This window comes from Plantactinospora sp. BB1 (assembly GCF_003030385.1).
Taxonomy (GTDB): Bacteria; Actinomycetota; Actinomycetes; order Mycobacteriales; family Micromonosporaceae; genus Plantactinospora.
In genome coordinates this window covers 5563681-5621351 of sequence record NZ_CP028159.1, presented here as the reverse complement: position 1 = coordinate 5621351, position 57671 = coordinate 5563681, and the positions used below count along the sequence as shown (strand labels likewise).

The 57671-nt window shown below is 73.0% G+C and carries 46 protein-coding genes, 1 pseudogene and 1 riboswitch (2 of these 48 only partly in view); of the genes and pseudogenes, 30 read left to right on the top strand and 17 right to left on the bottom strand.

From position 1 onward, the window contains the following. Together C6W10_RS24465 and C6W10_RS24460 are read right to left on the bottom strand one after the other, a co-directional pair. Positions 1-536 carry the 5' portion of a hypothetical protein gene (locus C6W10_RS24465; RefSeq protein ID WP_107260859.1) on the bottom strand. The gene continues 22 nt to the left of window position 1, outside the view, so 536 of the gene's 558 nt are visible here — the first part of the coding sequence; the start codon lies at positions 534-536; the stop codon falls past the left edge of the window. 180 nt (positions 537-716) lie between these two features. Then, positions 717-6593, bottom strand: coding sequence for a ThuA domain-containing protein (locus C6W10_RS24460; protein WP_234361403.1), 5877 nt, complete (start codon positions 6591-6593; stop codon positions 717-719). Positions 6594-6935: 342 nt separating this feature from the next. Further along, a riboswitch (TPP riboswitch) is annotated at positions 6936-7046 on the top strand. Here C6W10_RS24460 and thiE point away from each other — a divergent pair. From thiE to thiC, 7 genes and pseudogenes are all read left to right on the top strand, one after another. Further along, a pseudogene (gene thiE / locus C6W10_RS24455) lies at positions 7041-7661 on the top strand (thiamine phosphate synthase); the annotation flags it as partial. (Overlaps the previous riboswitch by 6 nt.) A gap of 101 nt (positions 7662-7762) precedes the next feature. Beyond that, positions 7763-8995 (top strand): glycine oxidase ThiO, encoded by a 1233-nt coding sequence (gene thiO, locus C6W10_RS24450; protein ID WP_107260855.1) that lies wholly within the window; start codon positions 7763-7765, stop codon positions 8993-8995. After that, entirely contained in the window at positions 8986-9186 is a 201-nt protein-coding gene (gene thiS, locus C6W10_RS24445) for a sulfur carrier protein ThiS (RefSeq protein WP_107260853.1), read from the top strand. Before thiO ends, thiS begins: the two co-directional genes overlap by 10 nt. Before the next feature lie 6 nt (positions 9187-9192). Beyond that, complete coding sequence (locus C6W10_RS24440; RefSeq protein WP_107260851.1) at positions 9193-9990, top strand: thiazole synthase; 798 nt, start codon at positions 9193-9195, stop codon at positions 9988-9990. Further along, entirely contained in the window at positions 9987-10622 is a 636-nt protein-coding gene (locus C6W10_RS24435) for a thiamine phosphate synthase (RefSeq protein ID WP_107260849.1), read from the top strand. The genes C6W10_RS24440 and C6W10_RS24435 overlap by 4 nt, the downstream gene beginning before the upstream one ends. Further along, the gene (gene thiD / locus C6W10_RS24430) at positions 10619-11521 is read left to right on the top strand and encodes a bifunctional hydroxymethylpyrimidine kinase/phosphomethylpyrimidine kinase (protein WP_107260847.1); all 903 of its coding nucleotides are present in this window, start codon (positions 10619-10621) and stop codon (positions 11519-11521) included. Before C6W10_RS24435 ends, thiD begins: the two co-directional genes overlap by 4 nt. Next, positions 11518-13110, top strand: coding sequence for a phosphomethylpyrimidine synthase ThiC (thiC, locus tag C6W10_RS24425; RefSeq protein WP_107260845.1), 1593 nt, complete (start codon positions 11518-11520; stop codon positions 13108-13110). Before thiD ends, thiC begins: the two co-directional genes overlap by 4 nt. Before the next feature lie 177 nt (positions 13111-13287). Here the strand turns inward: thiC and C6W10_RS24420 are convergent, their stop codons facing one another. The 3 genes from C6W10_RS24420 to C6W10_RS24410 all read right to left on the bottom strand — a co-directional run bounded on the left by C6W10_RS24420 (position 13288) and on the right by C6W10_RS24410 (position 18500). After that, positions 13288-16284, bottom strand: coding sequence for a hypothetical protein (locus tag C6W10_RS24420; protein WP_107260843.1), 2997 nt, complete (start codon positions 16282-16284; stop codon positions 13288-13290). Between the two features lie 103 nt (positions 16285-16387). After that, a complete protein-coding gene (locus C6W10_RS24415) occupies positions 16388-17197 on the bottom strand; it encodes an ABC transporter ATP-binding protein (protein WP_107260841.1) in 810 nt (269 codons plus the stop codon). 109 nt (positions 17198-17306) lie between these two features. Continuing rightward, positions 17307-18500: an ABC transporter substrate-binding protein gene (locus tag C6W10_RS24410; protein WP_107260839.1), complete on the bottom strand. Its 1194-nt coding sequence runs from the start codon at positions 18498-18500 to the stop codon at positions 17307-17309. Positions 18501-18954: 454 nt separating this feature from the next. On the opposite strand from C6W10_RS24410, the gene C6W10_RS24405 reads away from it, so the two are divergent. The 5 genes from C6W10_RS24405 to C6W10_RS24385 all read left to right on the top strand — a co-directional run bounded on the left by C6W10_RS24405 (position 18955) and on the right by C6W10_RS24385 (position 24359). Continuing rightward, on the top strand, positions 18955-22092 hold the full coding sequence (locus C6W10_RS24405) for a sensor histidine kinase (protein ID WP_107260837.1): 3138 nt from the start codon (positions 18955-18957) through the stop codon (positions 22090-22092). Continuing rightward, a complete protein-coding gene (locus tag C6W10_RS24400) occupies positions 22089-22499 on the top strand; it encodes a roadblock/LC7 domain-containing protein (protein WP_101368105.1) in 411 nt (136 codons plus the stop codon). Before C6W10_RS24405 ends, C6W10_RS24400 begins: the two co-directional genes overlap by 4 nt. A gap of 64 nt (positions 22500-22563) precedes the next feature. After that, positions 22564-22932 (top strand): DUF742 domain-containing protein, encoded by a 369-nt coding sequence (locus tag C6W10_RS24395; RefSeq protein ID WP_107260835.1) that lies wholly within the window; start codon positions 22564-22566, stop codon positions 22930-22932. Beyond that, complete coding sequence (locus tag C6W10_RS24390; RefSeq protein ID WP_369930847.1) at positions 22913-23566, top strand: ATP/GTP-binding protein; 654 nt, start codon at positions 22913-22915, stop codon at positions 23564-23566. The genes C6W10_RS24395 and C6W10_RS24390 overlap by 20 nt, the downstream gene beginning before the upstream one ends. 73 nt (positions 23567-23639) lie before the next feature. After that, the gene (locus C6W10_RS24385) at positions 23640-24359 is read left to right on the top strand and encodes an SDR family NAD(P)-dependent oxidoreductase (protein ID WP_107260833.1); all 720 of its coding nucleotides are present in this window, start codon (positions 23640-23642) and stop codon (positions 24357-24359) included. 75 nt (positions 24360-24434) lie between these two features. On the opposite strand, the gene C6W10_RS24380 is transcribed toward C6W10_RS24385, so the two are convergent. The 5 genes from C6W10_RS24380 to nirB form a co-directional block, all read right to left on the bottom strand. After that, complete coding sequence (locus tag C6W10_RS24380; RefSeq protein ID WP_107264247.1) at positions 24435-25211, bottom strand: ABC transporter permease; 777 nt, start codon at positions 25209-25211, stop codon at positions 24435-24437. Positions 25212-25380: 169 nt separating this feature from the next. Next, positions 25381-26400 (bottom strand): ABC transporter substrate-binding protein, encoded by a 1020-nt coding sequence (locus C6W10_RS24375; protein ID WP_159104726.1) that lies wholly within the window; start codon positions 26398-26400, stop codon positions 25381-25383. A gap of 415 nt (positions 26401-26815) precedes the next feature. Beyond that, entirely contained in the window at positions 26816-27904 is a 1089-nt protein-coding gene (locus C6W10_RS24370; RefSeq protein ID WP_107260829.1) for a uroporphyrinogen-III synthase, read from the bottom strand. After that, positions 27904-28248, bottom strand: coding sequence for a nitrite reductase small subunit NirD (gene nirD / locus C6W10_RS24365; RefSeq protein ID WP_107264246.1), 345 nt, complete (start codon positions 28246-28248; stop codon positions 27904-27906). The genes C6W10_RS24370 and nirD overlap by 1 nt, the downstream gene beginning before the upstream one ends. A 65-nt stretch (positions 28249-28313) precedes the next feature. After that, a complete protein-coding gene (gene nirB, locus C6W10_RS24360) occupies positions 28314-30890 on the bottom strand; it encodes a nitrite reductase large subunit NirB (RefSeq protein ID WP_107260827.1) in 2577 nt (858 codons plus the stop codon). 155 nt (positions 30891-31045) lie between these two features. Here nirB and C6W10_RS24355 point away from each other — a divergent pair, with 155 nt between their 5' ends. Further along, positions 31046-32254 carry an RNA-guided endonuclease TnpB family protein gene (locus C6W10_RS24355; RefSeq protein WP_107260825.1) on the top strand — a complete coding sequence of 403 codons (1209 nt, stop codon included), beginning with the start codon at positions 31046-31048 and terminating at the stop codon, positions 32252-32254. Between the two features lie 14 nt (positions 32255-32268). On the opposite strand, the gene C6W10_RS24350 is transcribed toward C6W10_RS24355, so the two are convergent. Both C6W10_RS24350 and C6W10_RS24345 read right to left on the bottom strand, forming a co-directional pair. After that, positions 32269-33759 (bottom strand): FAD-dependent oxidoreductase, encoded by a 1491-nt coding sequence (locus tag C6W10_RS24350; RefSeq protein WP_107260823.1) that lies wholly within the window; start codon positions 33757-33759, stop codon positions 32269-32271. Continuing rightward, entirely contained in the window at positions 33756-35930 is a 2175-nt protein-coding gene (locus C6W10_RS24345) for a molybdopterin oxidoreductase family protein (protein ID WP_107260821.1), read from the bottom strand. The genes C6W10_RS24350 and C6W10_RS24345 overlap by 4 nt, the downstream gene beginning before the upstream one ends. A 158-nt stretch (positions 35931-36088) precedes the next feature. Here C6W10_RS24345 and C6W10_RS24340 point away from each other — a divergent pair, with 158 nt between their 5' ends. The 7 genes from C6W10_RS24340 (at position 36089) to glmM (ending at position 41674) form a co-directional block, all read left to right on the top strand. Further along, entirely contained in the window at positions 36089-36787 is a 699-nt protein-coding gene (locus C6W10_RS24340) for a class I SAM-dependent methyltransferase (protein ID WP_107260819.1), read from the top strand. 126 nt (positions 36788-36913) lie between these two features. Next, positions 36914-37165 carry a DUF6364 family protein gene (locus C6W10_RS24335; RefSeq protein WP_107260817.1) on the top strand — a complete coding sequence of 84 codons (252 nt, stop codon included), beginning with the start codon at positions 36914-36916 and terminating at the stop codon, positions 37163-37165. Next, positions 37158-37448, top strand: a complete 291-nt coding sequence (locus C6W10_RS24330; RefSeq protein WP_107260815.1) for a type II toxin-antitoxin system PemK/MazF family toxin — start codon at positions 37158-37160, stop codon at positions 37446-37448. Before C6W10_RS24335 ends, C6W10_RS24330 begins: the two co-directional genes overlap by 8 nt. 125 nt (positions 37449-37573) lie before the next feature. After that, positions 37574-39022: an MFS transporter gene (locus C6W10_RS24325; protein WP_107260813.1), complete on the top strand. Its 1449-nt coding sequence runs from the start codon at positions 37574-37576 to the stop codon at positions 39020-39022. A gap of 259 nt (positions 39023-39281) precedes the next feature. Continuing rightward, entirely contained in the window at positions 39282-39725 is a 444-nt protein-coding gene (gene rplM, locus C6W10_RS24320) for a 50S ribosomal protein L13 (RefSeq protein ID WP_107260811.1), read from the top strand. 20 nt (positions 39726-39745) lie between these two features. Then, a complete protein-coding gene (rpsI, locus tag C6W10_RS24315) occupies positions 39746-40198 on the top strand; it encodes a 30S ribosomal protein S9 (protein ID WP_107260809.1) in 453 nt (150 codons plus the stop codon). Positions 40199-40315: 117 nt separating this feature from the next. Then, the gene (gene glmM / locus C6W10_RS24310; RefSeq protein ID WP_107260807.1) at positions 40316-41674 is read left to right on the top strand and encodes a phosphoglucosamine mutase; all 1359 of its coding nucleotides are present in this window, start codon (positions 40316-40318) and stop codon (positions 41672-41674) included. A gap of 27 nt (positions 41675-41701) precedes the next feature. Here the strand turns inward: glmM and C6W10_RS24305 are convergent, their stop codons facing one another. Both C6W10_RS24305 and C6W10_RS24300 read right to left on the bottom strand, forming a co-directional pair. After that, positions 41702-42445, bottom strand: coding sequence for an ABC transporter ATP-binding protein (locus tag C6W10_RS24305; RefSeq protein WP_107260805.1), 744 nt, complete (start codon positions 42443-42445; stop codon positions 41702-41704). 2 nt (positions 42446-42447) lie between these two features. Next, positions 42448-45267: an FtsX-like permease family protein gene (locus C6W10_RS24300; RefSeq protein WP_107260803.1), complete on the bottom strand. Its 2820-nt coding sequence runs from the start codon at positions 45265-45267 to the stop codon at positions 42448-42450. 90 nt (positions 45268-45357) lie between these two features. Between C6W10_RS24300 and C6W10_RS24295 the strand changes: the two genes are divergently transcribed. Then, positions 45358-45972, top strand: coding sequence for a PadR family transcriptional regulator (locus tag C6W10_RS24295; protein ID WP_107260802.1), 615 nt, complete (start codon positions 45358-45360; stop codon positions 45970-45972). A gap of 18 nt (positions 45973-45990) precedes the next feature. Here the strand turns inward: C6W10_RS24295 and C6W10_RS24290 are convergent, their stop codons facing one another. Together C6W10_RS24290 and C6W10_RS24285 are read right to left on the bottom strand one after the other, a co-directional pair. Next, complete coding sequence (locus tag C6W10_RS24290) at positions 45991-47190, bottom strand: pyridoxal phosphate-dependent aminotransferase (RefSeq protein WP_107260800.1); 1200 nt, start codon at positions 47188-47190, stop codon at positions 45991-45993. A 33-nt stretch (positions 47191-47223) separates the two neighbouring features. Continuing rightward, positions 47224-48375: an MmpS family transport accessory protein gene (locus C6W10_RS24285; protein WP_107260798.1), complete on the bottom strand. Its 1152-nt coding sequence runs from the start codon at positions 48373-48375 to the stop codon at positions 47224-47226. Between the two features lie 257 nt (positions 48376-48632). Here C6W10_RS24285 and glmS point away from each other — a divergent pair, with 257 nt between their 5' ends. The 7 genes from glmS (at position 48633) to C6W10_RS24250 (ending at position 56025) form a co-directional block, all read left to right on the top strand. Then, positions 48633-50531 carry a glutamine--fructose-6-phosphate transaminase (isomerizing) gene (glmS, locus tag C6W10_RS24280; RefSeq protein WP_107260796.1) on the top strand — a complete coding sequence of 633 codons (1899 nt, stop codon included), beginning with the start codon at positions 48633-48635 and terminating at the stop codon, positions 50529-50531. 48 nt (positions 50532-50579) lie between these two features. Further along, positions 50580-50948: a holo-ACP synthase gene (locus tag C6W10_RS24275; protein ID WP_101368082.1), complete on the top strand. Its 369-nt coding sequence runs from the start codon at positions 50580-50582 to the stop codon at positions 50946-50948. Next, positions 50945-52414, top strand: a complete 1470-nt coding sequence (locus C6W10_RS24270; protein WP_107260794.1) for an NAD(P)H-hydrate dehydratase — start codon at positions 50945-50947, stop codon at positions 52412-52414. Before C6W10_RS24275 ends, C6W10_RS24270 begins: the two co-directional genes overlap by 4 nt. A 65-nt stretch (positions 52415-52479) precedes the next feature. Then, the gene (alr, locus tag C6W10_RS24265) at positions 52480-53598 is read left to right on the top strand and encodes an alanine racemase (RefSeq protein ID WP_107260792.1); all 1119 of its coding nucleotides are present in this window, start codon (positions 52480-52482) and stop codon (positions 53596-53598) included. Between the two features lie 86 nt (positions 53599-53684). Further along, the gene (locus C6W10_RS24260; protein WP_107264245.1) at positions 53685-54743 is read left to right on the top strand and encodes an alpha/beta fold hydrolase; all 1059 of its coding nucleotides are present in this window, start codon (positions 53685-53687) and stop codon (positions 54741-54743) included. Positions 54744-54752: 9 nt separating this feature from the next. Continuing rightward, positions 54753-55256: a tRNA (adenosine(37)-N6)-threonylcarbamoyltransferase complex ATPase subunit type 1 TsaE gene (gene tsaE / locus C6W10_RS24255; protein WP_107260790.1), complete on the top strand. Its 504-nt coding sequence runs from the start codon at positions 54753-54755 to the stop codon at positions 55254-55256. A gap of 82 nt (positions 55257-55338) precedes the next feature. Further along, complete coding sequence (locus tag C6W10_RS24250) at positions 55339-56025, top strand: uracil-DNA glycosylase (RefSeq protein ID WP_107260788.1); 687 nt, start codon at positions 55339-55341, stop codon at positions 56023-56025. 1 nt (position 56026) lies between these two features. Here the strand turns inward: C6W10_RS24250 and C6W10_RS24245 are convergent, their stop codons facing one another. Beyond that, positions 56027-56728, bottom strand: coding sequence for a helix-turn-helix domain-containing protein (locus C6W10_RS24245; RefSeq protein ID WP_107260786.1), 702 nt, complete (start codon positions 56726-56728; stop codon positions 56027-56029). A 161-nt stretch (positions 56729-56889) separates the two neighbouring features. Between C6W10_RS24245 and tsaB the strand changes: the two genes are divergently transcribed. After that, positions 56890-57591, top strand: coding sequence for a tRNA (adenosine(37)-N6)-threonylcarbamoyltransferase complex dimerization subunit type 1 TsaB (gene tsaB, locus C6W10_RS24240; RefSeq protein WP_107260784.1), 702 nt, complete (start codon positions 56890-56892; stop codon positions 57589-57591). A gap of 29 nt (positions 57592-57620) precedes the next feature. Further along, positions 57621-57671: the start of a ribosomal protein S18-alanine N-acetyltransferase gene (gene rimI / locus C6W10_RS24235; protein ID WP_107264244.1), read on the top strand. 411 nt of this gene lie beyond the right edge of the window; the window shows 51 of its 462 coding nt (coding positions 1-51); the start codon lies at positions 57621-57623; the stop codon falls past the right edge of the window.

Here is a 57671-nt window from a genome sequence, read left to right as displayed (position 1 = left end):
ACCAGGAGGGCACCGAGGGTGGCGAGGGCGGCGAGTGCCATCGCGGCGCCGGCCAGCCACCACAGCCGGGCGGTCGAGTTGCCGGCCGGGTCAGGCGTGCCGGCCGCGCCCGGCGCGGGCGCCGGCGGGGCGGCCTGGGCGGCGCGGGCCTGCACGACCACCTGCACCGTGGCCGGGGTGGGCTTCGGCGCGGTGACCGTGACCTGCCAGGGTCCGGGAGTGAGGACCGGCCCGGTGCTGTAGAAGCCCTTCCCCTCGCCGGCCGGGTCGAGCTGGAGCGGACCGACCGTCCGGCCGCCCTCACCGGTGGCGGTCACCACCAGCCGGGCACCGTTGTCCAGCGGATGGCCGTCGGCGTAGCTGGCCTGCACCGTCACCCCGGTGGCGCCGTCACCGGCGACCAGAAGCTTGATCTTGCTGCCGTGCGCCGCTGCCGGTGCCGCCGGGGCCAGCCCGGCGGCGAGGAAGAGCGCACAGAGCAGCGGTACGAGGACGAGCCGGACGGTCCGGCCAGACTGCGCTGGTCCACGTCGCATTCGCGGTACTCCTTCCCGACGGATCGTCCGCCGGACGGGTGCGGGGGCGGGGGACAGGTGCGGGGGCAGGGGCGGAGGGCAGATGCGGGGGCAGGGCGGGGGCAGGGGCGGGGCGGGTGCGGGGGCGGCCGGTGGTGACCGGCCGCCCCCGCGCCTACCTGAGGTGCGGAACGTCCCGGGTCAGAGCCTTGCGCCCCGCTTCACCCGGGTCGGGTCCTCGACCAGCCGACCGGTGCCCTGCACCGGCTTGCCGTCGTTGGCCCTGACCCCGGAGGCGCTCGGACTGCCACCGAGCCGGACGATCATCGCGTCGGCGTCCCGGACCAGTACGTCCCGGATCTCCGCCTCGGCGACCAGCCCGGCGTCGGCGGCGAGCGCCTTGAACTGGCCGAGCTGGTTGATCGCCCTGTTGTCGTTGCCGTTCGCCTCGGCCTGGCGGACCGTGTCGAGCTTGTTCGACAACTGCTTGTGCCCCTTGGCCGACAGCCGACCCGTCGCCTTGAACCGGTCCAGCAACTGCTGCATGTCCCGGAACGAGGTGGTGACGAAGAACCGTACGGTCGAGGTCGTGACGTTCCCGGCCCTGTCCGTCGCGGTCACGGTCAGCTCGTGCAGGCCGAGCGGCAGCTCGTACATCGCCTGCAGGGTGTTCGGCTGGTACGGCCGACCGTCCAGCGTGCCGACCGTGGCCTTGATTCCGGAGGTCGGGTCGACCGCCGACCAGTTCACCCGGACGTCCTGGCTGTCGCCGTAGAGCTGGCCGTCGGCGAGCCCGGAGACCAGTACGGTCGGCTTCACACCGTCGATCTTCAGGATCGCCGACTTGAGCGTCTCGGCGTTGCCGGCCGCGTCGGTGGCCCGGTAGAGCAGCTCGTGCTGCCCGTCCCCGGTCACGTTCACCGGCTCGGTGTACGCCGTCCAGGCGCCGCCATCGAGCGACCACTCCAGTGTGGCCACCCCGGAACCGGCGTCGGTCGAGGCCAGCGTCACCGGGATGGTGCCGCCGTGCCAGCCGTCGTCGGTCGGCGGGGCGAACGCGGCGGTGCTGACCGGCGCGGTGGCGTCGATCTTCACCTCGACCGACTTCGTCGCCTCGATGTTGCCCGCCTCGTCCACCGAACGGAACCGCAGGGTGTGCGGGCCGTCCCCGGCGACGAGTACCGGCCCGGCGTAGGGCGTCCAGGTCGTCGCGTCGTCGAGCTGGTGTTCGGTGCGGGCCACCCCGCTGCCCCCGGCGTTGTCGGTGGCGGCGAGGGTCACCGTCACCGGGCCGGTGTGCCAGCCGCCGGTCGGGGTGCCCGAGACGGTGGCGGTGGTCACCGGGGCGGCCTCGTCGACCGTATCCGTGCTGAGCCGGAAGTAGTCGAAGGAGACCGTCTTCGAGGCGGTCTGGGCCGCACCGAGGCTGAACAGGCCGATCCGCGGCGTGGCACCCACGGCGGCGTTGGTCAGCGGCGCCAGCTCCGTCCAGGTCGCCCCGTCGGTCGAGTACGCCGCCGTGTAGGTGTCGCCCGATCTCGCCAGTCGCAGGTGCCACACCGACTCGGTGAGGTTCGTCGCCTGCGGCTGCGGGTCCTGCACGGCCGCGGCGATCTCGCTGCGGAACTCGATGCGCCGGTTGACCGGCTGCCCCACCTGGTTGTCGGCGATGAAGTCGAACTTCAGGTAGTTGTCGTCGTCGCCGTAGACGATCAGGCCGGCCTGCTGGTACTGCTCGTTCAGTTTGCTGCCGTCGACCCTCGTCTGGATCGTCCAGTCCCCCTGGGGGGCGGTCTGGAGCACGAAGTTCGTCGGCCCGGTGTTGTTGCCGGTGTAGATGTCACCGTTCGGCACGTCGATGTGCAGCGCGCCGTCGGCGACCCGGTAGCCCGTCGGGTCCTCCCGGACGATCCCGTCCCACCGGCACTTGTCGAGGCTGGTCCCGGTGAACTCGTCGTTCGGGGTCACCTCGCCGGCCGGCTCGTCCGGCGTGACCTGGAACCAGTCGAAGCTGGCGTCCACCACGGGTGCGGCGGTGCCGCCGTTCAGCGCGAACAGCCCGATCCTCGGGTTGTCGATGCCGGCCAGCGCCGCCGACCGGCCGACCGGGGTGAAGGTCTGCCCGTCGGCTGAGAAGGCCGCGGTCAGGTTCACTCCGTCGCTGGTCAGCCGCAGGTGGATCGTGTCACCGGCCGGTGCGGCCGCCGAGTCGCCGCCCTCGTTGCGCGGGGTGCCGGCGGTCTCCCGGATGAACTCGACCCGCCGGCTGCCGTTGTACAGCAGGTCCAGCTTGGCGTAGTTGTCGTCGTCGCCGTAGACGATCAGGCCGGCCTGCTGGTAGTTCTCGACCGCCGCCAGGCTCAGTCTGGTGGTGGCCTGCCAGCTACCGTCCGGCGCGGGTTGCAGCACGACGTTGGTGGCGTCGTTGCGGCTGCCGTAGAGGTCGCCGACCGAGGTGGGCAGGACGAGCGCGCCGCCCCGCACCCCGTAGAGCTGGTTCTCCCGGACCACCGTCGACCAGCGGCCCTTGTCCAGCTCGCCGCCGGTGAAGTCGTCCGAGCGGGCCCCGAAGCACGAGGTGTTCGGCGCCTCCACCTTGACCGTCACCGTGGCGTACGCGGCCGCGCCGCGCGCGTCCGTCACGGTCAGGGTCGCGGTGAACGTCCCCGGGCCGGTGTACGTGTGCGTGGCGTCCAGGGTGTTCGCCGTGCCCCCGTCCCCGAAGTCCCAGGCGTACGTCAGCGGGTCGTCACCCTCGGCGTCGCTGGCGGTGCCGTCGAAGCTCACCGCGACCGGCGCCGTGCCGGTGCTCGGGGTGGCGGTGGCGGTCACCGTCGGCGGCGCGTTGTCGGTGACGCCGCGACCGAGGAAGTCGACCCAGTTGACGTTGACGATCGCACCCGTGCCGGTGGCCCCGACCGGGTTCTTCGCCACGAAGAAGAGCGGCCCGCTGGTGGTGCTCGGTGCGGAAAGCTCCGCCGTGGCGTTGGCGAAGGTCTGCCAGCCGCCGGTGTCCGGCACGGTGGCGGTAGCCAGCAGCGGGCCGTCGGCCGCGCCGGAGCGTACCTCGATCCGGGCGCCGCCACCGGCCGAGGAGGCCCGGAACCGGAACCCGGTGATCCCGGTCAGGTTGGTCGGGTCGAAGCTCCAGTAGTCGCCGTCCTCGACCCAGCCGATGTTCTGGAAGCCGCCCTCGACGTCGGTGGTGGCCTGGGTCTGCACGCCCGGGTCACCGCCGCCGACCCCGTCCGGCGCCCGGCCGGTCGCCGCGAAGTATTCCGCCTGCTTCCGCTTCGGCTGCAACTGCTCGATCGCCCGGCCGGTCAGCGCGTTGGACCCGCCGGCCCCGCCGCCGTCGGTGTAGCTGGCCTCGAAGACCGCGAAGACGTTGGCGTCGGCGCCGTGCCCGGAGGCGAGCGAGGTCTGCACGGTGCCGGTGCAGCCGGTCTGGTCGTCGAGCGGGTGGGCGTGCTCGTCGTGCCCCAGGTAGTACTGGAGGGTCACCCGGTCGCAGTCGATCGTCCCGTCCTCCGGGTCGGTCACCCTGACCGTGTACTTCACCTGGTCGCCCCAGTCGAAGAAGCCGCCGTCCGGCGGGAACTCGATGGTCACCGTCGGGGCGGTGTTGCCGACCGTCACCGGTACGTTCGCCACCGCCGTCCGGCCGGTGTCGCCCGTCACGGTGAGCTGGGCGGTGTAGTTGCCGGCCGCCGGGTAGGTGTGTGTCGGGTTCGGCTCGGTCGAGGTGCCGCCGTCGCCGAAGGTCCAGGCGTAGCTGATCGGGCCGCCGTCCGGGTCCCGGGAGCCCTCGCTGGAGAAGGCCACGGTCAGCGGGGCCGGGCCGGAGGTCGGGTTCGCGGTGGCGACCGCGATCGGCGCCCGGTCACCGGCGATGTACTCGATCCGGTAGACCCCGGAGTTGTCGTTGTTGCCGCCGAAGCCGCTGCCCCACTCGATCAGGTACAGCGCACCGTCCGGGCCGAACTCGAAGTCCATCGGCCGGACGAAGGTCATCCCGGTGAGCAGCTGGTTGATGTCCACAAGGGACTTGCCGTCGTCGGTGACCTGGAAGGCGTACATCTTGTTCTGGTTCCACTCGCCGAACATCGCCTTGCCGTCGTAGTACGCCGGCCACTTGCGCTCGGACGGGTTCGCCGGGTCGTACCGGTAGACCGGGCCGCCCATCGGGGCACCGCCGCCACCGATCTCCGGGAAGAGCGGGTTGCCGCCGTAGTCGTAGTCGACGGTGGCCGCGATCGCCGGGGGCAGGTTGGTCAGCCCGGTGTTGTTCGGCGAGTTGTTCACCGGCGCGGCGCAGTCGAACTTCGCCCCGCTCGGCCCGGACGGGAACTGGTAGTCGTTGTAGGCGTAGTTCGCGCCGTGGCAGTACGGCCAGCCGTAGTTGCCGGGCTGGGCGACGGCGTTCCACTCCACCGTCCCCTCCGGACCACGGTTCGGGTTCGCCGCCCCGGCGTCCGGACCGTAGTCGGCGACATAGAGGGTGTCCGACTTCGGGTCGATGCCGATCCGGAACGGGTTCCGGAAGCCCATCGCGTAGATCTCCGGCCGGGTCTTCTCGGTGCCCGGGGCGAAGAGGTTCCCCTGCGGGACGGTGTACGTCCCGTCGTCCTCCGGGTGGATCCGGAGCACCTTGCCGCGCAGGTCGTTGGTGTTGCCGGAGCTGCGCTGCGCGTCGAAGTCCTGCCGGCCCGGCCGCTCGTCGATCGGGGTGAAGGAGTTCGACTCGAACGGGTTGGTGTTGTCGCCGGTGGCCAGATAGAGGTTGCCGGCGCTGTCGAAGGTCATGCTGCCGCCCGCGTGGCAGCAGGTGTTCCGCTGCGTCGGGACCTGGAGCACGATCTTCTCGCTGGCCGGGTCGAGGGTGTCACCGACCACTGTGAACCGGGACAGGTAGTTGCGGGCCGCCCCGCCGTTCGGGGCGTAGTAGAGGTACACCCAGCTATTGGTGGCGAAGTCCGGGTCGAGCCGGATCCCGATCAGCCCGTCCTCGTTGCCGGTGAAGACGTCGAGGTCGGCGGCGGTGACCGTGGTGCCGGTCTCCGGCTTGATGATCTGGACCCGGCCGTCGCGTTCGATGTAGAAGACCCGCCCGTCGGCGGCGACGTCCAGCTCCATCGGGTTGTTGGTGTTGCTGTCCAGGGTGATCTTCTCGAAGCTGCTGGTCAGCGAGGCGGAGCAGTCGGCCTCCACCGCACCGGCCGCGGTCCGGATGCCGCCGAGCAGGTGGTCGAGGAACTCCGGCTCGGCGTACGACTGCTGGGTGTGGCCGCCGGCCGTGTACCAGGCCCGGCCGCCGTCGTACTCCTGGCACCAGGCGAACGGGTGGTCGTGGCCCATCGCCCCGGCGCCGGGGGCGTAGCTGGTCTCGTCCAGCGAGGCGAGCACGTGTACGTCGCCGCGCGGGTTGTCGCGGAAGTTGTACCACTCGTCGTACCGGGACCACTCCGCCGGAAGGTCCTTCGTGGACTCGTGCGCGTGGTCCTCGACCTTGACCGTGGCCTGCTGGTTGGCCGGGTGCGAGGCGAAGTACGCCCCGACCAGCTCGCCGTACCAGGGCCAGTCGTACTCGGTGTCCGAGGCGGCGTGCACGCCCGCGTACCCGCCGCCGGCCTTGATGTAGCGCTCGAAGGCGGCCTGCTGCTCGGCGTTCAGCACGTCGCCGGTGGTGGAGAGCCAGATCACCGCCTGGTACCTGCCGAGGTTGGCGTCGGTGAAGGCCGCCGCGTCCTCGGTGGCGTCGACGGTGAACCCGTGCTCCGTGCCGAGCTGCTGGATCGCGGCGATGCCGGCCGGGATGGAGTCGTGCCGGAAGCCGGCCGTCTTGGAGAAGACCAGCACCCGGAAGGATTCCGCCTCGGCGGCCGGTTCGAGTGCCGGCGCCTTCTTGACGGGTGCCTGGGCCTGGGGCAGGACCGCCGGGGCGGCCGAGGCGGGGGTACCGGCCAGTGCGGTCGTGCCGAGCAGGAGTGCCGCGGTCGCGCCGACCAGGCGGCGCCGGAATCTGCGATGGGGGTGCGGAGGGTGCGAGGTGCCGCCGGAGCGGCCGGGGCTGGACACGGAGGATCTCCTTGGTCCGGTGAGGACAGGGGGATCCCGGGTCGGTACGCCGAAGACCGCCACGGGGTGTGGAGGTACGACCGGAACTCGCCGAAGCTCCGGCCATCGAATTCTGCCTTGTGGTTGAACAAATTAGGGCCGCCTGCCGGGCGGCCGGAATAAGGCGGCGAGGTTAATTCAGATAACGGTTACGTAACGGGGTGGAATCATCCGGATAGGACAGACATATCCGCCGGGGCGCCGGTCACGGCACCTCGCACCCCGGTACGTGGTCGGGCGCTGACACTGTGCGATAGGTCACGGCCCTTTACGGATCCGTGACCGGCCACGTACGCTCGCCGACAAGTAACCCACGGGAGCCCGGTGGACCGGGCTGAGAGGGGGGCTGTCGAGCCCCCGACCGTCGAACCTGATCCGGGTAATGCCGGCGCAGGGAGGAGCGTTGCCGTGCTATCCATCGGACGACTTCACCTCATCACCGACACCCGACCCGGGCAGCGGGATCCGCTCGCGGTGGTCGACGCCGCCCTCTCGGTCGCCGGCCCCGAACTCGTCGTGCAGGTGCGGGTGGCCGACGACACCGACGACCGGACGGCGTACGAGCTGGCCGCCGAGGTGGCCCGCCGGTGTGCCGCCGTCGGGGCGTCCTGCCTGGTCAACGACCGGCTGCACCTCGCCCTCGCGGTCGGGGCGGCCGGTGGGCACGTCGGTGCCCGCGACCTGCCGGTCGACGCCGCCCGCCGGGTGCTCGGCCCGGACGCCGTGCTCGGCGCGACCGCCCGGGACCCGGAGACCGGTGCGGCGGCGGTCGCGGCCGGCGCCAGCTATCTCGGCGTCGGCCCCTGCCACGCCACCTCCACCAAGGACGGACTCCCCGCCCCGATCGGCCCGGACGGCATCCGCCGGGTCGCCTCGACCGTGCCGGTACCGGTGATCGCGATCGGCGGGATCACCGCCGACCGGGTGCCGGAACTGCTCGCCGCCGGGGCGTACGGCGTCGCCGTGGTCGGCGCCGTCTCCGGCGCCGCCGACCCGGCCCGGGCCACCGCCGATCTCCTCACCGCCCTGCACACCGATCCGCCCCCACCCGATCCGGGACGGGGAACATCGCCGGGGTGGGACCCCCGGCGCGGTTCCCCGCACTCCGGCGCGGGTGCGGGGGCGGGGGGATGGTAGGCGGGGACCGGGCGGCGGACGTCGCGGTGGTCGGCGGCGGCCCGATCGGGCTCGCCGTCGCCTGGCGCTGCGCCGCCCGGGGCCTGCGGGTCAGCCTCCACGACCCCGCGCCCGGCTCCGGCGCCTCCGACGTCGCGGCCGGAATGCTCGCCCCGGTCGCCGAGAGCTACTTCGGCGAGCGGACGCTGACCGGACTGCTGGTCGAGTCCGCTGCCCGCTGGCCGGCCTTCGCCGCCGAACTCGCCGAAGCGACCGGCCTGGACCTGGGCTATCGGACCGAGGGGACGCTGACCGTCGCGCTCACCTCCGACGACCTGGCCGAGGCGGAGCGGCTCTGGACGTACCAGCGGGACCTGGGGCTGCCGGTGACCCCGCTGCGGCCGGCGGAGCTGCGGGACCGCGAACCGCTGCTGGCCACCCGGCTGCGCGGCGGCGCGCTCGCCGCCAGCGACCACCAGGTCGACCCGCGCCGGCTGGTCACCGCGCTGCGGGCCGCCGTCGAACGCGCCGGGGTGACGGTGCTGGCCCGGCCGGTCCGGGACCTCGCCGAACTGGACGCGGCGGCGACGGTCGTCGCGGCCGGCTGCGGCACGGCGGCGCTGACCGGCCTGCCGGTCCGGCCGGTGAAGGGACAGATCCTGCGGCTGCGCGCGCCCGGCGGCGCGGCGCCAGGCTTCCGGCACGTGATCCGGGGCCACGCCGACGGCCGGCACGTCTACCTGGTACCCCGGACCGACGGCGAGGTGGTGGTCGGGGCCACCGTGGAGGAGCGCGCCGACCTCGGCGTCACCGCCGGAGCGGTACTCGACCTGCTCCGCGCCGCCACCGACGTGCTCCCGGAACTCGGCGAGTACGAGCTGGTCGAGGCGCGCTCCGGGCTGCGCCCCGGTACGCCGGACAACGCACCGCTGCTCGGCCCGCTGCCGGACCGGCCCGACGTGGTGGTCGCGGCCGGACACTTCCGGCACGGCATCGTGCTCACCCCGCTCACCGCCGACCTGATCGCCGACCTGCTGGCCACCGGCGTACCGGATCCGGCGCTCGCGCCGCTCTCGCCGGCCCGGTTCGCCGACCCGGTCCCGCCCGGACCGACTCGGGTCGGGCGGGCGGCGCCAGCGGGAGCGGGAGCCGAGGCGGGAGCGGAGGCAGGTGACGGGCCGGTGCCCGGCGGGAGGCCGGGGCCGGACGACGCAACGACCAGGGTGGGGAGGACACGGTGGAGCTGACCGTGAACGGAGTCGAAGAGCGGCTGCCCGGCGAGTTGACCGTGGCGGAGCTGGTGCAGCGGATCACCAGCGCACACCGGGGCGTGGCGGTCGCGGTCAACGGCGAGGTGGTGCCGCGCGGCGGCTGGCCGGCCCGGCAACTCCGGGACGGCGACCGGGTCGAGGTGCTGACCGCGGCGCAGGGCGGGTGAGGCGCGATGTCGATCGGAGCACCCGACCCCGAACCCGGATTCGTGCTCGCCGGTGAGAAGTTCGACTCCCGGCTGATCCTCGGCACCGGCGGGGCGACCAGCCCGTACGTGCTGGAGCAGACGATCCGGGCCAGCGGCAGTGAACTGGTCACCGTCTCGCTGCGCCGGATCGACAGCAACGCCACCATGGGCGGCGGCGTGCTGGAGGTACTGGGCCGGTGCGGTGTACGGCTGCTGCCGAACACCGCCGGCTGCCGTACCGCCGCCGAGGCGATCACCGTGGCGCAGCTCGCCCGGGAGGCGTTCGAGACGTCGTGGATCAAGCTGGAGGTGATCGGCGACGAGCGGACCCTGCTGCCGGACGCGGTCGAGCTGGTCAGCGCCGCCGAGCGGCTGGTCGCCGACGGGTTCACGGTGCTGCCGTACGTCACCGACGACCCGGTGCTGGCCCGCCGGATGCAGGATCTCGGCTGTGCCGCGGTGATGCCGGCGGGCGCGCCGATCGGTTCCGGGCTCGGCATCAACAACCCGCACAACCTGCGGCTGCTGCGGCAGAACGTGGACGTACCGGTGATCCTGGACGCGGGCGTCGGCACCGCCTCGGACGCGGCGCTGGCGATGGAACTCGGCTGCGATGCGGTGATGCTGGCCAGCGCGGTCACCCGGGCGGCCGACCCGGTACGGATGGCCACCGCCATGCGGTTCGCCATCGAGGCGGGTCGGCTGGCCGCCGGGGCGGGACGGATCCCCCGACGCTTCCACGCGCTGGCCTCCACCCCGGACGAGGGGCGGCCCGAGCTGTGACCGGGCCCCGGGGAATCGTGCTGGTCACCGACCGGTGGCAGGCGAACCGGCCGCTCGACGAGGTGGTCCGGGCCGCGGTCGACGGCGGGGTCCGATGGGTACTGCTGCGGGAGCGGGACCTGCCCCGACCCGAGCGGCTCGACCTGGCCCGGCGGCTGCGCGCGATCCTCGCCCCGGTGCGCGGCACCCTGCTGGTCGCCGGGCCGGACCCGCTCGACGGCGACGCGGTGCACCTGCCGGCCGCCGGCCCCTATCCGGCACCGGCGCTGCCGCTGGTCGGCCGCTCCTGCCACGACCTCGCCGAGCTGGGGCGACTCTGCACGGAGGACTACGTGACGCTCTCGCCGGTCTATCCGAGCCCGTCCAAGCCCGGATACGGCCCGCCGCTCGGCCCCGCCGGCCTGGCCGGGCTGGTCACCCGCAGCCCGGTACCGGTGGTCGCGCTCGGCGGCATCGGCACACCCGAACAGGTCGACGCCTGCCTGGCGGCGGGTGCGGCCGGTGCGGCGGTGATGGGTGCGGTGATGCGCTCGGCCGACCCGGCCCGGCTGGTCCGCGACCTCTGCGCGGCCGTCCAGGCCCGGGACGGTGTGCCGGTACCGGCCGCTCCGGCAGTGGAGCGTTCGCGGTGACCCCGCCGGTGGTGCTGACCGTGGCCGGCTCCGACTCCGGGGCGGGCGCGGGAATCCAGGCCGACCTGAAGGTCTTCGCCGCGCTCGGGGTCTACGGCACGTCGGTGCTCACCGCGGTCACCGCGCAGAACACCCACGAGGTACGGGCGGTCTTCCCGGTCTCCGCCGCGATGGTGAGCGCCCAACTCGACGCGTTGACCGAGGACCTGCCGCCGCTGGCGGTGAAGACCGGGATGCTCGGCGACGCCGAGATCGCCGCCGCGGTGGCCGGGGCCGCCCGGGCCGGCCTGCTGCCGAACCTGGTGGTCGACCCGGTGCTCGTCTCGACCAGCGGGGCCCGGCTCGGCGTGGTCGGGGCGATCGAGCGACTGCTGCCGTACGCCCTGGTGGCGACGCCGAACCGGGCGGAGGCGGCGGCGATCCTCGGCCGTACCGTTTCCGGCCCCGACGAGATGGCGCAGGCGGCCCGGCAGCTCGCCGCGGGCGGCCCCCGATACGTCGTGGTGACCGGCGGCGACAGCGACGACTCGGGGCTCGCGACCGGCGGCGGCGAGGCGTTCGGCGGCGCCGTCGACGCGCTCTGGACCGGCGCCGAGGTGCGGCTGTTGCGCGGGCCGTGGGTGCCGACCCGGAACACCCACGGCACCGGCTGCTCGTTCTCGGCCGCGATCGCCGCCCGACTGGCCCTCGGCGACCAGGTGCCGGAGGCGGTGGCGTTCGCCAAGGAGTACGTCACCCGCGCGCTGCTCGGTGCCCGGAACTGGTCGTTGGGGCGCGGTCACGGGCCGCTGGACCACTTCGGCACCTCCGGCGCGGCGGCGGGCGTCGGGTCCGGCCCGTCCAGCGGGTCCGGTTCATCCAGCGGATCCGGCTCATCCAGCACAGGGAGGTTGTCATGAACGCTCGTCGCAAGGTGTACGTGACGGGGGCGCGTCCGGACGTCCGGGTGCCGTTCGCGGAGGTCGAACTGGCCGGCGACGAACCACCGGTACGGCTCTACGACACGTCCGGTCCCGGCTCGGACCCCGCCGAGGGGCTGCCTCCGCTGCGCGGGGCGTGGATCGCGGAACGCGGCGACGTGGCACCGGTACGCGGTGCCGGCACCCCGCTGGCCGGCCGGGACGGCGCCCGACCCACCCAACTCGGCTACGCCCGGGCCGGGATCGTCACCCCGGAGATGGAGTTCGTGGCGGTCCGGGAGGGGATGCCGGCCGAGGTGGTCCGGGACGAGATCGCCGCCGGCCGGGCGGTACTGCCGCTGAACGTCAACCACCCCGAGTGCGAGCCGGCGATCATCGGCAAGCGGTTCCTGGTGAAGGTCAACGCCAACATCGGCACCTCGGCGGTCACCTCGTCGATCGCCGAGGAGGTGGAGAAGCTGACCTGGGCCACCCGGTGGGGTGCGGACACCGTGATGGACCTCTCCACCGGCAAGCGGATCCACGAGACCCGGGAAGCCATCATCCGCAACTCCCCGGTGCCGATCGGGACCGTACCGATCTACCAGGCCCTGGAGAAGGTCGGCGGTGACCCGGTGAAGCTCTCCTGGGAGGTCTTCCGGGAGACCGTGATCGAGCAGGCCGAGCAGGGCGTCGACTACATGACGGTGCACTCCGGGGTACGCCTCGGCTACGTGCCGCTGGCGGTCAACCGGGTCACCGGGATCGTCTCCCGGGGCGGCTCGATCATGGCGGCCTGGTGCCTGGCGCATCACGAGGAGAACTTCCTCTACACCAACTTCGCCGAACTCTGCGAGATCCTCGCCCGCTACGACGTCACGTTCTCGCTCGGCGACGGGCTGCGGCCCGGATCGATCGCGGACGCGAACGACGAGGCGCAGTTCGCCGAGCTGCGTACCCTCGGGGAGCTGACCTCGGTGGCCTGGGAGCACGGTGTACAGGTGATGATCGAGGGGCCGGGCCACGTGCCGATGCACAAGATCAAGGAGAACGTGGACCTCCAGCAGGAGCTGTGCCACGAGGCACCGTTCTACACCCTCGGGCCGCTGACCACGGACATCGCCCCGGCGTACGACCACATCACCTCGGCGATCGGCGCCGCGATGATCGGCATGTTCGGTACCGCCATGCTCTGCTACGTCACCCCGAAGGAGCACCTCGGGCTGCCGGACCGGGACGACGTCAAGGCGGGGGTGATCGCGTACAAGATCGCGGCGCACGCCGCCGACCTGGCCAAGGGGCACCCCGGGGCGCAGGCCTGGGACGACGCGCTGTCGAAGGCGCGGTTCGAGTTCCGCTGGGAGGACCAGTTCAACCTGTCGCTGGACCCGGAGACCGCCCGGGCGTACCACGACGCCACCCTGCCGGCGACGCCCGCCAAGACGGCACACTTCTGCTCCATGTGTGGCCCGAAGTTCTGCTCCATGAAAATCACCCAGGAGCTGAAGGAGTACGCGGCAAAGGGCATGCAGGAGAAGTCGACCGAGTTCCTGGCCTCGGGCGGCAAGGTGTACCTGCCACTGGCCTGAACCCCTGGCGGCGGTGCGCCCCTTCGGCACCCGACGCACTGCCGGCAGGCTCTGAACGGTCGGTGGCTGGAGCGGAGGAGTTCGCTCACCTGGACGCCAGAGGCGTTATCCGGGGGTGGATACGCCTCTGGTGTCCAGGTCGAGCCGGCGCCGCGCCCGTTCGGCTGGGGGCAGCGGTCAGTCGGCGTGGTGCCGGCCGGTCGAGCGCAGCGAACGGCGTACGCTCCGGTCCAGCCCGAGGTCGTCCGCCGCCGGATCGGGCTCGCTGAGCCCGCTCACCCAGTCGACGTACTCCTCGTCGCGGGCAGGCACCGGTTCCTCCGTACGGTTGCGGCCCTTCGCCTCCCGCTGCTTCGACTCGCCCCTGCCCGGCTTCGACTCTCCCTTGTCCTGCTTCGAGTCGCCCTTGCCGGTCTCGACGGTGCCGGTCTGCTCGGCGGCGTCGGTGCCGCCCCGGTTGCGCCGGAACAGGCCGCGACGGAGCCGCCCCGCCGGCCGCTGCGCGTCTCCGGCGCCCGACCCGGACTCGACCTCGGCGGTGGTCTCCGGCCCGGGTCCGGCCGGCGGCGTGCCACGATCCGGCCCGAGTTCGGCCGGCGGCGTGCCTCGATGCGGCCCGAGTTCGGCCGAGGGCGCACTGCGACCAGGGGCGGGTTCGGCCGGGGACATGCCGCGACCAGGCGCGGGTCCGGCCGGGGGCGTGTCGCGATCCGGGGCGGCGGCCCGGCCCGAGGTAACCCCGAGCTGGTCTGGCGTATCCCCGACCTGGCCCGGGCCATCCCCGGCGACCACCGGGATGGGCGGGATCCGTTCGGTACGGGTGGGGTCTGCTCCGCTCGGCTCCGTTCGGTTCCGTCCCGTCTCGGCCGATCCAGCCCCTGGCCCGCCCGATCCGACCGGAGCCCGACCCGGTGTCGCCCCGATCCCGCCCCACTGCGCGGGGATACTGCCCGATCCCGTTCCGCCCGGGTACGACCGGTCGTCGCCGGTCCGGCCGACGTCGTTCGACCCGCTGCCGAGGTCGCCCCGGCCGGTGCCGGAGGCGACAGTGCCGGAGGCGACGGTCCCGGAGGTGGCGGGGTCGGAGGCGACGGTCCCGGAGGTGGCGGGGTCGGAGGCGACGGTCCCGGAGGTGGCGGGGTCGGAGGTAGGAGCCGGACCGGGGGTGGGGGCCGCACCACCCTCGCCCGGCCGGTGCGCCGATCCGATCGCCGGTCCGGTCGTCGTTTCGGTCGCCCGTCTGGTCGTCGTTTCGGTTGCCGGTCCGGTCGTCGCTTCGGACACCGGTCCGGTCATCGTCGATTCGGCCGTCGGTTCGACGCGGTCGGGGCGGGGACGGCTGACCGGCGTGAAGGCGTCCCAGACGTCGTCGCTACGGGACGGTGTCGCGGACGGCGGCGGTGGCGTGGACGCCGCCGCCGGAGGCGTCACCGTGGCCGGTGGCTCCGGCGTTGTCGAGGGCGTTGTCGAGGGCGTTGTCGAGGGCGTTGCCGCAGTTGGTGTCGACGGTCCCGTGCCCCCCACCGGCGTCGACGGCGCGACCGGCGGCGTCGTGGTCGGCCAGAAGTCCTCGGTGCGGAGTCGGCGAGCACCGGCCCAACCCCCCGGGAGCCCGGCATCCGTCGCAGCCGCGCCAGGTCCGCCGCCGGCCGGACCGGCCGATTCCGGGCTGCTTCGCTGACCGCTTTCGGGCACGGTCGGCACCGGTGACCCGAACCGGTCGGTGGGGGTCGAATCCTCCGTGGAGGTACGCGGGGACGGTACGCCCCTGCCGATGTCGAACGACCAGTTTCCGGGACCCGGCGGCTGCTCAGCGGAGGGCCTCGTCGGCTCGCTGGCCGGTCGCCCGCCGGCCGCCGCCGTACCGGGTGTCCAGGTGCGGGCCGGTGTCGTCCCGGTACTCGGGTCGCTGGCGCTGCCGCCGGCACCGGCCGGGGGTTCGTCGCGCGGGACGCCCAACCGCCAGGTCGGGGCGGTCGAGGTACCGCCGCCGCTCGGCGAGGTCACCGTCGGGATGGTCTCGGTGGGCGCGTCGTCGACGCCGTCGGCACCGTACGTCCGGCCGCTGCCGCTCCCGTCCGGCGTCCTGGCGGTGCCGCTCTCACCTGGCGTTCCGCCGCTGCCACGCTCAGCGGTCGCCGCCGTGCCGGCGGTGCCGCCGAGCGTCGCGGCTGCGGTCGGCTGGGCTGCGGTCGGCTGGGCTGCAGTCGGCTGGGCTGCGGTCGGGTGGGCTGCGGTCGGCTGGGCTGCGGTCGGGTCGGTTGCGGTCGGGTCGGCTGTGCCGGCCTGCTCCGGGGCGTCGGTGGCCAGCGCCGGGGTGGTCGTGGTCAGCGGCCAGCGGGCCCACGCCGCAAGCACCGAACCCAGCGCACCGGCACCGACGGCGATCAGTGCGCCCCAGTACGGTGCCGCCTGGTAGGCGTCGGCCGAGTCACCCGGGCCGGCGACGAGGTACGCCAGGGCGAGCATCGCCGGGCCCGCCACCCCGCAGCTGGCGACCACCGGCGTCGGCAGCTCGCGCCGCCGGGCCAGGGCACCGGTGAGGGCGCCCGCGACCAGGGCCAGCGCCGGCATGGTGACCACCGCCAGCCGCTGGCTGGTACCGGCGCTGAGCCAGCTCGGGTCGACGCCGCCGAGCCGGACGGCGGGCAGCGGGTCGGTGGGGCCGAGCGAGGGGAGTACGGAGAGTACGGCGAGGAACCAGATCGCCCCGGTCACCGCCCCGATGTTCCAGACCACCGGACGCTGGCTGAGCGCGGCCAGGGCGGCGACGAACCCGACCCCGGCACCGATCAACGCGGCCACCCCGGTCAGGCTCACCGGGTCTGCCGAGGCGACCTGCGCCGCCCGGGCGGGCTGCATGGAGAGCGGGGCCACCGCGAGTGCGCCGAGGGCGGCGAGCGCGGAGATGACGGCTCGGTTGCCGAGCGTGCTGGGCAGGGTGTACCTGCGGGCGAGCCGGTCCGCCAGCATCGCGCCGAGCACGGCCGCCACCATGGCGAACCAGCCGACCCAGCCGAGCTGGGCGGGCCAGTGGTTCACCGTGGCGCCGTCGAAACCGCGGTTGAAGCGGACGAGGCCGAGGCCGTACGCGATCCCCAGCTGGCCGGCGCCGCTGACGATCCCGACGAGGAGTGCGGCGAGCAGCACTCTGCCCCAGGTCCGGTAGGCCATGCCGGGCACGTTACGCACTCGTCCGGCCGGCCCGCCACCCTGGGCCGGACGTCGGGCACCGGCAGGGGCGCCCGACCGGCTGCCGATCGTGCTGACCGTCGGGTCAGCGCTGCTGGTCCGCCTGGCCGCTGCCGCTCAGGGCCAGGCCGGGGCCGCTCTCGGGGTGGTCGATCAGGAGTTCGTGCAGTTCCGCGCTGGCCCGGGCGACGTCCTCGAAGTGCGCGTTGCGGCCCAGGGAGCGGGGACGCGGGATGTTGATGTCGAGCACCTTGCGGATCTGCCCGGGGCGCGGACTGAGTACGACGACCCGGTCGGCGAGCAGCACCGCCTCGTCGATCGAGTGGGTGACGAAGACGATCGTCGCCGAGTGCTCCATGTGAATCCGCTGGAGTTCGACCGAGAGTTCCTCCCGGGTCAGCGCGTCCAGCGCGGAGAACGGCTCGTCCATCAGCAGCACCTTCGGCTGCTGGATCAGGGCCCGGCACAGCGACACCCGCTGCTGCATGCCGCCGGAGAGTTCGTGCGGAAGCCGCTTCTCGAACTCGCTGAGCCCGACCATCGACAGCAGTTCGCGGGCCCGGTCGCGGTGCGCGGCCTTGCTCCAGCCGAAGATCTCGGTGGGCAGCATGACGTTGTCGAGGACCGACCGCCAGGGCAGCAGCGCCGGGCGCTGGAAGACCATGGCGATGTCCCGCCGTGGCCGGGTGACGACCTCGTCCGCCACCCGGATCTCGCCCTCGGTCACCGGCAGCAGGCCGGCGACCAGGCGCAGCAGGGTGGACTTGCCGCAGCCGGAGCGGCCCACCACGGCGAGGAACTCGCCCTCGGCGACGTCGAGGTCGATCCGCCGCAGCGCCTCGACGGAACCGGACCGACCACCGAAGGTCCGGGATACTCCGGAGAGTCGGATCATCGCTTTGCCACCCCATTCGACAGGTCGACAGTGTCGACAGGCTATCCCGGACGCCTTCCGGCGGCGAGGACTCGTTCCGCGCCGCCGGGCCGCGTCGTCGATCGCCGGCTCAGCCGGCCAGCCGCCAGCGGCCACCACGGGCCACCAGCAGGCTCAACGCCTGGGGCATCAGCCCCGAGTGGTTCTCCGGCGTCATCCGGATCGGGCCGGAGAGGCCGTCGGTCTCGGCGGTCTCCAGCAGGCTGCGGATGCGTGCCCGGTCCGGCTCCTCGCCGCCGCCGGCCCGTACCGCCGCGTCCACGATCAGTTGCAGCGCGTCGGCCGCGAACGAGGAGTACCCGTAGTAGCCGCCGAACCGGGCGGTGTAGTCCCGGAACCACTGCTTGCTCGCCGCCTTGGCCGGGGTGGTCGCGATCACGTCGTCGATCACCATGGTCTGGGTGAAGACCATCGTGGTCCTCTCCGCCGCGCCGCCGCTGTTGCCGATGAAGAGGTCGCCGGCGGCCACCGCGTCGAGGAAGATGTGGCCCTTGAATCCCTCGGAGGCGAGGCGCCCGATCGCCAGGTTGGCCTGGTCGGCCGGGGTCCACACGATGATCGCGTCCGGCTCTTCCGCCACCAGTGCGGCGACCGGCTGGCTGACGTCGGTGTCGGTCACCTTCACCGTCCGCTTCGCCAGGATCGGGATGTCGGTGGCGTCCTCCTCGACGCCGACGAGTTCGCTCGCCAGCGTCCGCGCGCCCTCCTCGCCGTACTTGTCGGCGGTGTGCAGCAACGCCACCGATTCGACGCCGCGGACCCGGAGTTCGGCGGCGATCGCGGCGACGTTGTCGCGGGCGTTCGGGCCGAGTTTGAACATGTATTCCCGGTCCGGTCCGGGTGCGGCGACTTCACCGGCGGGGGCGAGCGCGATCGTCGGAACCTGCTTGCTCTTCACCGTCTTCGCCGCACCGATGGCGCAGTCGTTACAACTGCCCATGATGATGCCGCTGATCGCCGGGTTGGCGGTGAAATCGCCGATATTGGTTGCCGAGATGCTGGGGTCGAACTTGTTGTCCCGGACCTCCAGGCGAACCCGACGACCGTCCAGCGCACCGGACTCGTTCAGTTGTTCGACCTTGAGTTCCAGTGCCCGCTGGTAGGCCTTGCCGACCTGTGGGGCCGCGCCGGACAGTTCCAGGTCGGCGCCGATCACGATCTCCCCGGACTCCTTCTCCGGCGCGCCGAACTGGCAGCCGGTCAGCGAGGTTGCCAGGATGGCCGACGCGAGCAGCGCGGGTATCGCGGAGCGGATGGGCCTCAACTCAGTCCTCCAGGTATCCGGCGCGGGCGGGGTGCTTGCCCGGCCGCCGATCCAGTCGTCCACAATGGATGGCAGCGATCTGCCGTACGGTTCACGCGAAGCCTTCAAACCCGCAAAACCTTGCCAATGCCGGACGCCTGGGTCAAGCGGTGGATGCCCGGCCGGTTTCGGGATGACGGGTCTCACATAGTGATAAGAGGGGGTACGGGTGCGGGATAACTTTCCAGATACAAGTGACCACTCTAGAGATATATGTGCTGATCAGAGACTTGCCGATTCATCGATCTCCCGGCGCCGAGGGTAGCCGACGTCCCATGATGGACCTTTGCTGCCCTCCCGTCGCTTCCCAAAGCGGCCTTCTTCTGATGAAATCGCGGCCGTGCCGCGTGCGGCTCGATCCGCTGCAGCAGGCATCGGTCGACGGGTCACGTAATGAAACGACGGAGGCGATGTCGTGAGCACCGGACCTACGACCCTGCCCGCAAAAGGTCTGCGGGGGGGCGCTGCACCGCGCCGCTGGCTTCCCCGGCTACGGGACACCCGGATCCGGTCCAAGCTCGCACTCCTGCTCGTCGTCCCGGTCGCCGCGGTCCTCGCGCTCGCCACGATCCGACTGGTCGACATCGGACAGGGCGCCTACCAGGCCGGCGTGCTCCGGTCGCTGACCGAACTCTCCGCCGACATCTCGGCGCTCACCCAGGACGTGCACAAGGAGCGGATCGCCGCCGCGCGGCTGCTGGCCGAGTCGAAGGAGACCACGACCGAGGCGTACGACGCGTACGTGCAGCGCACCGATGCCCGGATCGCCGCGTACAACGACCGGCGGGCCCAGGTCAGCGACGTCCCGGCCTCGGTGGAGGACCGGCTGCGGGTCATCGACGACCGGCTGGCGACGCTCAACGGCACCCGGCAGGAGGTGCTGGAGCGCCCGCAGATGCCACCCGGCGAGGCCACCCTGCGGTACGGCATGATCATCGGTGAACTCGTGGCGTACGGCGAGGCGCTCGGCCAGATCTCCGGGGAGAGCGCGGTCGGCGACAGCCTGCGTACCCTCTCCGCGCTCGCCCAGGCGAAGGAGGCGGTGGCCGAGGAGGAGGCGGTGGTCTACAGCGCCCTCGCCAACAACCAGGTGCTGGACCAGGAGCAGTTCTCGGCCTTCATCGCCACCCTGACCAGCCAGCAGGAGGCGCTGCTGGCCTTCGGCGCCTCCGCCAACGCCCGACAGGAGGCGGTGGTCAACGGCGCCGTCACCGGCGACGCGGTGATCCTCGCCGACAAGGTGGCCCGGGACCTGACCCGGTCGGTCGGGCAGCGGGCACCGATCAGCGCCAGCTCGGCGGCGATCGCGATCGGCTCGATCAACGACCTGATGCGCTGGGCGGAGACGCTGCTCGAATCCGACCTGCTGGACCAGGCCGAGTCGGCCCGCTCCGAGGTCGTCCAGCAGGCGATCATCGAGTCGGTGATCGTGCTCCTCACGCTGATCGTCGCCCTCGCCCTCGCCGTGGTGCTGGCCCGGTCGCTCAACCAGTCGCTGCGCCGGCTCCGCGAGGGTGCGCTCTCGGTGGCCAACCACGACCTGCCCGAGGCGGTCCGCCGGCTCCGGGACGTCGGCACCATCGGCGACGGCGGCGTCGACGAGATCGTCCGGCAGGTCCGGGACCCGATCCGGCTCAACAACAAGGACGAGGTGGGCCAGGTCGCGCTGGCCTTCAACGTCGTACACAAGGAAGCGGTCCGGATCGCGGCCGAGCAGGCCGCCCTGCGGACCAGCGTCTCGGCGATGTTCCTCAGCCTGGCCCGCCGAAGCCAGACCCTGGTCGACCGGATGATCGGTGAGCTCGACGCGATCGAGCGGGGTGAGGAGGACCCGAAGCGGCTGGCACAGCTCTTCGAGCTCGACCACCTGGCCACCCGGATGCGCCGCAACGACGAGAACCTGCTCGTGCTGGCCGGCGCCGACTCGACGGCGCCCCGCCGCGAGGACGCGTTGCTGATCGACGCGCTGCGGGCCGCGCAGTCCGAGGTGGAGCTCTACAACCGGATCGAGTTCGGCACCGTCGACCCGGACATCTCGGTCGCCGCGCACGCGGTCAACGACGTGGTCCGGCTGGTCGCCGAGCTGCTCGACAACGCGACCCGCTTCTCGCCGCCGCACACCACGGTGGTCGCCGATGCCCGCCGGATCCGCGACTACGTGTTGATCCAGGTGGAGGACCGGGGACTCGGCCTCAGCGAGGAGCAGATGGACGCCCTCAACCGCCGGCTGGCCGAACCGCCGGCGGTCGACGTGGCGGCCTTCCGGCTGATGGGTCTCGCGGTGGTGGGTCGGCTGGCGCACCGGCACGACATCCGGGTCGACCTGCGCCGCAACGTCGAGGGCGGCACGGTCGCCCAGGTCACCCTGCCGGCCAGCACGGTGGTGCTGCCGAACCCGCGCGGTCGCGACCAGGTCCTCGGCCGGCAGCGGCAGCCGCTCGCCGTCGAGCAGGGACCGGCCACCGGCCGGCCGTCGACCGGCGCCGCCTGGCAGGAGACGCTCTCTCCGGTCGGCGCGTCGCGTACCGCCGGCACCCTGACCGAGCAGTGGCGCAGCGCGGCGGGCAACCAGTGGCAGACCGGGGGTGACCCGGCCGGAGCGATGCCGGCCAGCACCGGTGCGCCGGTCAACAGCCAGTTGACGGCGAGCCAGTTGCCGGCGATGCCCGCGCCGACGTACCAGCAGGGCATGACGCCGACCTACCAGAACCCGGCGTCGACGGCACCGCCCGCGCACACGGGTCTGGCCGGTTCGACCGGGGTCACCTCGCCGACCGTGCAGTACCCGACGGTCGCGTCCTCGCTGCCGCAGCGCGGCGGCATGGGTGCCGGCCCGGCCGCGACGCACGCCATGACGCCCGCCGGGGCGGCACCGTCCGGCCTGCCCTCCGGCCCGGTCGCGGGTACCCCGGTGAACGCCGCCTCCGCGGTCGCGCCCCGGGTGGAGGACACCGGCGAAGCGCCGATCTTCCGCGAGATGGAGGCGGTCTGGTTCCGTTCCCACGGCTCGGACTCGACCGCGATCTTCACCGTGCCGCCGGGCGGCTACCAGTCGCCACCGGCACCGAGTGGGCCGCCGTCGCCGAACTCGGCGACCCCGGGCCGTACCCCGCTGACCCCCCGCACTCCCGGGCGTTCGGCACCGCCACCGGCCCCCTACGCACCACCGACGCCGCCACCGGCGGCCGCACCGCCACCGGTCCCCGCGCCCGCGCCGGCCGCGGCACCTCCGGCGCCGGCCGCGCCCGCGCCGGCCGGACAGGCCGGGCCCGAGGGATCCTGGCGGACCGCGGCCGACGAGGGCTGGGCCCGGGCCAGCCGGGCGGCGGAGCCGGCCGCCGCTGGCACGACCCGGTCCGGCCTGCCGAAGCGGGTACCCCAGGCGCAACTCGTGCCCGGTGGCGTCGAGCCCAAGACCGGGCGCGAGCGGACCAGGCGTACCCCGGACGAGGTGCGCGGTCTGTTGTCGGCCTACCACCGTGGCGTACAGCGCGGGCGGACGGCCGGTTCCGAGCAGAACGGCATGATCTCAACCAAGGAGACGAGCGGATGAACAGGCCAGCAGCGATGCAGGACATGGGTTGGCTGCTCAGTAACTTCGCCGACAGCGTCGCCGGCATCGCACACGTCGTCGCGGTCTCGGCGGACGGCCTGCTCCTCGCCTCGTCCCGGGACCTGCCGCCGGACCGGGCCGACCAGCTCGCGGCGATCACCTCCGGCGTGGTCAGCCTGACCGACGGCGCCTCCCGGATGTTCAGCGCCGGCGGGGTGCTCCAGACGGTGATCGAGATGGACAGTGGCTACCTGTTCCTGATGTCCATCAGCGACGGTTCCTCGATGGCGGTGCTCGCCGCCCGGAGCTGCGACGTGGGCCAGGTCGGCTACGAGATGGCGCTGCTGGTGGAACGGGTCGGTGCGGCGCTGGTGCCGTTGCCGCGCGAGGCCGTTTCGCGTCCGTAATCCGGCGCACAGGAAGGATGGCAACGGTGAAACCGCGACTCGACTCTGAGGAGGTGACCACGGTATGGAGGGACGACGCGATGACCCGCGTGGCGCGCTCGTCCGACCGTACGCGGTCACCCGCGGCCGTACCGAACCTCGTCAGGACATCGCGCTCGAGGCGGTGCTCGTGGCGAGCCCGGCCGCGGTCGTGGAGTCCCGGTTCGCCGGCCATGACAAGCACCGCATCGCCACGATCTGCGAGGGCCGGGCGCAGTCACTGGCGGAGATCGCCGCGTACACCCGGCTGCCGTTGGGTGTCGCCCGGGTGCTGGTCGCCGACATGGTGGCGGACAGCCTGCTGACGCTGCACAATGCCGCTCCACCGTCGGAGGCGTACGAGGAGCGGATGGAACTGCTTGAGAGGGTGCTAAGTGGACTTCGCAGGCTATGACTCGGCCAGGCCGCGTCGCGGCGGTGGTGGCGGTGGCGGCGGCGGTGGTGGTGGCGGGATCACCTCCGCGAAGATCGTTATTGCCGGCGGGTTCGGGGTCGGCAAGACGACGCTCGTGGGTGCGGTCTCGGAGATCACCCCGCTGACCACCGAGGCGGTGATGACCGCGGCCGGGGTCGGCATCGACGACCCCTCCAAGGTGCCGGGCAAGGAGACCACCACGGTCGCCATGGACTTCGGCCGGATCACCATGGCCCAGGACCTGATCCTCTATCTGTTCGGCACCCCCGGACAGACCCGGTTCTGGTTCATGTGGGACGAGATCATCCGTGGTGCCGTCGGCGCGGCGGTGCTGGTCGACACCCGGCGGATCACCGACGCGTTCGCGCCGCTGGACTACTTCGAGAACCGGCACCTGCCGTACGTCGTGGCGTTGAACTGCTTCGACGGCGCACCGCAGTACGAGGCGGAGGAGGTACGCGAGGCGCTCGCGATCGCCCCGCACGTGCCGCTGGTGATGTGCGACGCCCGACACCGCGAGTCGGTCAAGCACGTGCTGGTGAACGTGGTACAGCACGCGATGGAGACGTTGCGTGCGGAGCACGGCCGGGGCCAACCCACCCCGGTCGGCTGACCCTCGCGTTACGCAGGCTTGCCGGGCCCGGGGAGGCTCCGCGGTTCAATCCTGCACAACGAGAGGGACAGACATGCCACAGCACGATGGCCCCGATGGCGGCTCCGTAGTCGTCATCGGGGGTACCTCCGGCCTCGGCCGGGACGTGGCCGAGCACTACGCGAAGCGGGGCCTTGAGGTCGTCGTCACCGGCCGCGACGCGGCCCGGACCGAGGCGGTCGCCGCCGAGATCGGTGGCCGGACGACCGGTCTCGCCGTCGACCTCGCCAGGCCCGAGTCCATCGCCGCCGCACTCGCCGGGATCGGCGAGATCAAACACCTTGTCCTCTCCGCCTTCGTCCGGGACGTCAACAAGGTCGCGGACTACCAGATCGACCGCGCCGTCAGCCTGGTCACGGTCAAGCTGGTCGGCTACACCGAGGTGGCGCACACCCTCGCGTCCCGGCTCTCCCCGACCGGTTCGATCCTGCTCTTCGGCGGCGGTTCAAAGGACCGGCCGTTCCCCGGTTCGGCGACGGTCTCCACGGTCAACGCCGGGGTGGTGGGGCTGGTCAACGTGCTCGCCGCCGAACTGCGGCCGGTCCGGGTCAACGCCCTGCACCCGGGCATCGTCGGCGACAGCCCGTTCTGGGCCAAGCAGCCGGCCGAGGTGCACGAGACCTACCGGGCGCGTACCCCGACGGGCCGGCTGACCACCATGGCGGACGTCACCGACGCCGCCGTGTTCCTGCTGGAGAACCCGGCCGTCAACGGGGTCAACCTCAATATCAACGGCGGGTCCGGACTGATCTGACCCGGTGGGCGGATCACCGCCGGCCGCGGCCGCAGCGGTGATCCGCCCGATCGGTTCGGCGCGGGACGGGCCGGCTCAGGCGGAGATCTTCCGGGCCCACGGCACCGCGAGCCGTTCGACCACGACGACCGCGTAGAAGACGCTGATCCCGATCACCCCGGTCAGGGTGATCGCGGCGAACGCCAGCGGGGTGTCGAAGGACTGCTGGGTGTTGTAGATGATCGCCCCGAGCCCCTGGTTCAGGGTCTGCAACTCGGCCACCACGGCGCCGATCAGCGAGAGCGTGATGCCGAGTTTCAGCCCCACGAAGAGCTGGGGCAGCGCCCAGGGCAGCCGTACCTTCAGGTAGGTCTTCAGCCGGGACGCGGAGAGCGACCTGGTCAGCTCGTAGAGGTCGGTCGGGGTCGAGGTCAGGCCCGCCATGGTGGCGATCATGACGGGGAAGAACGCGATCAGGACGACCAGGGTGAGCTTCGTCCGCGCGTCGTAGCCGATCCAGAGGATCAGCAGCGGTATGAGCGAGACCTTCGGCACCGCGTTGAATGCCACGATCATCGGCAGGGTGGCCTGCTCGATCAGGCGCGAGCTGGTCAGCAGCAGCGCCGCGACGATCCCGCCGACCGCCGCGAGGCCGAAGCCGACGAGGGTTCCCCAGAGGGTCGCCCAGGCCGCTTCGAACAGATAGGCGGGCTGCCGGCGGAAGGCGTCGACGACCTCCGGCGGCGACGGCAGGAAGAGGGTCCGGACGTCGAAGACGACGGTCACCAGCCACCACAGGGCGATCGCGAGGACGGTGCCGACGATCGGCAGCGCGACCCGGGCGCCGGGGGAGAGGTTTTGCCGGGCGGTCACCGGATCCACCCCGGTCTGCGGCCGGCGCAGGGGCCTGCCGGCCGGCACCGTGGGTCGTGGGCATCGCTGTCCGGAGGGGTACGGACGCGCAACATGTTCGCTCCTCTGCGTCGAAAAGGGGACGGCGAGTGGCTGTCCACTCGCCGTCCCCGAGGTGTCACGCCGTCGGTCAGGCCTTGGGCGCGATGGAGAAGTCGATGACCTTGTCCGGGGTGAGGCCGGCCGGGATCAGCTCGGCGCCCTGGAGGATCGCGATGGCCCGGGCGGCACGCTGCTCGTCGAGCGCGCCGATCGTGTTACCCGGTGCCGAGGTGACGTACGGCGTCATCAGCTTGATCTCCGCCGCCGCGCCCTGCTCGTTCACGTTCGGGTTGTTGGCCTTCATGATCTTGGCGGCCTCTTCGGGGTTCTCCACCGTGTACTTGAGGCCCTTCATCGCCGCGTCCTTGAAGCGCTTGACGATGTCCGGGTTTTCCTGGGCGTACTTGGCGGTGGTGGTGAGGCCGGTGCCGAGCAGGTCCCGCAGGTAGTCGGTGAGCGGCATGACGGTCATCGTCTGCTTGGTCACCGTCTCCACCGTGTTCTTGGTGATGACGAAGGTGCTCAGCACGTCGACCCGCTTGCCCACCAGCAGGCCGACCAGGGACTGCGGGGTGGCCTCGACGAACTGGAGCCTGCTGGCGTCGAAGCCGGCGAGCTTGCCGTACGCCGGCAGCAGGGTCCGGGTGATCGAGCCGGCGGCGACGCCGACCCGCTTGCCCTCCAGGTCCTTCGGCTTGGTCACGCCGGAGCCGGGCGGCGCGAAGATCGCGACCAGCGTGCTCTGGTGCACCGCCGCGATCACCCGCATGTCGGTGACCTGCGCCTTGCCGGTCTGGATCATCAGCTGGGTCACGTCGCTGTAGGTGAACTGCGCCTTGCCGGAGAGCAGGCCCTGGTTGTTGGTGGCCGGGGCGCCCTGCTGGACGGTGACGTCGAGCCCGGCCTCCTTGAAGAAGCCCTTGTCCTTCGCCACCCACGCGAATGCGTCGTGGCCGCCGGTGCCGAACCCGGTGAGGTACGTCACCTTGTCCGGAGCCTTGCCGCCGGCGTCGCCGCCGTCGGAGTCGTCCGAACCGGAGCAGCCGGCGGTGACCAGCATGGCCGTGGCCAGCGCCGCGGCGGCCAGCACGCGTATACGCCTCGTCATTCCTACCTGTCCTTTGAGGAGAATCCATTGAGGATGTGGATCGGTCGCCCGGTTCAGGATCGGCCGCGTCCCGCTGATGGCGCCACGGGTGCAGATGATTGCCGGCGGCTCTCTATGGCCGGTGCCCGCCATGATCGTAATGCCTTGCCCGATGTCTCCGGCAGTCCTCCTGACGCGTTCGCGAGCAGGGTGTGACGCGACCCGAAATATTCTCTGTCAGGGCGATCGGGCGCCTCCACCCGTCCCCTGTGCACAGTCCCGGAGGGCAGTTTACGGGCGCTTCCGGGACGTTGCGGCCTTACCCTGCCAACCGCCTGTCCGCCAGTCAAGGGATCAAACCGAGCCGATACCCAAGCGTGAGGCGGCGGCTCGCGGGCCGTCGCCCCTGGTGAAGCTTCCTCTGGTCGGGGCGGCCTCAGTCGACCGGCAGCCGGTAGCCGCGTTTGACCACGGTCTGCACGACCCCCGGGGTGCGCAGTCCGGCCCGCAACCGGGCCACCGCCATCTCGACGGCGTGCTCGTCGGCGCCCCTCGGCAGGGTGCGCAGCAGGGCGGCCCGGGACATCACCCGGCCGGGGGTACTCGCCAGGGCCCGGAGGACCGCCATCGGGGCCGGGGCCAGCGGGCGCAGCTCACCGTCCAGGATGGCCGCGTGCCCGCGCAGGGTCAGCAGGTGGCCGGCGACCTTGACGCTGATCGCCCGCTGCGGCAGTTCGTCGACGATGGTCCGGACCAGCGCGCCGAGCCGGGCCCGGCTCGGCGCCACCACCGGTACCCCGTACCGGCGCAGCGGCGCGGCGGTGACCGGCCCGACGCAGGCGGCCAGTACGTCCGAGCGCATCGCCTCCAGCACCGCGTCGGTACTCGACCCGGCGGCCCGGAGCAGTGCGGTGACCGCCGGTGCGGAGGTGAAGGTGACCGCGTCCACCAGCCGGCCGGCGATCAGGTCGACCAGCCGGTGCAGCGGGGCCGGGTCGGTCGGTGCCGCCCAGCGGTAGACCGGCACCTCGATCACGCTCGCCCCGGCCGCCTCCAGCGCCGCCGTGCACTCCGGCTGCCGCTCGCCGTGCAGCTGCATCGCGATCAACTGGCCGCGTACGCCACGCTGCCGCAGGTGCTCGATCACCTCGTCGCAGCTCTCCGAGGCGGGCGACCACTCGTCGTGCAGCCCGGCGGCCCGGATCGCGCCCCGGGCCTTCGGCCCCCGGCTGACGATGTAGGCCCGGCCCAGCACCGAGCGCAGCGGCTCGGCCAGCCCCCAGCCCTCGGCCGCCTCCAGCCAGCCGCGCATCCCGATCCCGGTGTTCGCCATCAGCACGTCGGGCGGGTTGTCCAGGCAGGCCCGGGTCGCCGCCCGCAGTTCGGTGTCGTCGGCCAGCGGCACGATCCGCAGCGCCGGGGCGAGCACCACCCGGGCGCCGCGCCGCTCCAGCATGGCGGTGAGTTCGTCGCGGCGCCGGTCGGCGGTGACCCCGACGGTGAAGCCGGAGAGTTCGCCGGCCATCAGGCGTCCCCGGCCGGCCGGTGCCGGGGTGCCACCTCGACCAGCCCGTCCCGGCACCGCACCCGGTAGGTCGGCACCGCCACCCCGGGCACGTCGAGGCAGTCTCCGGTGCGCAGGTCGTACACCTGTTTGTGCAGCGGGGAGGCGACCGTCGGGATCTCGCCACGGCTGCCGACGATGCCCCGGGCCATCACGTACGCGCCGGCGATCGGGTCGCGCTGGCCGATCGCGAAGAGCCGGCCGTCGTGGGTGCGGAAGACCGCCACCTGGTCGCCGTCGACGAGTGCGGCCACCCCGCGCTCCGGCTCCAGCCGGGGGTACGCGCAGACGACCGTCCAGCGCACCTCCCCGGCGACCTCGCCCAACCCCTCGTCGACCGCCGGTCCGTCGCCGATCGTGGTCTCCAGAGTCAACTCGGTACCCCCATGGTCGTCGGGAGGCCGAGCGTCACCGGTCGGCGGTCTCCCAGGGCCGGAACGGGCTGTCCCCGCTCCACCTCGAACGTGATCGACGGGTCCGGCACGTCGGGTGCGTTGACGAAGGAGGTGAACCGGCGCAGCCGGTCGGGGTCCGCCAGCGTGTCGCGCCACTCGTCGGAGTACGCCCCGACGTGCCGGGCCATCGCGGCGTCGAGTTCGGCGCAGAGCCCGAGCGAGTCGTCGACGATGACCGCCCGCAGGTGTTCCAGGCCGCCCTCCATCGCCTCGATCCAGGCGGCCGTCCGCTGTAGCCGGTCGGCGGTGCGGATGTAGAACATCAGGAACCGGTCGACGTACCGGACCAGGTCCTCGGTGGAGAGGTCCTGGCCGAAGAGTTCGGCGTGCCGGGGCCGGAAGCCGCCGTTGCCGCCGAGGTAGAGGTTCCAGCCGCCCTCGGTGGCGATGATCCCGAAGTCCTTGCTGCGGGCCTCGGCGCACTCCCGGGCGCAGCCGGAGACCGCTGACTTGATCTTGTGTGGGGCGCGCAGTCCCCGGTAGCGCAGCTCCAGGGCGATCGCCAGCCCGACCGAGTCCTGCACCCCGTACCGGCACCAGGTGGAGCCGACGCAGGACTTGACCGTACGCAGCGCCTTGCCGTACGCGTGCCCGGACTCGAACCCGGCGTCGACCAGCCGGCGCCAGATCTGCGGCAACTGCTCGACCCGGGCACCGAAGAGGTCGATCCGCTGCCCACCGGTGATCTTCGTGTAGAGCTGGAAGTCCCGGGCCACCTCGCCGATCACGATCAGCTTCTCCGGGGTGATCTCGCCACCCGGGATCCTCGGCACCACCGAGTAGGTGCCGTCCCGCTGGATGTTCGCCAGGAAGTGGTCGTTGGTGTCCTGCAACGACGCCTGCTCGCCGTCGAGCACGTAGCCGTTGCCGAGCGAGGCGAGGATCGAGGCGACCGCCGGCTTGCAGATGTCGCAGCCCCGGCCCCGGCCGTGTTCGGCGACCAGCCGGGAGAAGGTGCGGATCCCGCGTACCCGGATGATCTCGAAGAGCTCCTGCCGGCTGTGGTCGAAGTGCTCGCAGAGCGCCCTGCTCAGGCTCACCCCGGAGACCGCCAGCAACTGCTTCAGCATCGGTACGCAGGAGCCGCAGCTCGTACCGGCCCGGGTGCACGCCTTCAGCCCCGGTACGTCGGTGCAGCCCTCGGCGATCGCGCCGACGAGCTGGTCCTTGGTCACCGCGTTGCAGGAGCAGACCTGGGCCGAACCGGGCAGCGCGGCGATCCCGGCCCCGGTCCCGGTGCCGTCGCCGGCCGGGGCGAGCAGCGCCAGCGGCGGGCCGGGCAGCGCGCCGCCGACGCTGGCCCGCAACGTCGGGTACGCCGTCACGTCACCGACCAGCACCCCGCCGAGCAGGGTCTTCGCGTCGTCGGAGAGGACCAGCTTGGCGTAGACCCGGGTGGCCGGGTCGGTGAATGTGACGTCCAGGCAGCCCGGCGTCCGGCCGTGTGCGTCACCGAACGAGGCGACGTCCACCCCGAGCAGCTTCAACTTGGTGGAGAGGTCCGCGCCCGGGAAGGTCGCCGTACCGCCGACCAGCCGGTCGGCCACCACCTCCGCCATGGCGTAGCCGGGGGCGACCAGGCCGTAGCAGGTCCCCTCGACGGCGGCACACTCGCCGATCGCCCAGATCCGCTCGTCGGCGCTGCGACAGCTCTGGTCGACCCGGATCCCGCCGCGCTCGCCCAGCTCCAGGCCGGCGGCCCGGGCCAGCTCGTCCCGGGGCCGGATGCCGGCGGCCACCACCACCAGGTCGGTGGGGAGCCAACTGCCGTCCGAGAGGGTCAGCCCGGCGAGTTCGCCGTCCGGGCGGGACCGGATCGCGGTGGTGGCCACCCCGAGCCGGGGCACCACACCCAGCTCCTCGACGTAGCGGCGCAGCATCGCGCCGCCGGCCTCGTCGATCTGCACCGGCATCAGCCGGGGGGCGAACTCCACCACCGAGGTGGCCAGGCCGAGCAGCCGCAGCGCGTTCGCCGCCTCCAGGCCGAGCAGCCCGCCGCCGATCACCGCACCGCTGCGCCGGCCCTTGGCGAAGTCCCGGATCGCGGCCAGGTCGTCCAGGGTGCGGTAGACGAAGACCCCGGGCCGCAGCGACGGAGTCGGACCGGGCGCGTCCGGGCCCAGCGCCGCGTACGCGCCGTCGATCGGCGGCACGAACGGGTACGACCCGGTCGCCAGCACCAGTGCGTCGTAGGAGTATTCCCCGCCGCCGGTGACCACCCGCCGGCCGGTCCGGTCGATCTCCATCACCGGCTCGCCCAGCCGCAGGTCGACCCCGTCGTCGGGCCGGTGCAGGCTCAGCTCGTCCGCGTCCACCCCGTCGAAGAAGGCCGAGAGCCGCACCCGGTCGTACGCCGGCCGGCCCTCCTCGGCCAGCACGGTGACCTGCCAGCGGCCCCCGGTGTCCCGGGAGCGCAGCGCCTCGACGAAGCGCTGCCCCACCATGCCGTTGCCGACCACCACGAGTCGTTGCCGCTCGGACCCTTCGATCATCGGATTCCTTCCGTGGATACTCCGGCCTTAAGGCCGGAGAGGAAACGGAACTCCTGCGGAGCAGGGCAGGGATAGCCGATCCGCCGCCAAGGCGGACAGGCGTCCACCCGCGCGTCACCGCAAGGCTCACCAGCTGGTGCGCTAACGTGTGAGCCGTGTCCAGGACGGTGAAGCGGGCGTTCAGGTACCGCTTCTACCCGACCGAGGCGCAGACAGCAGAACTGTCGCGCACGTTCGGCTGCGTCCGGAAGGTCTACAACCTGGCCCTGCGGGCCCGCACCGAGGCGTGGACCCTGCGACGGGAACGGATCAACTACACCGCCACCAGCGCGATGCTCACAGGGTGGAAGAAGACCGAGGAACTGACGTTCCTCAACGAGGTGTCGTCCGTGCCGTTGCAGCAGGCCCTGCGCCACCTGCAAGGCGCGTTCGTCAACTTCTTCGCCAAACGCGCCCGGTACCCGAGCTTCAAGTCGAAGAAGAGGTCGCGGAAGTCGGCGGAGTACACCACCAGCGCGTTCCGCTACCGCAACGGCCGGTTGACCCTGGCCAAGATGACCGAGCCGCTGGACATCGTGTGGTCGCGGCCGTTGCCCGCAGGTGCCTCGCCGTCCACCGTGACGGTGTCGCAAGACGCGGCGGGACGCTGGTTCGTGTCCCTGCTCTGCGACGATGTGATCGAATCGCCCCCGGCCGCGAACACGGCCGTCGGGGTGGACGCCGGACTGGACAGCCTGCTCACGTTGAGTACCGGTGAGAAGGTCACCAACCCGCGCCACGAACGCGGCGACCGGTCCGCCCTGGCCCGCGCCCAGCGTCAACTCGCCCGCAAGGAGAAGGGGTCGGTGAACCGGGCCAAGGCCCGGCTGAAGGTGGCCCGGATTTATGCGCGGATCACCGACCGGCGTCGGGACCACCTGCACAAACTGACCACTCGACTCGTTCGTGACAACCAAACGATCGTGATCGAGGACCTGACCGTACGTAACATGGTCAAGAACCACACGCTGGCCCGCGCCATCAGCGACGCGGCCTGGCGGCAGTTCCGCACCATGCTCGAATACAAAGCCGACTGGCACGGTCGGGACGTGGTCGTTGTCGACCGTTGGTTCCCGTCGACGAAGCTGTGTTCGACGTGTGGTGTGCTCGCTGATCGGATGCCGCTGGACGTGCGGACGTGGACCTGCCGATGTGGCACCATCCACGACCGCGACGTCAACGCGGCCCGCAACATTCTGGCGGAGGGGCTCTCCGTTACGGCCTGTGGAGCCGGTGTAAGACCTCAACGGGCGGACGCCCGGACGAGGCAGTCGGCGTCGAAGCAGGAAAACCCAAGGGCGACCAAGGGAATCCCCGCCCTTTAGGGCGGCGAAGGATGTCAAGCCGCCACCTCTGCTTCCACCACCGGGTCGGGAGTGTCGATCGAGGAGAGCCAGCCGAGGATCCCCTCGACGGCGTCCCGGCAACTGCCGCAGCCGGTGGTGGCCCGGGTCGCGGCGACCACGTCGTCCAGGGACCTCGCCCCGGCCCGCCAGCAGCGCACCAGCGCGCCCTTGCGCACCGTGTTGCACTGGCAGACCGTGGCCGCGTCCGGCATCAGCGCCGGTGACTCGACCGGGGTCGCGCTCGCGCTGTCCCGGCTGCGGCCGAGCAGCAGGGTGCGGCGGTCGACCGGCACCGGCGTACCCCGGTCGAAGAGCTGGATCACCGTGCCGACCGCCGGGTTGTCACCGAGCATGATCGCCCCGGTGAGCCGTTCGCCGACGATCCGCAGCCGGGCGTAGGTGCCCCGGACCGGGTCGGAGAAGCTGAGTTCCTCGACGTCCGGGGCCGGGCCGGCGGCCGCGTCGCCCATCGCGGCGAGATCGATCCCGGCGGCCTTGAGCCGGGTGACCGGCGGCTGCGGCCGATAGCGTGCCCGCGGATCCTGCCCGGCGAGCACCTGGGCCAGCACCCGGGCCTGCTCCCAGGCGGGTGCGACCAGGCCGGTGACCACGCCGGCGTGCTGGGCGCAGTCGCCGATCGCCGAGATGTGCGGGTCGCTGGTGCGCAGCCGGTCGTCGACCACCACCCCCCGGTCCACGGTGAGCCCGGCGGCGCGGGCCAGCTCCACGTCGGGGCGTACCCCGCAGGAGAGGACCAGCAGGTCGGCGTCGAGCAGGCGTCCGTCGGTCAGGGTCAGGGTCAGCCCGTCGGGCCGGGTGTGCACGGCGCTGGCCGCCACCTCCAGGTGGGTGGTGACGCCGAGCGCGGCCAGGGTACGGGCCAGCACCGCGCCGGCCGCCGGATCGAGCTGCCGCTCCATCAGGTGCCCGACCGGGTGCACCACGTGCACGTCGAGTCCCCGGGCGGCGAGCCCCCGGGCCGCCTCCAGCCCGAGCAGTCCGCCGCCGAGCACCAGGGCCCGGCGCGCTCCGGCGGCGGCGGCCAGGATCCGCCGGCAGTCGTCCAGGGTGCGGAACACCGCCACCCGGTCCGGCAGCCGCTCCCGGTCCAGCCCGGCCAGCGGCGGCACCAGGGCACGCCCGCCGGTGGCGAGCACCAGGTGGTCGTACCCGATCAGGTCGCCCTGGCCGGTCGTCACCGTGCGGCCCGCCCGGTCGACGGCGGTGACCTCGACCCCGGGGCGTACGTCGATGCCGTGCCCGGCCGCCTCGGCCAGCTCCACACCGGACTCGTCGACCTTGCCGGCCAGCAGGCTGGACAGCATGATCCGGTTGTACGCCCGGTGCAGCTCGGCGCCGAGTACCGTGATCTTCGCGTCGCCGAGCCGGGCGGACAGCTCGGCCGCCAACCGCGCCCCGGCCATGCCGTGTCCGACGATCACGACGCGGTTGCGTGACCCGTCCACCGTCTCCTCTGTCGTCATGCCGTCCCCTCGCCAGCGCGCGGTGTCGCCGTCTCGGCCCGGACCTTCTCGACCCTGACCGCGCACACCTTGAACTCGGGCATCCTGGAAACCGGGTCGAGCGCGTCGCTGGTCACCGAGTTGACCCGACCCGCACCCGCCCAGTGGAACGGCGCGAAGACGGTGTCCGGCCGGATGGTCGGGGTGAGCCGGGCCGGCGCCCGCATCTCGCCCCGGCGGCTGGTCACCCGCACCTCGTCGCCGTCGTCGATCCCCAGCCGGGCCGCCAGGTCGGGATGCAGCTCCACGAAGGCGTTCGGGGCGGCCCGGCGCAGCGCCTCGACCCGCCGGGTCTGCGCACCGGACTGGTACTGCGTCAGCACCCGCCCGGTGGTGAGATAGACCGGATAGTCCGGGCAGACGTCCTCGGCGACCGGGCGGTGCTCGACGGGTAGGAACCGGGCCCGCCCGTCCGGGGTGGGGAATCCGTCGGCGAACATCCTCGGCGTGCCGGGCCCGTCCTCGGCCGGGCAGGGCCAGAAGACGCCCTCCTCGGCGTCGATCCGCTCCCAGGTGATCCCGGCGTAGTCGGCGGCACCGCCGGCCGAGGCGCGGCGCAGCTCCGCGAAGACCAGCTCCGGCGAGGCCGGGAAACGGGACCCGCCCCGACCGGTCGCCCCGTCCACGTGGTCGAGCCGGTCGGCGAGTTCGGCCAGCACCGCCAGGTCGGTGCGTACCCCGGGTGGTGGCGGGCGGAGCGCGCGGCGGCGCAACACCCGGCCCTCCAGGTTGGTCATCGTGCCGTCCTCCTCGGCCCACTGGGCGGTCGGCAGCACCACGTCGGCGATCTCGGCCGTCTCGGAGCGGACGAAGTCGGCGACCACCAGCAGGTCGAGGTCGCGTAGCCGGCTGGTGACCCGGCCCGCCCGGGGTGCCGAGACGACCGGGTTGGAGCCGAACACCAGCAGTCCCCTCGGGCCGCCGTCGGTGCCGAGGGCGGTGAGCAGCTCGTACGCCGACACGCCCGGGCCGGGCAGCGCGTCGGGATCCACCCCCCAGACCCCGGCGACGTGTGCCCGGGCGGCCGGGTCGTCGATCCGGCGGTAGCCGGGGAGCTGGTCGGCCTTCTGCCCGTGCTCCCGGCCACCCTGGCCGTTGCCCTGGCCGGTGAGGCAGCCGTACCCGGAGCCGGGCCGCCCGGGCAGGCCGAGCGCGAGGGCCAGGTTGATGAAGGCGGTCACCGTGTCCACGCCCTTGGCGTGCTGCTCGGCGCCGCGCGCGGTGAGGATGATCGCCCGGTCGGCGGTGCCGAGCGCCCGGGCCGCCGCCTCCAGGTCGGCCACCGGCACCCCGGAGAGCCGCTCCGCCCGGGCCGGCCAGTAGCCGGCGGTCACCCGCCGCACCTGGTCGAATCCGCTGGTACGGGCGGCCACGTAGTCCTTGTCGACCAGGCCCTCGGCGAGCGCGATGTGCAGCAGCGCGTTCGCCACCGCCAGGTCGGTGCCGGGGGTGGGTTGCAGGTGCAGGGTGGCCTGCCGGGCGGTGGCGGTGGCCCGGGGGTCGACCACGATCAGGGTGCCGCCGCGCTGCCGCTGCTCGACCAGATAGCGGACCAGCGGCGGCATCGTCTCGGCGACGTTCGCGCCGACCAGCAGCAGGGTGTCGGCGGTGCCGAGGTCGGCCAGTGGGAACGGCAGCCCCCGGTCGATCCCGAAGGCCCGCATCCCGGCGGCGGCGGCCGAGGACATGCAGAAGCGTCCGTTGTAGTCGATGTTGCGGGTGCCGAGCGCGACCCGGGCGAACTTGCCGAGCGCGTACGCCTTCTCGTTGGTCAGTCCACCGCCGCCGAAGACGGCGACCGCGTCCCGGCCGTACCCGGACTGGATCCGGCGGATGCCGTCCGCCACCCGGTCCAGCGCCTCCGGCCAGCTCGCCGGGCGCAGCTCCCCGCCGGGGTGGTCCCGCAGCAGCGGGGTGGTCAGCCGGTCGGGGTGGTCGAGCAGCTCGGCGGCGGTCCAGCCCTTCTGGCAGAGTCCGCCCCGGTTCGTGGGGAACTGCCGGGGCAGCACCTCCACCCGCTCGGCGGTACGGCGCAGTGTCATCCCGCACTGGAGTGCGCAGTATGGGCAGTGCGTGACGACGTCCTGGGACACATCCTCCGAATGCGTCGCAGTGCGGGCACCGTCTGTCATGTCCGGAAGCGTGCCGGCGCCCGGTTTCGCGGCCGGGTCCCTCTTGTTTCGGGCCTGTCAAGAGCCGCTCACACGGACCTCGCTCAGCGGGTCGGCTCGGCCTGCCGGCAGTGGATCTATGATGTGGAAGGTCGTTCCACATCATAGGAGGCACTCCGATGGCCGTGGTGTCGCTCTTCGACGCGGTGGCCGGGTCGTACGACGAGTCCCGCCGCCGGCTCGTGCCGTGCTTCGACGACTTCTACGGCACGGCGGTCGAGGTGGCGGCTCCGCCGCTGCGCCGGGCGCTGGCCTCCGGGCGGGTGCCGACCGTACTCGACCTGGGCGCCGGTACCGGGCTCTTCTCGATCCTGCTCGGCGCCGCCGTACCGGGGGTGCGGAGCATCCTGCTCGACGGTGCCCCGGCGATGCTCGCGGTCGCCGAGGGGCACCTGACCCGGCGCGGGGTACCGCACGAGACGGTGGTCGCCGACCTGACCGCCCCGCTGCCCGGCGGCCCGTACGACGCGGTGGTCTCCGCGCTGGCCATCCACCACCTGCCGGACGCCGACAAGCGGGACCTCTACCGCCGGATCCGGCAGGTGCTGGTCCCCGGCGGGGTCTTCGTGAACGCCGAGCAGGTCTCCGGCGGCACCCCCGACCTGGACTCCCGGTACGACGAGGTGTGGCTCGCCCAGGTCACCGCGCTCGGTGCCACCGGGGCGGAGATCGCCGCCGCCCGGGAGCGGATGCTGCACGACCGCCCGGCGCCGATGCCGGACCAGTGCCGCTGGCTGGTCGAGGCCGGTTTCGTCGGTGTCGACTGCTTCTACAAGTCCTGGCGGTTCGCCGTCTTCGGCGGCCGGCGCGAGCTGTAGGACGGCTGACGCGGGCGGTAGGGACGGTCGGCGCGGGCGGTAGGGACGGCTGGTGCCGGGGTGTCGGCCGGACCGGTTGCGGCGGTCGGAATGACGGCTGGTCATACCGCCGGTAGGCTGAGCGGCATGACCGCCAAGGTGACCCTCTCGTTCTCCGACGAGACGATCGAAGAGGCCCGCCGCTTCGCGAAACGGGACGGCATGTCGCTTTCCGCCTGGATCGACCAGGCCGCCCGGGAGAAGGCGCTCCGCGAGGTCTTCACCGCGCACGCCGCGGCCGTCGGCCGGGCCCGCCTGGACATCGAGGCCGCCGCCATCGCCGACGCCCAGGAGGCCGCACTGGTCGACGCGGCTCTCGGCGGGCGCCCGAGTGCGTAGGGGCGAGATCTGGCGGATCGACGGGGCCCGGTCCCGGCTCGGTCTGGTGATCAGCTCCGACGTCTACAACTCCACCGACGTGCCGATCGTGATCGTCGCCGAGGTGGTCGACTCCGAGCTGCTCCGGGACTCCCCGCTCGCCGTCACCATGGGCGAATACGTGGTGATGCCCGACCGGCTCTCGTCGCCGATGAAGAAGTGGTTCACCGAGCGCGTCTCGGTCGCCGACGCCGACACCATGTTCCGGGTGAGCCGGGCGCTGCGTATCCTCCAGGGCATCTGAGCGCCCCGCCGCGCCGGGCGGCCGCAGATCTCACCGCCTGCCGGGGCCCGCCGTGCGCCGACCGTTGCCGGTCCGACTTCACGCGCGAACCGCCGGGAAACCCCGCGCTCCTACGTTCGGGCGGCATGACCAGTACTGCCACCGGCCCGACGGCCGGCACCGGGACCGACAGCACGGCCACCGCCCCGGCGACCGGCCTCGGCACCCTCGCGCCGCCGGAGCCCGCCGCCGCACCCGTGGCCGCCCGCCGGCACCAGCTCGACGACTGGCGCCCCGAGGACCCGGACTTCTGGCGTACCACCGGAGCGCCGATCGCCCGGCGCAACCTGATCGTCTCGATCGCCTCCGAGCACATCGGGTTCTCGGTGTGGAGCCTCTGGTCGGTCCTGGTGCTCTTCCTCGGCCCGGAGTACGGGATCGACCCGGCCGGGAAGTTCCTGCTCACCGCCGTACCGGCCGCGCTGGGGGCGGCGTTGCGGCTGCCGTACACCCTGGCGGTGGCCCGGTTCGGCGGGCGGAACTGGACGATCGTCAGCGCCCTGCTGCTGCTGGTGCCGGCGGTGCCGATGACGATCCTGATCGAGCCCGGGGTGTCGTACGGCACGCTGATGGTGCTGGCCTGCCTGGCCGGGGTCGGCGGCGGCAACTTCGCCTCCTCGATGGCGAACATCAACCTCTTCTACCCGCAGCGGCTCAAGGGCTGGGCGCTCGGCCTGAACGCGGGCGGCGGCAACATCGGGGTGGCCGCCGTCCAGCTCGTCGGGCTGGCGGTGCTGGCCACGGCGGGTGCCGCGTACCCGCGCCTGGTCCCGGCGGTCTACCTCCCGCTGATCGTGCTCGCCGCACTCGCCTCGGCCCGCTACATGGACAACATCACCAGGGTCCGCAACGAGCGGGGGGCGATCCGGGAGGCGGCCCGGGACCCGCACACCTGGGTGATGTCCGTGCTCTACATCGGCACCTTCGGGTCGTTCATCGGCTTCGGCTTCGCCTTCGGGCAGGTGCTGCTGGTGCAGTTCGGTGACCGGTTCGGCACCCCGCTCGACGCGGCGTACCTGACCTTCCTCGGGCCGCTGGTCGGCTCGCTGATCCGGCCGGTCGGCGGCCACCTGGCCGACCGGTACGGCGGGGCCCGGGTGACCTTCGCGACCTTCGCCGCGATGGCGGCCGGCGCCGGACTGGTCCACCACGCCTCCGGGGAGCGCTCGCTGACCCTCTACCTGATCGGGTTCATCGGGCTCTTCGTGCTCTCCGGGGTCGGCAACGGATCGACGTACAAGATGATCCCGGCGATCTTCCGGGCCCGGGCGGCCCGGGCGGTGGCCGCCGGCGAGCTGGACCCGGACGCCGCGCAGCGCCGGGCGTGGCGGCTCTCCGGCGCCCTGATCGGGATCGCCGGGGCGGTCGGCGCGTTCGGGGGCGTACTGGTCAACATCGCCTTCCGGCAGTCGTTCCTGGCGTACTCCTCGGCCGACGCCGCCTACCTGGCCTTCATCGCCTGGTACGCCCTCTGCCTGGTGGTGACCTGGGTGGTCTACCTCCGCCCGTCGCCGGGTCGCCTCGCCGGGGTGTGACACCCCCGGTCGGGCGGCGGCGGGGCCGGCGGCTATCGTTTCTCCAGTGGAGGCGGGGTCCCGCCATCGCCGCAGCCCGCTGGGGGGTGTCCCGTTTTGACCCCGGCACCGGCGACCGGGTATCGTTGCCTGCTGTTGTGTGACACCCAAGTTTTCACGTGACATCCGCGGGCGTGCCTTTCCCGGGTACGCTTGGTCGTTTGTGCGTGCCTGGCGACCGGTGCGCGACCCCAGACCGACGACGAGACAAGGTAGACCTGTGCGTACGTACAGCCCGAAGCCGGGTGAAATCGAGCGTCAGTGGCACGTCATCGACGCGTCAGACGTCGTGCTGGGCCGTCTGGCCACCCACGTTGCCACGCTGCTGCGGGGCAAGCACAAGCCGACTTTCGCGCCGCACGTGGACACCGGTGACTTCGTCGTCGTCGTGAACGCGGGCAAGGTGGCGTTGACCGGCAACAAGCGGCACACCAAGGTCGCCTACCGGCACTCCGGCTACCCGGGCGGTCTGAAGCAGGTCGGCTACGACGAGCTGCTGACCAAGCGCCCCGACCGGGCCATCGAGCTGGCCGTCAAGGGCATGCTCCCGCACAACAAGCTCGGCCGTAAGCTGATCAAGAAGCTGAAGGTCTACGCCGGTGCCGAGCACCCGCACGCCGCGCAGCAGCCGGTGCCGTTCGAGATCAAGCAGATCGCGCAGTGAGCGCGGGCGAAGGAAACAGCATGACCGACACCATCGCGACCACCGAAGCCCCGGTGCCCGCCCCGGTGGCCCGGGCTCCTCGTGGCGACCGGCCCATCCAGACCGTGGGCCGGCGCAAGGAGGCGATCGTCCGGGTCCGGATCGTCCCGGGCAGCGGCAAGATCACCTGCAACGGTCGTGAGCTGGAGGCGTACTTCCCGAGCAAGGTGCACCAGCAGCTCATCAAGGAGCCGCTGGTCACCGCCGAGAAGGCCGAGGCGTTCGACATCATCGCCAACCTGCGTGGCGGCGGCACCACCGGCCAGGCCGGCGGGCTGCGGCTGGCCATCGCCCGGGCGCTGATCGCCAACGACCCGGACGACCGCCCGGCGCTGAAGAAGGCCGGCTTCCTCACCCGGGACGCCCGGGAGAAGGAAAGCAAGAAGTACGGTCTCAAGAAGGCCCGCAAGGCGCCCCAGTACTCCAAGCGTTGATCCGCGGCAACACCTTGTACGTCTGACGTACGGCCGGAAACCGCCCCCTTCCGCGGTGGCGGTGTCCGGCCGTTTCGTCGTTTACCACCACTGGTGCGCTTCCCGGAGGTTTCGCGCATGGGGCGGCTGTTCGGCACTGACGGCGTACGCGGACGCGCGAACGCCGACCTCACCCCCGAGTTGTCACTCGCGGTCGCGGTCGCGGCCGCGCAGACCCTCGCCGAGTCCGACCGGAGCCATCCACCGCTCGCGGTGGTCGGCCGGGACACCCGGGCCAGCGGCGAGATGCTGGAGGCCGCGGTGGTGGCCGGGCTGACCAGCGCCGGGGCCAACGTGGTCCGGGTCGGGGTGCTGCCCACGCCGGGCGTGGCCTTCCTGGTCGGCGAGGCCAAGGCCGACCTCGGGGTGATGCTCTCCGCCTCGCACAACCCGATGCCGGACAACGGCATCAAGCTCTTCGCGGCCGGCGGGCACAAGCTCCCCGACGACGTCGAGTTGAAGATCGAGGCCGCGGTCGAGGCGAACGGTTCGGCCGGCTGGCAGCGGCCGACCGGTGCCGGCGTCGGCCGGGTGCACGACCTGCTCGATGGTGCCGAGCACTACATCCAGCACCTGGTCGGCACGATCCCGCACCGGCTCGACGGGCTCAAGGTCGTCGTCGACTGCGCGAACGGCGCCGCCTCGGAGGTCGCCCCGGTGGCGTACCGGGAGGCCGGTGCCGAGGTGATCGCCATCCACGCCGAGCCGGACGGGCTCAACATCAACGACGACTGCGGCTCGCAGCACCTCGACAACCTGCGGGCCGCCGTGGCGGAGCACGGTGCCGACCTCGGCATCGCGCACGACGGCGACGCCGACCGGTGCCTGGCGGTCACCGCCGACGGCAGCGAGGTGGACGGCGACCAGATCATGGCGATCCTGGCGCTGGCGATGCGGGAGGCCGGGACGCTGACCCAGGACACCCTGGTCGCCACCGTGATGAGCAACCTCGGCCTGCGGCTGGCCATGTCCGCCGCCGGGATCCGGCTGGTCGAGACCAAGGTCGGCGACCGGTACGTGCTGGAGGAGCTGCGCGCCTCCGGGCTGGCGCTCGGCGGCGAGCAGAGCGGGCACCTGGTGCTGCCGGCGTACGCGACCACCGGCGACGGCATCCTCACCGGGCTGCACCTGATGTCCCGGGTGGCGGCCACCGGCCGTACCCTCGCCGAGCTGGCCTCGGTGCTGACCAAGCTGCCGCAGGTGCTGATCAACGTGCCGGTCGCGGACCGGACGGTCGGAGCCGGCGCACCGGGCGTACTCGGCGCGGTGCAGCGGGCCGAGGTCGAGCTGGGCGAGACCGGTCGGGTGCTGCTCCGCCCCTCCGGCACCGAGCCGCTGGTCCGGGTGATGGTCGAGGCGGCCACCGTGGAGCTGGCCCAGGAGATCGCGGAGCGGATCGCCGCCGAGGTGCGTACCGCCAGCCCGGTGCCGGCGTAACGCCGCCCGTGCCGCCCGCCCCGGTTGCTAGAGCCGGAGCTGGCTGGCCCGGGCCAGGGTCTGCGCCGGCCCCTCGCCGACGGTGAGGTCGAGGTCCTCGGTGACCCGGCCGTCCCGGAGCCGGACCAGCCGGTCGCACCGGGCGGCGATGTGCTGCTCGTGGGTGGCCAGCAGGATCGTGACGCCCCGCTCGTCGCGCAGCCGCAGCAGCAGGTCGAGGATCTCGCCGCCACTGGTCGAGTCGAGGTTGCCGGTCGGTTCGTCCGCGAGCAGCAGCGCCGGCTCGCCGATCAGGGCCCGGGCCACCGCGACCCGCTGCTGCTGGCCGCCGGAGAGCTGCGCCGGCAGCGCCCGCTCCCGACCGGCGAGCCCCACCGCGTCGAGCAGTTCCCGGGCCCGGGCCGTCCGGTCGTAGCCGACCCGGTACGGCAGCACCGGCGCCAGTACGTTGTCCAGCGCGGTCAGCGCGGGCAGCAGGTGGTAGCGCTGGAAGACGAAGCCGACGGTCCGGCGGTATCCGGCCAGGGCGCGACGGCCCAGCCGGGTGATCTCCTGCCCGCCGACGACGACCGAGCCGGAGTCGGCCGGCTCGATCGCGCCGACCAGGTGCAGCAGCGTCGACTTGCCGGAGCCGCTCGGTCCGGTCAGTGCCACCACCGAGCCGGCGGCCACGTCGAGCGACAGCTCGTCCACCGCGACGATCGGGAGTTCGCCGCCGGAGAACCGCTTGGTCAGCGCGGTGACGGTGACGCCGACCCCGGTGTCCGCCATGGTTACTCCTCGGCTAGCAGGTGGCCGGTGGGGACCCGGCGCAGCAGTGCCGCCGGGACGAGCGCCGCCAGGCAGGCGACGAGCGCACCGGCGGCGGCGGTACCGACCCCGGTGAGGACGACTCCGGTGGAGAGCCCGCCGATCAGCGCGGCGGCGCCGGCCAGCCCGACCGCCGTACCGGCCAGCGCGCCGAGCAGGCCGATCCCGGCTCCTTCGTAGGCGGCCAGCCGGGTCAGCGCGGACTCCGTCCAGCCGGTCGCGCGCAGTGCCGCCAGCTCGCCGGCCCGGTCGCGGATGTTCAGGTAGAGCACGTCGGCCACGGCCGCCGCGCCGAGCAGCACGGTGGCGGTCGCGGCCACGGTGTCGGCGGTGCGCACCGTAGCCGAGACGGTGTCGCCGAGCAGGCTGCCCAGCACCGTGTCCCGGAAGGCGTAGTTGATCGCGGCGAGCACCGTCGAGGCGGCCACCCCGATGCCGAGGGCCGCCGCGCCGAGCAGGGCCCGGCCCGGTGCCCGGACCAGGTTGAGCACGGCGAGGCCGAGCACTCCGCGTACCCGTCGGGTCAGCCGGACCGGGGCGGCGGCCGGCCGGAGCGCGCCGGCCGGATGGGAGCTGGCGGCCCGCACCGCCGGGCCGGCGCCGGCCACGACCGCGACCAGCAGCGCCACGGGTACGGCCAGCGCCGCCCGCCACCAGCCCACCTCGACGCCGAGCAGGGCGCCGAGCGGGGCGGCGAGGAGCAGCGACAGCAGTCCGGCGGCGAGGCCGATCAGCGCCACCTCGCCGAGGATCGCCGCGCCGATCCGCCGGGCCGGCCAGCCGAGGCAGGCGAGCACCGCCAGTTCGGCCCGACGGTCCCGGACGGCGGCCGAGACCGCGTTGGCGAGGAAGAGCGCGCAGACGGTGAGGACGAGCAGGAAGAGTACGACGCTCTTCCGGTCCACCGCCCGGACGATCACCGACGCGACGCCGATCGAGGACCAGCCCTCGGTGAGCCGCAGCTCGGGCCGGCCGAACGAGCCGGCGGGCAGCTCGACGGTCTGCGGGGCCGGTGAGGAGCCGAAGGTGACGTCGACGTCGAGTCCGGTACGGGCGGCGATCCGCTCCGCGACCTGCCGGACCTGCCGTTCCGCCTCCCCGGTGTAGCCGGCGACTCCGGCGACCCGGATCCGGATCGCGCTGATCGGGGCGGCCAGTTGCGGGTCGTTGCCGCCCTCCAGCAGCTTCGGTACGGCGGCGAGGCTGGTCAGCAGCAGGGGCGGGCTGGAGAGGTAGCCGGCCGGGTTTCCGCTGGGCAGCAGCGGACGGTCGCCGAGCGCCTCCCGGCTGGCCCGGTCGGCGCCGACGGCCTGCGGCGGGGCGTACGTCTCCAGCGGCACCTGGGAGAGCGCGCTGAAGCTGGTCAGCCGTTCCGGGTCGAAGATGCCGACCGCCTGCCAGCCCATCCCGCCCCCGGTCCGCGCACTCGGCTGGCCGAGCTGGCGCAGCGGCCGGAAGGCGACGTCACCGGCGAGCCAGGGCGCCGGATAGGTGCCCGGCCCGTCGGCCCGGTACGCCGGCAGGTCGGGGCTTCCGGCCCGGGGCCGCAGGCTGCCGTCGGAGAGTTGGTGGTAGTCGATCGGCCCGGCCTGCACGACCGGGCTCAGGCTGCCGAGGCCGGTCTGCTGCCGGACGGCGTCGCGCATCTCCTGCCGGTAGTTGGTGGTCGGGTCGGCGCTCGCGCCGCCGGCCGGCTCGCCGCCGCCGCCCAGCGCGGCCAGCAGTTCGCCCGGTTGCAGGCCGGCGACCCGGTCCGGGCGCAGCCGGGTGTAGCTGGCCGTCACCCTGCCGTCCAGGTAGGGGCGGCTGGTGGCGAGCACCGGGACGTTCCGGTGGCCCGGCCCGAGCAACCTGTTCTCGACGGTCGTGTCGTCCCGGCTCAGCGGCCGGCCGTCGACCACGGCGTCGGCCAACCCGACCAGCCGGTCCTCGGCGGGCGGGTCGACGGCGGCGAGCAGGAACGGGACGATCCACCGGACCGGCAGCACCAGCCGGTCGGTCGCGGTGGGGGTGGTGTCCCGGATCCCGGCGGGGGCGTGCGGCGAGTTCTCGAACCGGCCGTCCGGCAGCAGCCGGGCGACGACGACCTCGGTGTAGTCGGTGTCCGGCGAGGTGCGGGTGAGGGTCGGCTCCGCGCCGATGTCGCAGACCGGCTCGGTCCGCCCGTCGGGGAGGATCTCCCGGGGCACGATGTAGCCGTTCCGGCAGGCGTTCAGCGGGTACCGCCGGCCGTCGGTGTAGAGGGCCGCGCTGGCGATGCCGCCGTCCTCCCAGACCGGGTAGGCGAGGCGGTTGCGGGTGAGGTAGACGTACCGGGGCTTGCCGGTGGTCCGGGACAGGCCGCGTTCGGCCAGGAAGGTCGGGTCGACCCGGATCACCTGCCGGTCGAGGGACCGGTCGACCGCGTCGGTGAGGTCGAGGTGGGCCCGCATCTCGTGCAGGGAGTAGCCGAGCATCGCCACCGGGGCGGCGACGTCGACGCCGTCGACCGTGCGAACCTGCTCGTACTGGGCCATGCTGATGCCGCCGAAGAGGCCGGAGAGGTAGTTGGGCCGGACGACACCCCGCGCCGTCTCGAGATCGGCCTGTGTCCCGTTCGGACGGACGAGAATGTCGTACGCAGCGCGGGTCTCGCGTTGCACCCGATCGTTCAGGCGCAGTTGGGAGGTGGTGGTGGTGCCGGTCAGCACGACGAAGCCGGTGGTCGCGACGAGCACGCCGGTCAGCAGGGCGAGTGATCGCCAGAGCCGGGCCCGCAGTTGCCGCCAGATGAATCCGACCACCGCGCCCCTCCTCTTCTCCCGCAGGACACTCTGCGCTATACATTGTCACAATGCAAGAGGCCGTGCGGACGGCCGGAAGGTGGGTCAGGGATGGCCATCCAGCATGCGGTGCTCGCGTTGCTCGCCGACGGCCCGAGTTACGGATACGAGCTGAAGGGTGCCTTCGAGACGGCCGTCGGTCCACAGTGGGGGTCGCTGAACATCGGCCACCTCTACCAGATCCTCGACCGGCTGGCCCGGGACGAACTGGTCCGGGCCGAACGGCAGGCGCAGCCGGTCAAGCCGGACCGGGTGGTCTACGAGATCACCCCCGCCGGCCGGACCGAACTGGCCAGGTGGCTGGCCGAGCCGAGCCCGCGCAGCGGCGGCTTCCGGGACGACTTCTTCCTCAAGGTCACCGCCGCCGCCCGCTCCGGCTCCGCCGACGTGGTGCGTACCGTGCTCGCCAACCAGCGCGGCTATCTGCTGCGCGAGCTGCGCAACCTCGGCACGCTGCGCCGGGAGGCGACCGACCCGGTGGTCGAGCTGCTGCTCTCGGCCGCGTGCCGGCACGTCGAGGCGGATCTGGCCTTTCTCGACGACGCCGAGACGGGCCTGCTCGACGGCGCCCGGATCCGGATCCCGTCCGCGCGGACGGCCGGCGCCGATGCCGTACCCGGGGCGCTGCCCGACGGTCGCGCAGCCGGCCTGGCGGAGGGCGCCTGAGCCACGCCGCGACCGTGGTCAGGCCGGGGCGCCGCCGAGCGTGCGCAGCCGGGTCACCGCCTCGGCCAGCACCTCCGGGCGCTTGCAGAAGGCGAACCGGACCAGCCGCCGCCCCGCCTCGACGTGGTCGTAGAAGACCTGGGTCGGCACGGCGACCACCCCGCAGCGCTCCGGCAGCGAGCGGCAGAACTCCACCCCGTCCCGGCCGCCCAGCGCGGTGATGTCGGCGGTGACGAAGTACGTCCCCTCCGGGACCAGCACCTCGAAACCGGCCTCGACCAGCCCGGCCGAGAGCTGGTCCCGCCGCGCCTGGAGGTCGGCCCGGTAACCGTGGTAGTAGTCGTCCGGCAGCGCCAGGGCCACCGCGACCGCCGGTTGCAGCGGTGCCCCGCCGGTGAAGGTGAGGAACTGCTTGACCCGCATCGTCGCCGCCACCAGCGGCGCCGGGCCACTGGCCCAACCGATCTTCCAGCCGGTGCAGGAGAAGGTCTTGCCCGCCGACGAGATCCGCAGGGTGCGCTCCCACATGCCCGGCAGGGTCGCCAGCGGGACGTGCGGGCTGCCGGCGTCGCTGAAGACCAGGTGCTCGTAGACCTCGTCGGTGACCGCGATGGTGTCGTGCTCCTGGCACAGCCGGGCGATCAGCGCCAGTTCGTCGGCGTCGAAGACCTTGCCGGTCGGGTTGTGCGGCGAGTTGAGCAGCACCAGCCGGGTCCGCGACCCGAAGGCGGCGCGCAGCTCCGCCGGGTCGAAGGCGTACCGGCCGCCGTCGACCGGGCGGAGCGTGACCGGCCGCCGGACCGCCCCGGCCAGGGCGATCGAGGCGGCGTACGAGTCGTAGTACGGCTCGAAGCAGACCACCTCGTCGCCGGCCTCGCAGAGCCCGAGGATCGCCGCCGCGATCGCCTCGGTCGCCCCGGCCGTGATCAGCACCTGCCCGTCCGGGTCGTACTCCAGTCCCCAGAACCGGCGCTGGTGTGCGGCGACGGCGGCGCGCAGCGCCGGGACGCCCGGACCGGGCGGGTACTGGTTCTGCCCGCCGCGCAGCGCCGCCACGGCGGCGGCCAGCATCTCGGGCGGCCCGTCCGTGTCCGGAAAGCCCTGGCCGAGGTTGACCGCGCCGGTGCGCACCGCCAGCGCCGACATCTCCGCGAAGATGGTGGTGCCGAACGGGCGCATCCGGCGGACCAGGGGATCGGAGTCGGTTGTCGTCGTCACCCCGTCACCCTAGAGCCGTGCCGTGCCGTTTCGTCAGATCCCGAAATCCGAGCAGGTGAGGGTCGCGTAGTTGCCGCTGGCGGTCTTCGAGGCGGTGGACTTCCCGTCGACCGTGATCTTGCAGGAGATGTCGCCGGAGCCGCCGCCGGTGCGGATCGCCACCACCGTCTTCAGCTCGTCCTCGGGAAGCTTGACCTCCTTCTTCCACGGAAGGTCGACCGACGGCAGGTGCACCTGCTTGCCGGCGCCGTCGATGTAGGAGAGCGCCACCCGGCCGTCGCCGGTCACCTCGTAGACGACCGTCTGGCCGCCGCTGCCCGGGTTGCCGCCGTCCTGACTGTCCGACGTAGACGGTGGCGGAGTGGCGTCCAGGCTGGTCTCCACCGACTTCCGCAGCTGGTCCATGAAGGACAGCGGGCCGAGGCAGAGCCCGACGCAGGCGACCAGCACGACCACCACCACGGCCACGATCACGATGATCATGGTCTTGTTGCTCTTCTTCGGCGGTGCCGGCGGGTACGGCCCGCCCGGGTAGCCCGGCTGTCCGGGCTGTCCCGGCTGTCCGTAACCGGGGTAGCCGCCGGCACCGGCCGCCGCGTAGGGGTCGGTGCCGGGCGGGGCGGACTGCGGCGGGCCGGACTGCGGCGGGTAGACGCCGTAACCGGCGTCCTGCTGGTTCGGCGCCCCGCTGGTCGGGTATGGCGTGGCTGGTGGGCCGGACTGCGGCGGGTACGCCGGGCCGGCACCGTAGGCCGGGGCCGGCGGCTGGCCCGGGCCGGGCTGCTGCGGCTGGGCGTACGGGTTCGGCTGCTGCGGTTGGGCGTACGGATTGGGCTGCTGTGGCTGGGCGTACGGGTCCGGCTGCTGCGGCTGGCCGTACCCGGCCGACTGCGGCGGCTGGCCCCAGGCCGGCTGCCCGTACGGGCCGGGTTGGGGCGGCTGTCCGTAGCCGCCCGGCTGGGCCGGGGGCTGGCCGTACGTGGTCGGCTGCGCCGGCTGTCCGTAGCTGGACGGCTGCGCGGGCTGGGGCGGCTGCGGCGGGGCGTACCTCGTCGTCGGGGCGTCGTCCTCCTCCTCGGCCGGGTTCTCCGGACGGGGCTGCTGCGGCGGGCCGAACTTCGTCGTCGGCGGCTCGTGCTCGGCGGAGGGGTCGTACGGGTTGTGCGGGGGCGGCGAGTCGGTCATCGGGTCTGGCTCCAGAGATGGCGGACAGCAGGGGCGCGGCGACCGGGAGAGGGAGGCGCCGGAGGAGATGGCAGCGAATGCGCCAGTCACGGTACCGCGTCACCGCTGGCCGCGATGTACCGGTGAAGGGTGGGCCGGCCAGCGGAGTGGTGGTTCGTCCGGTTGTCGGGGCCGGCCAGAATACCGCGCAGCATCAGTGATCGAACGAGCACCTTTCGAGCAGGCCAGATGAGCGAACTTAGGTTAGGCTGCGGGCCATGTGCGGAATCGTGGGTTACGCCGGCGCCAGGCCGGCGCTGAGCATCGTGCTGGACGGGTTGCGGCGGCTGGAGTACCGCGGCTACGACTCGGCCGGCGTGGCGGTCGTCGCCGAGGGTGAGCTGCTGACCGAGAAGAAGGCCGGCAAGCTGGCCAACCTGGAGAAGGCGCTGGCCGAACGGTCGGCGGACGACGACGCGGTGCCCGGCATCGGCGCCGGTACCACCGGCATCGGGCACACCCGGTGGGCCACCCACGGCGGGCCCACCGACCGCAACGCCCACCCGCACCGGGCCACCGACGGCCGGGTGGCGGTGATCCACAACGGCATCATCGAGAACTTCGCCAAACTCCGCGCCGAGCTGGAGGCCGACGGCGTCGAGTTCACCAGCGACACCGACACCGAGTGCGCGGCGCACCTGCTCGCCGGTGAGCTGTCCCGGCTGCGCGCCGCCGGTGAACCCGACGGGCCGGCGCTGCTGGCCGCCGCGATGCGCCAGGTCTGCCAGCGGCTGGAGGGCGCCTTCACGCTGCTCGCGGTCGACGCCGCGATCCCCGGCGCGGTGGTCGGGGCCCGGCGCAACTCGCCGCTGGTGGTCGGGCGCGGGGCCGGGGAGAACTACCTGGCCAGCGACGTCTCCGCGTTCATCGAGCACACCCGGGAAGCGGTCGAGCTGGGCCAGGACCAGGTCGTACTGATCACCGCCGACGCCATCGAGATCACCGACTTCGCCGGTGCACCCGCCGCCGGCAAGGACTTCCACATCGACTGGGACGCCTCGGCCGCCGAGAAGGGCGGCTACGACTACTTCATGCTGAAGGAGATCGCCGAGCAGCCGCAGGCGATCGCCGACACCCTGCTCGGCCGGCTCAAGGAGAACGGGGAGATCGTCCTCGACGAGGTCCGCCTCTCCGACCAGGACCTGCGGGACGTGGACAAGGTCTTCATCGTCGCCTGCGGCACGGCGTACCACGCCGGGATGGTGGCGAAGTACGCCATCGAGCACTGGACCAGGATTCCCTGCGAGGTGGAACTGGCCAGCGAGTTCCGCTACCGCGACCCGGTCCTCGACCGGTCCACCCTGGTGGTGGCGATCTCCCAGTCCGGCGAGACCATGGACACCCTGATGGCGCTGCGGCACGCCAAGGAGCAGAAGGCCCGGGTGCTGGCGATCTGCAACACCAACGGCTCCACCATCCCGCGCGAGTCCGACGCGGTGCTCTACACCCACGGCGGGCCCGAGGTGGCGGTCGCCTCCACCAAGGCGTTCCTCACCCAGTTGGTGGCCTGCTACCTGATCGGCCTGCACCTGGCCCAGGTGCGCGGCATCAAGTACGCCGACGAGGTGGCCGCGGTGGTCGACCAGCTCCAGGAGATGCCGGACAAGCTGCGGGAGCTGCTCGCCGGCATCGAGCCGATCCGCGACCTGGCCCGGGACCTCAAGGCGGCGCCGACGGTGCTCTTCATCGGCCGGCACGTCGGCTTCCCGGTCGCCCTGGAGGGCGCGCTCAAGCTCAAGGAACTCGCCTACATGCACGCCGAGGGGTTCGCGGCCGGCGAGTTGAAGCACGGCCCGATCGCCCTGATCGACCAGGGCACCCCGGTGGTCTGCATCGTGCCCTCCCCGGCCGGGCGGGGCATGCTGCACGACAAGATCGTCTCCAACATCCAGGAGATCCGGGCCCGGGGCGCCCGGACCATCGTGATCGCCGAGGCGGGCGACGAGGCGGTGACGCCGTACGCGGACCACCTGATCTACGTACCGCGCACCCCGACCCTGCTGGCCCCGCTGGTGACCACGGTTCCGTTGCAGGTGCTCGCCTGCGAGATCGCCGCCGCCCGGGGGCACGACGTGGACCAGCCGCGCAACCTGGCCAAGTCGGTCACCGTGGAGTGAGCCGTTCACCGTCACGTGCGCTCCCGCGCCCGCCGGTAGGGTGAGGCGGTGATCGTCGCAGTCGGCATCGACGTCGTACTGGTCGATCGGTTCGCCCGGGCGCTCGCACGCACCCCGCTGCTGGCCGATCGACTCTTCACCGGGGCGGAGCGGGTCACCGGGTCGGGCAACCCGCGCTCGGCCGAGTCGCTCGCCGCCCGGTTCGCCGCGAAGGAGGCGGTGGCCAAGGCGTTGGGCGCACCGGCCGGGCTGCACTGGCACGACTGCGAGGTGGTCTCCGACCCGGACGGGCGGCCGTGGCTGACCGTCTCCGGCACGGTCGCGGCCGCCGCCACCGAGCGCGGGGTGCAGCGCTGGCACCTGTCGCTGTCCCACGACGGCGGGATCGCCTCGGCGATGGTGGTGGCGGAGCGATGAGGGCCGCGTGGCGGGTGGCGGACGTACGCGCCGCCGAGCGCGCCCTGATGGCCACCCTGCCGGCCGGCACCCTGATGCAGCGGGCTGCCGGCGGGCTGGCCGGGCACTGCGCCCGTTTGCTCGCCGAGCGGGGCGGCGGGGTCTACGGCGCCCGGGTGCTGCTGCTGGTCGGCTCCGGCGACAACGGCGGCGACACCCTCTACGCGGGTGCCCGGCTCGCCGGCCGGGGCGCGGCGGTGAGCGCCCTGCTGCTGGCGCCGGAGCGGGTGCACCAGGGCGGCCTGGCGGCGCTGCGGGCGGCCGGCGGGCGGATCGTCGACGGGCTGCCGGACCGGGCCGACCTGGTGCTGGACGGGATCGTCGGGATCGGCGGCTCGGGCGGGCTGCGCGAGCCGGCCGCCCGGCTGGTGGCCGGGCTGCCCGGCCTGACCGGCCGGTCCGGAGACCGGCCGCCGGTGGTCGCGGTGGACGTGCCGAGCGGCGTCGAGGTGGACACCGGCGACGTGCCGCGCTCCGTCGGCCTGCCCAGCACGGTGACCGCGGACCTGACGGTCACCTTCGGCTGCCTCAAGCCCGCCCTGGTGGTCGGCCCGGCCGCACCCCGGGCCGGGCGGGTCGAGCTGGTCGACATCGGGCTCGGCCCGTGGCTGCGGGGCACCCCGGCGGTACGCGTCACCGAGTGGTCGGACGTGTCCGACTGGTGGCCCCGGCTCGGCCCGGAGGAGGAGAAATACAGTCGGGGCGTGGTCGGGCTGGCCACCGGCTCGGCGACGTACCCGGGTGCCGCGGTGCTCTCGGTCGGCGGCGCGGTCGCCGGACCGACCGGCATGATCCGGTACGCCGGTGGCGCCCGCGCCGAGGTGCTGCGCCGCTATCCCTCGGTGGTCGCCGCCGACCGGGTCACCGAGGCCGGCCGGGTGCAGGCCTGGGTCTGCGGCTCCGGGCTCGGCACCGACGATGCGGCCGCCACCGAGCTGCGCTGCGTACTCGCCGCACCGGTGCCGGTGGTGCTGGACGCGGACGCGCTCACCCTGCTGGTCGACGGCTCGATGGCCGAGCGGCTGCGGGAGCGGGACGCGCCGATCGTGGTCACCCCGCACGACCGCGAGTACGCCCGGCTCTGCGGGGAACCGCCCCGGGACCGGGTCGCCGCCGCGCTGCAACTGGCCACCTGGATGAACGCGGTGGTGCTGCTCAAGGGCGACCGGACGGTGGTCGCCACCCCGGACGGGCAGGCCTTCGCCAACCCGACCGGCACCCCGGCGCTCGCCACCGCCGGCACCGGCGACGTACTGGCCGGGTTGCTGGGCTCGCTGCTCGCCGCCGGACTGCCGGCCGAGCGGGCGGCGGCCGCCGCCGCGTACCTGCACGGGCTGGCCGGGCAGGAGGCCGCCCGGCGCGGGCCGGTCGTCGCCGCCGACGTGGCCGCCGCGCTGCGCCGGGTGATCGCCAGGCTGCCCCGGTGAGCGGCGGAGTGTCCTGGCCGCGCCACCCGGGGCCATTTCGATCTACCCACAAGTAGGCTGAGCGCATGTGGCAGGCCGAGGTACGCGTCGATCTTGACGCGATCCGCGACAACGTGTCCCGACTGCGGTCCGGGACGAGCGCCGAGCTGATGGCCGTGGTCAAGGGTGACGCGTACGGCCACGGCATGCTCCCGGCCGCCGGGGCGGCGCTCGACGCCGGGGCGGACTGGCTGGGTGTCTGCACCCTGGACGAGGCGTTGACGCTGCGCCGGGCCGGGATCACCGCACCGGTGCTGGCCTGGCTGCTGGCGCCCGGGCTGCCGCTGCACGACGGGGTGGCCGCCGACGTCGACCTGGCCGCCGCCAGCCTCGGCCAGCTCGCCGAGCTGGTCGCCGCCGCCGAGCGCGCCGGCCGGCCGGCCCGGGCTCACCTCAAGATCGACACGGGCCTCTCCCGGGGCGGCGCGACCCTCGACGACTGGCCCGAGCTGCTCGACGCGGCGGCGAAGGCCCAGGCCGACGGGCTGATCGAGGTGGTCGGGCTCTGGAGCCACCTGGTCTACGCCGACGCGCCGACGCACGCCACCACCGACCGGCAGCTCGCGGTCTTCACCGAGGGACTCGCCCTGGCCGAGCGGGCCGGGCTGCGCCCCCGGCTGCGGCACCTGGCCAACTCGGCGGCCACGCTGACCCGGCCGGACACCCACTTCGACCTGGTCCGTCCCGGCATCGCGATGTACGGGCTGTCGCCGGTCCCCGGCGAGCAGTTCGGGCTGCGGCCGGCGATGACCGCGCGGGCCCGGGTGACGCTGACCAAGCGGGTGCCCGCCGGCACCGGCGTCTCCTACGGGCACACGTACCACACCGAGCGGGAGACGACGCTTGCCGTCGTGCCGCTGGGCTATGCCGACGGGGTGCCCCGGCACGCCTCCAACGTCGGCCCGGTCCAGCTCGCCGGTGCCCGGCGGCAGATCGCCGGCCGGGTCTGCATGGACCAGATCGTGCTCGACTGCGGCGACGACCCGGTCGTCCCCGGCGACGTGGCGACGCTCTTCGGCGACGGTGCGGCCGGGATACCGACCGCCGACGACTGGGCCGAGGCGATCGGCACCATCAACTACGAGATCGTCACCCGGTTCGGCGGGGTCCGGGTGCCCCGGGTGTACGACGGACGGCAGCCGTGAGCCCGGCCAAGCGGCTCGCCCCGTCGCGGGTACCGGCGCAGCGGCAGCCGTCCCGGCGTACCCAGACCCGGACCGGACTCTTCCGGGTGGCCGGCATCATCGGCGCGGCGGCCGGGGTCGCGGCGGCCGGCATCGCCGCCGGGGTGGCCGCCGAACGGGCGGTGGTACGCCGTTCCAAGACCGCTCCCGGCGACCGGTACGCGACGGAGCCCTTCGGCACGCTGCCCTACGACGAGTCCTGCATCGTCTCCACCGCCGACGGCACCGACATCCACGTCGAGATGGTGGGCCCGCCGCCCGGTCCGGGGCGGCCGACCCTGGTCTTCGTGCACGGCTTCTGCCTGGACATGGGGACCTTCCACTTCCAGCGCAGGATGCTGACCGAGCTGGGCGAGGACCGGCTGGTCTTCTACGACCAGCCGGGACACGGGCGGTCCGGCCGACTGGAGTCCGGCGAATACCAGCTCCAGGCGCTCGGCGAGACGCTCCGCTCGGTGATCGACCGGACCGCGCCGACCGGGCCACTGGTGCTGGTCGGGCACTCGATGGGCGGCATGACCATCATGGCGTTCGCGGAGCGCTATCCGGAGCTCTTCGCCGAGCGGGTGATCGGTACCGTGCTGATGGCCACCTCGGGCGGGTTGGTGGCGGAGACGAAGTTCGGCCTGCCGACGATCGTGGCCCGGGCCGGCGCACCGCTGCTGCCGGTGGTCGACAACGCCACCCGGCTGACCGGCAGCGTCCTCGACCGGGCCCGGCGCGCCTCGGCCAACCTGGCCTGGCTGCTCACCCGCCGGTACGGCTTCGGCACCCCGACGCCCAGCCCGGCGCTGGTCTCCTACGTGGAGAAGATGAACTCGCGGACCTCCACCGAGACGGTGGCCCGCTATCTGCGCACCATCTACACCCATGCCCGCTATCCGGTGCTGGCCGCGCTGCGGGACAGTCCGACGCTGGTGATCGTGGGCGAGCGGGACATGATCACACCGGTCACCCACTCCGAGGAGATCGTCCGCTGGCTGCCGGACGCCGAGTACGTCAAGGTGCCCGACAGCGGGCACGTGGTGATGCTGGAACACGCCGACGAGGTCAACCGGGCGCTGCTGGACTTCCTCGACCGGCTGCCCGGCCGAGGAAGGGATTGAGCTGTCCCGATGAGTGACGCGTTGCGCGGTACCGAGCTGGTCCGCGAGCTGCCGACGGTGGCGCAGACCCACGAGTTCGGGCGGCGGCTGGGCCGGCTGCTCCGCCCGGGGGACCTGCTGGTGCTGACCGGCCCGCTGGGCGCCGGCAAGACCGCGCTGGTGCAGGGGATCGCGGCCGGTCTGGGGGTACTCGGCGAGATCACCTCGCCGACCTTCGTGATCGCCCGGGTGCACCGGCCCGATCCGGCTCGGGGCGGCCGGGTCACGCTGGTGCACGCCGACGCGTACCGGCTGGGCGAAGCCGTCGACCCCCGGGCCGAGATCGACGACCTCGACCTGGACGCCTCGGTCGACGAGGCGGTCACCGTGGTCGAGTGGGGCGAGGGCATGGTCGAGCACCTGGTGGACACGCATCTGCGGGTGGTCATCGACCGGCGGGACGACGACACCCGGCGGGTCGAGCTGGTGCCGTTCGGCGGCGACTGGGCCGACCGTCTCGCCGAGCTGCGCTGAGAGGGTCGCGGTACCGGGATCCCCGCTGTCGTACCGGACTTCTAGAGTGCGGGAAACGACCGTGGCGTTCGAGAGGTTACCGATGACCCTGGATCTTCCGGCCCTGCTGCCCCCGGCCTGGCGGGCGGCGCTGGACCCGCACCTCGATCCGGCCCAGACCGCCGCGTTGGGCGAGTTCGTCGCCGGGGAATACGCGACCCAGACCGTCTTCCCCCCGCTGGAGGATCTCTTCACGGCCTACCGGCTCTGCGCCCCGGAGGACTGCCGGGTGCTGATCCTCGGCCAGGATCCCTACCACAGGGCGGGTCAGGCGCACGGGCTCAGCTTCAGCGTCCGGGACGGCGTCTCGGTGCCACCGTCGCTGCGCAACGTCTTCAAGGAGCTGGCCGACGACCTCGGGGTGCCGGTGTCGCGCAGCGGCAACCTGACCCGTTGGGCGAGCCAGGGCGTGCTGCTGCTCAACGCCGTGTTGACCGTCCGGCAGGCGACTCCGGGATCGCACGCCAACAGAGGCTGGGAGGCCTTCACCGACGCCACCATCAAGGCCCTCGACGCCCGCCCGGACCGGGTCGTCTTCCTGCTCTGGGGCGGCTACGCCCGCAAGAAGGCGGCCCTGGTCACCAACCCGGCGCACGTGGTGCTGGAGGCCGGCCACCCCAGCCCGATGAACCCTCGCGGTTTCCTCGGCAGCCGCCCCTTCAGCGCCTGCAACAAGGCGCTCGCCGACGCCGGTCGGCCCACCGTCGACTGGGACCTCTCGGCCCGTTGACTCAGTCCGTTCGAGCGAGCCGGGCCCGCCACCGCCGCAGCAGTTCGGCGGTGGCCGGCTCGGTCGCCTCGACCAGCGCGAGCGGCACCACCCGATAGCTCCGGTCGCCGTGCCGGACCTCGATCGCCTCCGGCAGTTCCTCGCACATGCCGGCCCGCAGCACGCCACCGACCACCTGCCAGCGGTGCTCGCCGGGGTCGCGCGGATCGGTGGGTAGGTAGCCGAACTCCTCCCACGCCGGGTTCCAGCGCTGGGCGTAGTGGCGCTCCAGCCAATCCGCGAACCGTTCGGCGTCCCGCCAGGCCACCGCGATCTCCAGGTCGCCCACCGGCACCGGCGCGCCCTGCAACAGGGCGGCCGTGGTCCCGGTCAACACGTGTGGCAGCTCCGCGAGGCGGTCCAGCATCCGGTCCAGACCGACCGCGTCGATCCGCTCCGCCACACTCCGGACCGCCAACTCGTCGATCCGGGCGTCGACCTCGCTATCGAGCGGCTCGACGCCGACGGTGAGCTGGAGGCCGAGCGCGGCCAGCAGTTTCTCCAGCATCGCCACGGTCGGCGCCCGCTCGCCCTGCTCGATCCGGGTCACCGTCGACCGATCGGTGCCGGCCAGCCGGGCCAGCGCGTGCTGGGTGAGGCCACGTAACTCGCGCTGCTGCCGCAGTGTCGTGCCGATCAGGGCGGTCAGCCGGGATGTGGGCATTCCTCGGATGCTGCCGCTATCCCGACGAGCAAGGTGTCACTGTGTCACCAAGGTGACTCCCTGGCACCTTGCTGACCGGACTACCCGGGGCCAGGCCGGTGCACGCCCCGACCCGACCGGGTCCCGTCAGCCCGGCGCGACCGCCCGGTTAGGGTGCCTATGTGCTCGTACTCGTGTTGGACTCCTCGACCCCGGCGGTGACCGCCGCGCTGGCGGAGATCACCGCCGACGCGGTCTCGCCGCGCGGCGAGCGCAGTGTCGTCGACGCCCGGGCCCACGGCGAACTGCTCGCGCCGCAGGTCTCCGAGGTGCTCGCCGAGGCCGGCGCCCGGCCGGCCGACCTGGCCGCCGTGGTGGCCGGGGTCGGACCCGGGCCCTTCACCGGGCTGCGGGTCGGCCTGGTCACGGCCGCCAGCATGGGACAGGTGCTGGGCATCCCCACCTACGGCGTGCCCTCGCTCGACGCCATCGGGTGGGCCGCGACCCATCCCCGGTCCGGCGCCGCCCCGGAGGTCGGGCCGGTGCTGGCAGCCACCGACGCCCGCCGCCGGGAGATCTACTGGGCCGTCTACGACCTGGCCGGCGAGCGGCTGGCCGGGCCCGAGGTCGACGCCCCGGCCGCCGTCGCGCAGCGGGCCCGGGACCTCGGCGTCCGGGTCGCGGTCGGCGAGGGAGCCCACCGGTACGCCGACATCCTCGGACTACCGCCGCGAGCCGGCCTGGACTACCCCCCGCCGTACGCCCTGGCGGAGCTGGCGGCCGAGCGGGTCCGGGCCGGCGCCCCCGGTGAGCAGCTCACACCGCTCTACCTGCGCCGGCCCGACGCCGTGGCGGCGACCGGGCGCAAACCGGTCCTGCGGTGAGGACGGCGGTCGGGGAGGGTAGCGCCGCGGTGACCAGGCTGAGCCCGTTCCGCTGGTGGCACATCTCCGAGGCGCTGCTG

Bases quoted from the DNA above. Each gene is read 5' to 3' on its own strand.
- C6W10_RS24385 (WP_107260833.1), top strand. From the start codon at position 23,640: ATGCCACAGCACGATGGCCCCGATGGCGGCTCCGTAGTCGTCATCGGG.
- C6W10_RS24245 (WP_107260786.1), bottom strand. From the start codon at position 56,728: ATGCCCACATCCCGGCTGACCGCCCTGATCGGCACGACACTGCGGCAG.
- C6W10_RS24345 (WP_107260821.1), bottom strand. From the start codon at position 35,930: ATGACAGACGGTGCCCGCACTGCGACGCATTCGGAGGATGTGTCCCAG.
- alr (WP_107260792.1), top strand. From the start codon at position 52,480: ATGTGGCAGGCCGAGGTACGCGTCGATCTTGACGCGATCCGCGACAAC.
- C6W10_RS24340 (WP_107260819.1), top strand. From the start codon at position 36,089: ATGGCCGTGGTGTCGCTCTTCGACGCGGTGGCCGGGTCGTACGACGAG.
- rpsI (WP_107260809.1), top strand. From the start codon at position 39,746: ATGACCGACACCATCGCGACCACCGAAGCCCCGGTGCCCGCCCCGGTG.
- C6W10_RS24250 (WP_107260788.1), top strand. From the start codon at position 55,339: ATGACCCTGGATCTTCCGGCCCTGCTGCCCCCGGCCTGGCGGGCGGCG.
- C6W10_RS24400 (WP_101368105.1), top strand. From the start codon at position 22,089: ATGAACAGGCCAGCAGCGATGCAGGACATGGGTTGGCTGCTCAGTAAC.
- C6W10_RS24415 (WP_107260841.1), bottom strand. From the start codon at position 17,197: ATGATCCGACTCTCCGGAGTATCCCGGACCTTCGGTGGTCGGTCCGGT.
- C6W10_RS24325 (WP_107260813.1), top strand. From the start codon at position 37,574: ATGACCAGTACTGCCACCGGCCCGACGGCCGGCACCGGGACCGACAGC.
- C6W10_RS24370 (WP_107260829.1), bottom strand. From the start codon at position 27,904: ATGGCCGGCGAACTCTCCGGCTTCACCGTCGGGGTCACCGCCGACCGG.
- C6W10_RS24375 (WP_159104726.1), bottom strand. From the start codon at position 26,400: ATGACGAGGCGTATACGCGTGCTGGCCGCCGCGGCGCTGGCCACGGCC.
- C6W10_RS24335 (WP_107260817.1), top strand. From the start codon at position 36,914: ATGACCGCCAAGGTGACCCTCTCGTTCTCCGACGAGACGATCGAAGAG.
- glmS (WP_107260796.1), top strand. From the start codon at position 48,633: ATGTGCGGAATCGTGGGTTACGCCGGCGCCAGGCCGGCGCTGAGCATC.
- thiO (WP_107260855.1), top strand. From the start codon at position 7,763: ATGGTAGGCGGGGACCGGGCGGCGGACGTCGCGGTGGTCGGCGGCGGC.
- C6W10_RS24395 (WP_107260835.1), top strand. From the start codon at position 22,564: ATGGAGGGACGACGCGATGACCCGCGTGGCGCGCTCGTCCGACCGTAC.
- C6W10_RS24295 (WP_107260802.1), top strand. From the start codon at position 45,358: ATGGCCATCCAGCATGCGGTGCTCGCGTTGCTCGCCGACGGCCCGAGT.
- C6W10_RS24285 (WP_107260798.1), bottom strand. From the start codon at position 48,375: ATGACCGACTCGCCGCCCCCGCACAACCCGTACGACCCCTCCGCCGAG.
- glmM (WP_107260807.1), top strand. From the start codon at position 40,316: ATGGGGCGGCTGTTCGGCACTGACGGCGTACGCGGACGCGCGAACGCC.
- C6W10_RS24305 (WP_107260805.1), bottom strand. From the start codon at position 42,445: ATGGCGGACACCGGGGTCGGCGTCACCGTCACCGCGCTGACCAAGCGG.
- thiC (WP_107260845.1), top strand. From the start codon at position 11,518: ATGAACGCTCGTCGCAAGGTGTACGTGACGGGGGCGCGTCCGGACGTC.
- C6W10_RS24350 (WP_107260823.1), bottom strand. From the start codon at position 33,759: ATGACGACAGAGGAGACGGTGGACGGGTCACGCAACCGCGTCGTGATC.
- C6W10_RS24420 (WP_107260843.1), bottom strand. From the start codon at position 16,284: ATGGCCTACCGGACCTGGGGCAGAGTGCTGCTCGCCGCACTCCTCGTC.
- nirB (WP_107260827.1), bottom strand. From the start codon at position 30,890: ATGATCGAAGGGTCCGAGCGGCAACGACTCGTGGTGGTCGGCAACGGC.
- tsaE (WP_107260790.1), top strand. From the start codon at position 54,753: ATGAGTGACGCGTTGCGCGGTACCGAGCTGGTCCGCGAGCTGCCGACG.
- C6W10_RS24270 (WP_107260794.1), top strand. From the start codon at position 50,945: ATGAGGGCCGCGTGGCGGGTGGCGGACGTACGCGCCGCCGAGCGCGCC.
- C6W10_RS24440 (WP_107260851.1), top strand. From the start codon at position 9,193: ATGTCGATCGGAGCACCCGACCCCGAACCCGGATTCGTGCTCGCCGGT.